This is a genomic window from Peribacillus sp. Bi134 (assembly GCF_918698065.1).
Lineage (GTDB): Bacteria > Bacillota > Bacilli > Bacillales > DSM-1321 > Peribacillus.
In genome coordinates this window covers 519,043-576,713 of record NZ_CAKKLN010000003.1, presented here as the reverse complement: position 1 = coordinate 576,713, position 57,671 = coordinate 519,043, and the positions used below count along the sequence as shown (strand labels likewise).

General features: G+C 37.8%; 51 protein-coding genes and 1 pseudogene. 38 read left to right on the top strand and 14 right to left on the bottom strand.

All coding sequences use genetic code 11. From position 1 onward, the window contains the following. Positions 1-337 precede the first annotated feature (337 nt). Positions 338-895 (top strand): GNAT family protein, encoded by a 558-nt coding sequence (locus LQ188_RS08615; protein ID WP_230176564.1) that lies wholly within the window; start codon positions 338-340, stop codon positions 893-895. Between the two features lie 480 nt (positions 896-1,375). On the opposite strand, the gene LQ188_RS08610 is transcribed toward LQ188_RS08615, so the two are convergent. Continuing rightward, positions 1,376-1,702, bottom strand: a complete 327-nt coding sequence (locus LQ188_RS08610; RefSeq protein WP_101221610.1) for an antibiotic biosynthesis monooxygenase — start codon at positions 1,700-1,702, stop codon at positions 1,376-1,378. A 178-nt stretch (positions 1,703-1,880) separates the two neighbouring features. Here LQ188_RS08610 and LQ188_RS08605 point away from each other — a divergent pair, with 178 nt between their 5' ends. The 5 genes from LQ188_RS08605 (at position 1,881) to LQ188_RS08585 (ending at position 6,165) form a co-directional block, all read left to right on the top strand. After that, the gene (locus tag LQ188_RS08605; protein WP_230176563.1) at positions 1,881-2,756 is read left to right on the top strand and encodes an aminoglycoside 6-adenylyltransferase; all 876 of its coding nucleotides are present in this window, start codon (positions 1,881-1,883) and stop codon (positions 2,754-2,756) included. A 65-nt stretch (positions 2,757-2,821) separates the two neighbouring features. Further along, positions 2,822-3,373 (top strand): dihydrofolate reductase family protein, encoded by a 552-nt coding sequence (locus tag LQ188_RS08600; RefSeq protein ID WP_230176562.1) that lies wholly within the window; start codon positions 2,822-2,824, stop codon positions 3,371-3,373. A gap of 144 nt (positions 3,374-3,517) precedes the next feature. Then, positions 3,518-4,483, top strand: coding sequence for an alpha/beta hydrolase (locus LQ188_RS08595; protein ID WP_230176561.1), 966 nt, complete (start codon positions 3,518-3,520; stop codon positions 4,481-4,483). A gap of 18 nt (positions 4,484-4,501) precedes the next feature. After that, positions 4,502-5,173, top strand: a complete 672-nt coding sequence (locus LQ188_RS08590) for a response regulator transcription factor (protein ID WP_230176560.1) — start codon at positions 4,502-4,504, stop codon at positions 5,171-5,173. Then, positions 5,170-6,165: an ATP-binding protein gene (locus LQ188_RS08585; RefSeq protein ID WP_230176559.1), complete on the top strand. Its 996-nt coding sequence runs from the start codon at positions 5,170-5,172 to the stop codon at positions 6,163-6,165. Before LQ188_RS08590 ends, LQ188_RS08585 begins: the two co-directional genes overlap by 4 nt. 1,111 nt (positions 6,166-7,276) lie before the next feature. On the opposite strand, the gene LQ188_RS08580 is transcribed toward LQ188_RS08585, so the two are convergent. Next, entirely contained in the window at positions 7,277-8,275 is a 999-nt protein-coding gene (locus LQ188_RS08580; protein WP_230176558.1) for a LacI family DNA-binding transcriptional regulator, read from the bottom strand. Between the two features lie 555 nt (positions 8,276-8,830). On the opposite strand from LQ188_RS08580, the gene LQ188_RS08575 reads away from it, so the two are divergent. From LQ188_RS08575 to LQ188_RS08545, 7 genes are all read left to right on the top strand, one after another. Continuing rightward, positions 8,831-10,162 carry an MFS transporter gene (locus LQ188_RS08575; RefSeq protein WP_095679741.1) on the top strand — a complete coding sequence of 444 codons (1,332 nt, stop codon included), beginning with the start codon at positions 8,831-8,833 and terminating at the stop codon, positions 10,160-10,162. A 46-nt stretch (positions 10,163-10,208) separates the two neighbouring features. After that, the gene (locus LQ188_RS08570; RefSeq protein ID WP_290370108.1) at positions 10,209-11,654 is read left to right on the top strand and encodes an NAD-dependent succinate-semialdehyde dehydrogenase; all 1,446 of its coding nucleotides are present in this window, start codon (positions 10,209-10,211) and stop codon (positions 11,652-11,654) included. Between the two features lie 13 nt (positions 11,655-11,667). Then, a complete protein-coding gene (locus LQ188_RS08565) occupies positions 11,668-12,546 on the top strand; it encodes an NAD(P)-dependent oxidoreductase (protein WP_095679740.1) in 879 nt (292 codons plus the stop codon). Positions 12,547-12,720: 174 nt separating this feature from the next. Beyond that, positions 12,721-13,671 carry a hydroxyacid dehydrogenase gene (locus LQ188_RS08560; protein ID WP_230176557.1) on the top strand — a complete coding sequence of 317 codons (951 nt, stop codon included), beginning with the start codon at positions 12,721-12,723 and terminating at the stop codon, positions 13,669-13,671. A 144-nt stretch (positions 13,672-13,815) separates the two neighbouring features. Then, positions 13,816-14,160 carry a UxaA family hydrolase gene (locus LQ188_RS08555; RefSeq protein WP_098187336.1) on the top strand — a complete coding sequence of 115 codons (345 nt, stop codon included), beginning with the start codon at positions 13,816-13,818 and terminating at the stop codon, positions 14,158-14,160. 2 nt (positions 14,161-14,162) lie between these two features. Next, positions 14,163-15,320: a UxaA family hydrolase gene (locus LQ188_RS08550; RefSeq protein WP_098187335.1), complete on the top strand. Its 1,158-nt coding sequence runs from the start codon at positions 14,163-14,165 to the stop codon at positions 15,318-15,320. An 89-nt stretch (positions 15,321-15,409) separates the two neighbouring features. Beyond that, positions 15,410-16,480: an Ldh family oxidoreductase gene (locus LQ188_RS08545; protein ID WP_230176556.1), complete on the top strand. Its 1,071-nt coding sequence runs from the start codon at positions 15,410-15,412 to the stop codon at positions 16,478-16,480. Positions 16,481-16,585: 105 nt separating this feature from the next. Here LQ188_RS08545 and LQ188_RS08540 read toward each other — a convergent pair whose 3' ends face one another. Both LQ188_RS08540 and LQ188_RS08535 read right to left on the bottom strand, forming a co-directional pair. Then, positions 16,586-17,272: a FadR/GntR family transcriptional regulator gene (locus LQ188_RS08540; protein WP_230176555.1), complete on the bottom strand. Its 687-nt coding sequence runs from the start codon at positions 17,270-17,272 to the stop codon at positions 16,586-16,588. Between the two features lie 244 nt (positions 17,273-17,516). Continuing rightward, on the bottom strand, positions 17,517-18,575 hold the full coding sequence (locus LQ188_RS08535; protein ID WP_230176554.1) for a YeiH family protein: 1,059 nt from the start codon (positions 18,573-18,575) through the stop codon (positions 17,517-17,519). A 362-nt stretch (positions 18,576-18,937) separates the two neighbouring features. Here LQ188_RS08535 and LQ188_RS08530 point away from each other — a divergent pair, with 362 nt between their 5' ends. The 5 genes from LQ188_RS08530 (at position 18,938) to abc-f (ending at position 25,492) form a co-directional block, all read left to right on the top strand. Continuing rightward, the gene (locus tag LQ188_RS08530) at positions 18,938-19,930 is read left to right on the top strand and encodes a DctP family TRAP transporter solute-binding subunit (RefSeq protein WP_095679733.1); all 993 of its coding nucleotides are present in this window, start codon (positions 18,938-18,940) and stop codon (positions 19,928-19,930) included. Between the two features lie 17 nt (positions 19,931-19,947). Beyond that, on the top strand, positions 19,948-20,520 hold the full coding sequence (locus tag LQ188_RS08525; RefSeq protein ID WP_230176553.1) for a TRAP transporter small permease: 573 nt from the start codon (positions 19,948-19,950) through the stop codon (positions 20,518-20,520). 18 nt (positions 20,521-20,538) lie between these two features. After that, positions 20,539-21,819: a TRAP transporter large permease gene (locus LQ188_RS08520; protein WP_095679732.1), complete on the top strand. Its 1,281-nt coding sequence runs from the start codon at positions 20,539-20,541 to the stop codon at positions 21,817-21,819. Positions 21,820-22,542: 723 nt separating this feature from the next. Then, positions 22,543-23,412 (top strand): cation diffusion facilitator family transporter, encoded by an 870-nt coding sequence (locus LQ188_RS08515; RefSeq protein ID WP_101221616.1) that lies wholly within the window; start codon positions 22,543-22,545, stop codon positions 23,410-23,412. A gap of 451 nt (positions 23,413-23,863) precedes the next feature. Then, positions 23,864-25,492, top strand: a complete 1,629-nt coding sequence (gene abc-f, locus LQ188_RS08510) for a ribosomal protection-like ABC-F family protein (protein WP_230176552.1) — start codon at positions 23,864-23,866, stop codon at positions 25,490-25,492. Between the two features lie 244 nt (positions 25,493-25,736). On the opposite strand, the gene LQ188_RS08505 is transcribed toward abc-f, so the two are convergent. After that, positions 25,737-26,084, bottom strand: a complete 348-nt coding sequence (locus LQ188_RS08505; protein WP_230176551.1) for a potassium channel family protein — start codon at positions 26,082-26,084, stop codon at positions 25,737-25,739. Between the two features lie 205 nt (positions 26,085-26,289). On the opposite strand from LQ188_RS08505, the gene LQ188_RS08500 reads away from it, so the two are divergent. Further along, a complete protein-coding gene (locus LQ188_RS08500; protein WP_230176550.1) occupies positions 26,290-26,712 on the top strand; it encodes a VOC family protein in 423 nt (140 codons plus the stop codon). 196 nt (positions 26,713-26,908) lie between these two features. Here the strand turns inward: LQ188_RS08500 and LQ188_RS08495 are convergent, their stop codons facing one another. After that, positions 26,909-28,327 (bottom strand): sigma 54-interacting transcriptional regulator, encoded by a 1,419-nt coding sequence (locus LQ188_RS08495; protein ID WP_230176549.1) that lies wholly within the window; start codon positions 28,325-28,327, stop codon positions 26,909-26,911. A 447-nt stretch (positions 28,328-28,774) separates the two neighbouring features. On the opposite strand from LQ188_RS08495, the gene LQ188_RS08490 reads away from it, so the two are divergent. The 10 genes from LQ188_RS08490 (at position 28,775) to LQ188_RS08445 (ending at position 40,442) form a co-directional block, all read left to right on the top strand. Continuing rightward, positions 28,775-29,983 (top strand): MFS transporter, encoded by a 1,209-nt coding sequence (locus LQ188_RS08490; RefSeq protein WP_230176548.1) that lies wholly within the window; start codon positions 28,775-28,777, stop codon positions 29,981-29,983. 110 nt (positions 29,984-30,093) lie between these two features. Then, the gene (locus tag LQ188_RS08485) at positions 30,094-31,308 is read left to right on the top strand and encodes a M20 family metallopeptidase (RefSeq protein WP_230176547.1); all 1,215 of its coding nucleotides are present in this window, start codon (positions 30,094-30,096) and stop codon (positions 31,306-31,308) included. Between the two features lie 102 nt (positions 31,309-31,410). Continuing rightward, positions 31,411-33,054 carry an amidohydrolase gene (locus LQ188_RS08480; RefSeq protein ID WP_230176546.1) on the top strand — a complete coding sequence of 548 codons (1,644 nt, stop codon included), beginning with the start codon at positions 31,411-31,413 and terminating at the stop codon, positions 33,052-33,054. Positions 33,055-33,453: 399 nt separating this feature from the next. Next, positions 33,454-33,780: a PTS lactose/cellobiose transporter subunit IIA gene (locus LQ188_RS08475; protein WP_230176545.1), complete on the top strand. Its 327-nt coding sequence runs from the start codon at positions 33,454-33,456 to the stop codon at positions 33,778-33,780. A 273-nt stretch (positions 33,781-34,053) separates the two neighbouring features. Further along, positions 34,054-34,956, top strand: a complete 903-nt coding sequence (locus LQ188_RS08470; RefSeq protein ID WP_230176544.1) for an aldo/keto reductase family oxidoreductase — start codon at positions 34,054-34,056, stop codon at positions 34,954-34,956. Between the two features lie 446 nt (positions 34,957-35,402). Further along, positions 35,403-36,002, top strand: a complete 600-nt coding sequence (locus LQ188_RS08465) for a nucleotidyltransferase family protein (protein ID WP_230176543.1) — start codon at positions 35,403-35,405, stop codon at positions 36,000-36,002. 135 nt (positions 36,003-36,137) lie between these two features. After that, positions 36,138-38,297, top strand: a complete 2,160-nt coding sequence (locus LQ188_RS08460; RefSeq protein ID WP_230176542.1) for a xanthine dehydrogenase family protein molybdopterin-binding subunit — start codon at positions 36,138-36,140, stop codon at positions 38,295-38,297. Next, positions 38,294-38,758: a (2Fe-2S)-binding protein gene (locus tag LQ188_RS08455; protein WP_034312987.1), complete on the top strand. Its 465-nt coding sequence runs from the start codon at positions 38,294-38,296 to the stop codon at positions 38,756-38,758. The genes LQ188_RS08460 and LQ188_RS08455 overlap by 4 nt, the downstream gene beginning before the upstream one ends. Further along, positions 38,755-39,621: a xanthine dehydrogenase family protein subunit M gene (locus tag LQ188_RS08450; RefSeq protein WP_230176541.1), complete on the top strand. Its 867-nt coding sequence runs from the start codon at positions 38,755-38,757 to the stop codon at positions 39,619-39,621. Before LQ188_RS08455 ends, LQ188_RS08450 begins: the two co-directional genes overlap by 4 nt. 26 nt (positions 39,622-39,647) lie before the next feature. Next, complete coding sequence (locus LQ188_RS08445) at positions 39,648-40,442, top strand: XdhC family protein (RefSeq protein WP_230176540.1); 795 nt, start codon at positions 39,648-39,650, stop codon at positions 40,440-40,442. Positions 40,443-40,788: 346 nt separating this feature from the next. Here the strand turns inward: LQ188_RS08445 and LQ188_RS26985 are convergent. Further along, positions 40,789-40,886, bottom strand: a pseudogene (locus tag LQ188_RS26985) (IS6 family transposase); the annotation flags it as partial. A gap of 99 nt (positions 40,887-40,985) precedes the next feature. On the opposite strand from LQ188_RS26985, the gene LQ188_RS08440 reads away from it, so the two are divergent. From LQ188_RS08440 to treR, 4 genes are all read left to right on the top strand, one after another. Continuing rightward, a complete protein-coding gene (locus tag LQ188_RS08440) occupies positions 40,986-42,098 on the top strand; it encodes a DNA alkylation repair protein (protein WP_230176539.1) in 1,113 nt (370 codons plus the stop codon). A 435-nt stretch (positions 42,099-42,533) separates the two neighbouring features. Next, positions 42,534-43,985, top strand: coding sequence for a PTS system trehalose-specific EIIBC component (gene treP, locus LQ188_RS08435; RefSeq protein WP_101221630.1), 1,452 nt, complete (start codon positions 42,534-42,536; stop codon positions 43,983-43,985). Positions 43,986-44,066: 81 nt separating this feature from the next. Beyond that, on the top strand, positions 44,067-45,737 hold the full coding sequence (treC, locus tag LQ188_RS08430; RefSeq protein WP_290370107.1) for an alpha,alpha-phosphotrehalase: 1,671 nt from the start codon (positions 44,067-44,069) through the stop codon (positions 45,735-45,737). A gap of 31 nt (positions 45,738-45,768) precedes the next feature. Further along, entirely contained in the window at positions 45,769-46,482 is a 714-nt protein-coding gene (gene treR / locus LQ188_RS08425) for a trehalose operon repressor (protein WP_101221632.1), read from the top strand. A 117-nt stretch (positions 46,483-46,599) separates the two neighbouring features. On the opposite strand, the gene LQ188_RS08420 is transcribed toward treR, so the two are convergent. From LQ188_RS08420 to LQ188_RS08410, 3 genes are all read right to left on the bottom strand, one after another. Further along, a complete protein-coding gene (locus LQ188_RS08420; protein ID WP_230176538.1) occupies positions 46,600-46,947 on the bottom strand; it encodes a multidrug efflux SMR transporter in 348 nt (115 codons plus the stop codon). A 24-nt stretch (positions 46,948-46,971) separates the two neighbouring features. Next, the gene (locus LQ188_RS08415; protein WP_290370106.1) at positions 46,972-47,301 is read right to left on the bottom strand and encodes a multidrug efflux SMR transporter; all 330 of its coding nucleotides are present in this window, start codon (positions 47,299-47,301) and stop codon (positions 46,972-46,974) included. 719 nt (positions 47,302-48,020) lie between these two features. Next, a complete protein-coding gene (locus LQ188_RS08410) occupies positions 48,021-48,512 on the bottom strand; it encodes an AAA family ATPase (protein WP_101221635.1) in 492 nt (163 codons plus the stop codon). Between the two features lie 252 nt (positions 48,513-48,764). Here LQ188_RS08410 and LQ188_RS08405 point away from each other — a divergent pair, with 252 nt between their 5' ends. Next, on the top strand, positions 48,765-49,226 hold the full coding sequence (locus LQ188_RS08405; RefSeq protein WP_230176537.1) for a GNAT family N-acetyltransferase: 462 nt from the start codon (positions 48,765-48,767) through the stop codon (positions 49,224-49,226). A gap of 71 nt (positions 49,227-49,297) precedes the next feature. Here the strand turns inward: LQ188_RS08405 and LQ188_RS08400 are convergent, their stop codons facing one another. Beyond that, positions 49,298-49,531: a CotD family spore coat protein gene (locus LQ188_RS08400; RefSeq protein ID WP_230176593.1), complete on the bottom strand. Its 234-nt coding sequence runs from the start codon at positions 49,529-49,531 to the stop codon at positions 49,298-49,300. A 201-nt stretch (positions 49,532-49,732) separates the two neighbouring features. Further along, entirely contained in the window at positions 49,733-50,653 is a 921-nt protein-coding gene (locus tag LQ188_RS08395) for an aminoglycoside phosphotransferase family protein (protein ID WP_230176536.1), read from the bottom strand. Between the two features lie 147 nt (positions 50,654-50,800). Between LQ188_RS08395 and LQ188_RS08390 the strand changes: the two genes are divergently transcribed. Continuing rightward, on the top strand, positions 50,801-51,565 hold the full coding sequence (locus LQ188_RS08390; protein ID WP_230176535.1) for an alpha/beta hydrolase: 765 nt from the start codon (positions 50,801-50,803) through the stop codon (positions 51,563-51,565). Positions 51,566-51,877: 312 nt separating this feature from the next. Beyond that, entirely contained in the window at positions 51,878-52,567 is a 690-nt protein-coding gene (locus tag LQ188_RS08385; RefSeq protein WP_230176534.1) for an N-acetylmuramoyl-L-alanine amidase, read from the top strand. Between the two features lie 1,017 nt (positions 52,568-53,584). Here the strand turns inward: LQ188_RS08385 and LQ188_RS08380 are convergent. After that, complete coding sequence (locus LQ188_RS08380; protein ID WP_230176533.1) at positions 53,585-54,223, bottom strand: XRE family transcriptional regulator; 639 nt, start codon at positions 54,221-54,223, stop codon at positions 53,585-53,587. 134 nt (positions 54,224-54,357) lie between these two features. Here LQ188_RS08380 and LQ188_RS08375 point away from each other — a divergent pair, with 134 nt between their 5' ends. Together LQ188_RS08375 and LQ188_RS08370 are read left to right on the top strand one after the other, a co-directional pair. Then, positions 54,358-54,582, top strand: coding sequence for a helix-turn-helix transcriptional regulator (locus tag LQ188_RS08375; RefSeq protein WP_101221641.1), 225 nt, complete (start codon positions 54,358-54,360; stop codon positions 54,580-54,582). 711 nt (positions 54,583-55,293) lie between these two features. After that, positions 55,294-56,886: a hypothetical protein gene (locus tag LQ188_RS08370; RefSeq protein WP_230176532.1), complete on the top strand. Its 1,593-nt coding sequence runs from the start codon at positions 55,294-55,296 to the stop codon at positions 56,884-56,886. Between the two features lie 380 nt (positions 56,887-57,266). On the opposite strand, the gene LQ188_RS08365 is transcribed toward LQ188_RS08370, so the two are convergent. Next, the gene (locus LQ188_RS08365; RefSeq protein ID WP_101221642.1) at positions 57,267-57,554 is read right to left on the bottom strand and encodes a hypothetical protein; all 288 of its coding nucleotides are present in this window, start codon (positions 57,552-57,554) and stop codon (positions 57,267-57,269) included. Positions 57,555-57,671: the final 117 nt, after the last annotated feature.

Here is a 57,671-nt window from a genome sequence, read left to right as displayed (position 1 = left end):
TATTGAATTTTAAACACTAATAGTGCTTAAGTTGTTTTGTTCAGCATTAAAGCAGTAAAGGAACCGATGCCTTCTAATGAAATATTAAAAAGTGTTCCTGAAATGAAAGATGAAAATCGAAGACCCATGTTTTTAATCATTTCAGCAGTAAAGGAAACAAAAAATTCATTTAATGAAGGAATTAAATAAAACGGGAAAAAGGCGTTTCTACGAAAGTAGGGACGCCTTTTAGTTATTAACATTAATTTTTAAGCAATAATGCGTTGATTATCTTCTTTAATTAGGTAATGATTAAAATAGTTAAATATGGAAAAGGGGATTTAGAGGAGGGAAATTGATGGAGAAGGTATTTCCACTTATTGAAACAAAACGATTGATATTAAGGGAAGTAACACTAGAAGATGCGGGTGACATGTTCAAATATCTATCTGATACAGATGTGGTGAAGTCAATGGGGTTAGACCCATTCGAGACAGTAAATGATGTATGGGATGAAATTAAGTGGTACGAATCTATATTCGAAGAAGGTTCGGGAATCAGATGGGGAATTACATTAAAGAATTCCGGTAAGGTTATAGGAAGTTGTGGTTTTCTGAATATGGTCTCCAAACATCATCGAGCTGAAATTGGATATGAATTAACTAAAGATCAATGGGGAAAAGGCATTGCGAGCGAAGCGTTGGAAGCCGTGGTTATGTATGGTTATCGTCACTTTCACCTGGAAAGGATTGAAGCCTTGATTGAACCGGATAATCTCCCATCCCAAAAACTAGTGGAAAAGCAAGGGTTTAGAAGAGAAGGATTGCTAAGGCATTATGAATATACCTGTGGCAAATTCGATGATTTATATATGTACTCCCTCATAAAAGAAGACCTTAACGGCATTTCCTTTTAATTAACCCGAAGCTCTTTTGCGATTTTTCTGAGGGAATTATTACCGATTTTAAGGGGATTTTAGCGGTCCCATGTTGAAGACAAACTCAATGGAAAGCTAGTTTGATTTCAGTTTAAAAAAATTTCTAACCACAAGCGTCTTTGGTATCTGAAAGTTACTCTTCAAGGGTATGGTGAAATTGTCCGATTTAATAAGTGTTTCATAAAACAGTAAAATTCCATAATGGGAATTAGTCTTTAACATGGTTTGGGATGAACATCCTAAAGTGAAAAAAATCTAGTTGATTGAAATGGAAGGTACGAGACTCCTGCGGGAAAAGCGCGTCCAAGGGAGACCCCACAGGCGCGAAGAGCGCCGAGGAGGCTCCCGGACCGCCCGCGGAAAGCGAGTGCCTGGAATGGAAATCAACGTTCAAATTTACAAGCCCAAAAAAGTAAAGCGGTCTTTTTAATAAGTATATATTCATAAATCTTAGTTTACTCATTTGCTTGTATAATCTCTTTCAACCTTACAAATTCGGGTAGTGTATGACGAGTACCAATCTTTCATACCTTTTTCTTGTGCCTTTTTGTGAGCGGCATTTTCCTTCCAAAGTCTAATGGCATCCAGGGACTTCCAATAGGATACGGTAATTCCTAACCCGTTTTGATCTCTTACGCTTTCGACTCCTAAATAGCCATCTTGTTGAGCGGCAAGTTCATCCATGAATTCTGCGGTTGAATTATAGCTTGCGGCATCCTTATCGCTTCTTTGCGAAGTGAAAATACAAGCGTAATAGGGCGGTTCGGGAGTATTTGCAAATAACATGAAATGATGCCTCCTTTTAACTTAATATTCAAAATAATACCACATAGGCGAGAATGAGGATAGTTGCCCGGTAAAGAGGTACTCAGCAAAGAAAACAAGGAGGTAAAAAGCAGTATATATCTCTGACACGGCAATTCTGCTAAAGGGATTTTATTCTGATTCACGAATATATATTACTTTGACGGTTTTACAAAAAAAGGAGATGGTCTTGTGTGCGGGATTCGTTAGCAAACATATAGAAAGAGATGCATTTTTACCGGAACAACGCGATATTCTTTTGGAAAATGCATTAAAAGATTTATCGGCAGATCCTGATGTTTTGGCTATTTACATTGCTGGTTCATTAGCAAAAGGAAACGATGATCAATACTCCGATATAGATTTGCACACCATTGTTATTCCAAAACGCAAAGCAGAATTTTTAAAGGGAAAAAGGGATAGAGCCAATAATTGGGGAGATGTTTCATTTCACGAAGACTGCAATCCTTATTCACCGTATGTCGTCACTCATTATAATACCTTTGTGAAAGTTGATAGCTGGTATCATGCACCAGGAGAAATTGTTCCCTCCATCTGGTTAAAAGAGGTAGAAGTCATCTATGATCCTTTTAATATTATGAGTCCTGTTATAAAAGAAGCTGCAGAGAAAGTGTATAAACCTACACCTGATGAAGTTGAGCATTGGAGAGGAAAGCTGCTTGCTTTTGTCCATGAAACCTACAGGGCCGTTATGAGAAGAGAAATGTTATATGCACTATCCAATCTTGATAGGATACGGTGGCTGATTGTGTCTGGTTGGTATATGGAAATGGAAGAGCATATAGATGTCCCCTATGGAGTATGGGCAAAAATCGAGGGCAATAGAAGTAAATTAGCTGGAAAGCAGTTATCCCTGTTGGAAAGTTGGGATTGTGGCCGCAATTCAAATGAAATTATTAAAACATTGAGACGTATGATCCCAGAATTCCTCAGACTAAATGAATACCTATGTACTCAAGTGGGTGTCGAAACAAATGAAGACCATATCAAAAGAATAATCGATATGGCTATCTGATACCATATGAGGCTAATGAAATAAAGTACGTGTAAAATGTGTAATCTCTATTGGAGGGATGCTGAGTGGCACAATTGGTATATCATGTAGCCGTTTCACTTGATAATTTCATTGCCGACCAAGCAATGTTGGAAGGGGATATCAATCATTCTTTTTTCTTATTTGAAGGAGATCATGTCCCGGACTTTTTATCCGATATCCAGCAATATGAAGCGGTGTTGATGGGAAGTAAAACATATGAATTTGGATTTCAATTCGGAGCTAAACCGGGTGAACCAGGGTATAAGGGTTTGAAACATTATATATTCTCGAGCTCCCTTCAGTTTGAATCGAATGAAGAGGTAGAACTTATCGAAGGAGACGCCGTTGCGTTTATAGAAAACCTCAAACAGCAAAGTGACGGAAAGCTATGGCTTTGCGGGGGCGGAGAACTGGCTGGAACGTTATTAAAACATAAACTCATTGATCAATTGGTGCTTAAAGTGAATCCAGTCATAATCGGAGAAGGCATCCCTCTTTTCGGCAGTGTTAAGCCAAGTGTAAAATTAGATTTAGTTGAAATGAAACAATTCCCAAACGGTGTGATTAAACCGACATATAATATTATTTATCCTTAGGGCTGCGCTGGCGCAGCTTTTTTAATGCAAATCAATGGACAATAAAAGGTGAATTTTTCTTTTATTGAAAAATACAATGAAAATTAATTAGAAATTTATTTTTAACATATATCCTTTCAATATAACTTGAAAGGAGTTTTCTATATGAGAAAAATGTTGAAAGGATTAAAGAATATATTTTTTACCTTCATTGCTATTTTCTTATTTGTAGTATTAGCTGTTTTTATTTACCATAATTATCAAAAGGGCAAGGAATCATCATTAATTAATGTAGGAACATCCGTTGATTTTAATAACAAAGAAATTAATGTATATACGGAGGGCAACGGGGAGGGTACATACGTTTTTATGTCCGGTTCCGGGATTGCTGCTCCTGTTTATGAATTGAAGGGATTATATAGTAAGTTTGCAAAAGAAAATAAGATTGCAGTCATTGAAAGAGCGGGATATGGATACAGTGATGTTTTTCATGATGATAGGGATATTGATGCAATTTTGGAACAAAGCAGGAAATCTTTAATGGAAAGTGGTAATAAACCTCCTTATATTTTGGTACCACACTCATTATCAGGTATTGAAGCTATTTACTGGGCACAAAAATACCCAAGTGAAGTAAAGGGAATTATTGCTTTGGATATTGGTTTACCGCACCAATATGTAACTCATAAAATGGGCATGGTTGATTCATTGACAGTAAGAGGAGTGAATATTTTAACGAAAATGGGTTTGCACCGTCTTATCCCTTCAGCTGTTTATAATCCCGAAGTGATCCGGCAATCATTCTTGACTGACCATGAAAAAGAAATGTATAAAGCACTATCATATAAACAGTTTTTTAATGATGATATGGAGCAAGAGCTTATACAAAGTTACAATAATGGTAAAAAATCTTTTAACCTGCCGATTCCAAAAGAAACACCCATTTTATTTTTAGATGCGGTTGCCGATGAAAATAAAAATTCGAAATATACAATACAAAAAAATGAAGATTATGAGGAGTTTGCAGGGAAACTATTAAAAGCGGATGTAATAAAACTGAAAGGGACGCACAGCATTTATCTATACGCGCCAGATGAAATATATGATCTTGCCATGGAATTTATCAAATGAATATAGAAAGGTCCTGTGATGAAAAGATATAATATTTTAATTGTTGAAGATGATTTGATGATTGGTGATTTATTGAAAAAGATTTTGCAGCGCGAAGAGTACAATGTATTTTGGATGAAAGAAGGAAAAGGAATTATAGATATAATCCATGAGATGGATTTAGTCATTATGGATATTATGCTGCCAGGAGATGATGGCTATCAAATTACCAAGAAAGTAAAAAGTCTAGGATTAAATATTCCAGTTATTTTTCTATCCGCCCGAAATGATATGGATAGCAAACTTCAAGGTTTGACAATTGGTGAGGATTATATGACTAAGCCTTTTGATCCCAGGGAGCTATTACTAAGAATGCAGAAATTGTTGGAAAATCAATATGGTACTTTCACACAAATTAAACATTTATATATTGATGCCGAACATAAAAAGGTATTCAATAATGACTTGCATAATGAAGTGGTTTTTACTGCGATAGAGCGTAAAATATTTTTCTATTTATATGAAAATAGGAATCAGATTTTAACGAAGGAACATTTCTTTGAATATTTATGGCAGCTCGAAGATAGGAATCAAAATATCATTAATGTACATATAAAAAAAGTTAGAACAAAAATCAATGATAACATCGGAGAAATCATCCAAAATATATATGGAGAAGGGTATAGATTGAATACCTATATAAAGAAATGAAATTAAAGAAAAAATACCAGCTATTGTTACTTATTGCCGTTATTAGCGTGCCATTTATATTACTGTTGATAAGTATCCTAATGTCATTAATTTATGATTTGGCCTTTAGATCCAATAATAGTGACATTCCTTTTCATGAATCTTTTGCATATCCTACAATGCTGGGAGTATTTATTTTATCACTATTATTGTTAGCCTTCTTATTTTCCAAATCTATTAACTCGCTATTAAAAAAAATAAATATATTGAATGAAACCATCAGGAATTTAGCCAGTGATGAGGAGATTCCGAATAAATTAGAGGTAAATAGCAATGATGAAATCGGGGAATTAACTAAATCGGTAAACTTACTGATTGAAAGAACGACCTATCGGGAATTGGAACTAAAGCAACAAGAGGAAATGAAAAAGGAACTCTTAAATAAATTAAGGCATGACATCAATACACCTTTAACTGCAGTAAGATTACAATTATTCTATTTAGAAGGTCAATATACGGAACAAGCTCCATTATTACAATCACTATATCAACAAATAAATTATATTGCCGAATTAACAAATGAATATAATATTCAATCCACAGATACGCTCGATAATTCCTATATATTAAATGACGAAGTGAATATGCACGATTTAATAGAAATGATGGTTAAAAAATGGGGCTATTTGTATAACATGCATGGTATTGAATTAATATATCACCCTTTAAATGGAGAGCTGGAATGGATGAGTAATGGCTTGTGGCTGCAAAGGTTATTCGATAACGTCTTTCAAAATGTATTAAACCATTCGAAGGCTGATAAACTTGTGATAACTATTGAAAATAATGTGGTCAGTATCAAGGATAATGGGGTTGGTTTTGATATCGATAGTAGTAAAGGGCTTGGCTTAAAAATAATCGAGGATATAGCTAAGACACTTCATATAAAATATAATTTGCATTCAAATGAAAGCGGAACTTTATTTTGTTTTACTTTCGAAAATACAATATGAATCTCATTTGAATTAAGTTATTTTGCGGGGATGACATCCGTGGATTTTGTCAGTGACTCATAAATATCATTCTTTTCAGATAGTTTGCCTTATGCAACTCATTGCCGACCAATTTATGTTGGGCGGGAATACAAACAATCTTTTTTATTGCTTGAAGGAGATCATGTCTCAGACTTTTTATCCGATATCCAGCAATATGAAGCGTTGTTGATAGGAAGGAAAACATATGAATTTGGATTACAATTCCACCATTTTTTGTACATTGGTGACTCATGAACTATAAGTCTCTTTGTTTCAGAAACTCAAATTTACCTTAGTAAAAATCCTACCAAAATAAACTTAATAGATATCTAACGGGTGCTTCGTATTATAAGGTTTACCAGTAAAATTCCTGGTTGACCTTTATTAAATAGAACTTATTATATCAGTAGCCATGGTAGAACTTACGGGTATATGGGAATGATCCCGTGGAATAAACTGTCATCGTCCTACTTGTAGAAACATGTTTTAGGCTCGTTGGGACGTAGATCTCATATAACAAGCCCAAGCTATGAAACTGCATGGAGGACTAAGGGTACTGGTTAGTAAGTATACGAGTAATCAAGTTATTGGTCTGGATGCTGCAAAAGGAGAGAGCAAGTTCATTTTCCATTTAACAACGTGTCGTTATGATTGATAAAAATCCATCGTATCCTTTAGCCATTAAATTGTTAAAAGTGTTCTGATTTTAACGCCTTCAGGCATCACCACGAATGCGGTACCTTAACAACATAAGTGGAACAGATCATCGTTTCATATAGAAGCGTGTTCGTTCTATGGTGGGATTCAAGCCATAGGAAACAGGCCACTTCTATAATGAGTAGCATTGATTCGATGCATATGATGAAAAAAAGGACAACTTCACCAAATCGCTGAAGTCTGTCCAAAATGAAGTCAAATTCATAAGAAAGATGTTTTTGGAATCGCATTATAACCTGGGATGAAACAAGCCATGTAGGTCCTATGTTTCTATCAAATGTTTTTTTGCACCAGAACCGATTAATATATTATTAACATTAAAGTTAACAGACTAAATTTAGGAAGTCTAGATAACTTATGATAATAATCTTACTTAGCAACCACAAGATCTCCTAATCATTAGTGACGCAGGAATTTGAATGTGTCTGGAATAAGAAGGGTTGTTTATTTTATTTAACAGTACATCAAATGCGGTTTGACCAACTGTTTCTGAAGACATACTAACATTAGTAATCGGAGGATTAGTGATATTTGCTGCTGGAAAATCTCCAAAACCTATTAGAGCGATATCCTCAGGACATTTAAGTGAAAGTGCTGTTAACCCTTGCATAGCACCCACTGTCATTAAGTCGTTTAAAACAAATAATGAGGTAATTTGTTTTTCACGATTAATTAAATATTTAGTTGCTTTCAGTCCGCCTTCTACCGTAGCATTTCCAAGTTCTAAGTAACTTTCATTAAAAGTAAAATGGTAATCCTTTAAAGCAGCCTTATAGCCTTCAATTCTTCCAGTAGTAGAAGTGACATCTGCTTTGGCATAGATCAACCCTATATGGTGATGACCGTGTTGTAATAAATGAACAGTTGCATCATACCCAGCTTGAAAATCATCCATCGTCACTCTTGGAATTAGCGGCAAATTTGGATCATACCGAAGCACTTGAATAATCGGAAGATTTTGTTCTATGTACTTTTTTAAATATTGTGTGTCCATCTTAGAAGGAGTGATAATAATCCCATCTACCATATGGGAGCTGAGAAGTTTAATGGTTTCTTTCTCGTATTCTTGATCTTCAATTGTGTTGATAAAAAGCATCTGATAGCCTAATTCCCGAGCTCGTTTTCCTACTCCATTCACAATGCCTGATACATGAGAGTCCGGAAATGAGGAGACAACTAAACCAGCTGTTTTAGTCTTTAGATTGCGTAAGTTCTTCGCTCTGATATCAGGAACATAATTATATTTATCAATTATTCCTTTGATTAGTTTAGTCTTACCTTCCGAGATATTCTTTGTCCCATTAATTACATGGGACACTGTAGCAGTAGAAACCCCAGCTTCTCTTGCTATATCTTTTATTGTTATTTTCATTTAATCTCCCTACCATCTGTAGCAAAGTTAATCGTTTTTCTTCATGGGCAATTATCAATTAATAATTTATCATATTTTTTTTGGGAAAACAACGAAATGATCATAAAATACAATTATTTCATATAACATTTTCTAGAAAATGAAATATTTGTATTGAATTATCCGATTTTTTTTGTTATTTTTTTATAAATAAGGTTAATCGTTTAACTTTAAGTGATTAACAAATTTAGGAATCTATTTTTTTATATAAGGGTTCTATAGAAAAATAATTGAAATCTAAAATTCTTTGTTAAATTAGAAAGTGGTTTTTTAGTTTGAAGGTATTGTGACTCTTTAGGGTGAAAAGTGTGAATATTTAGAAATTATATTGCTCTAAAAGAGAAAATGTGTTTTAATATTATTATTGGTTGGGTCACCCAACCAATAGAGGGGGGTGGAAGCTGATCTAGATATTACTGTTTAATGATTGATATAGTGATTAGTTTTCTTAGTGCATTTGTAAGCGCTTTAAAAGTGAGAGGGAGTAAACATCAATAGTATAAGGAGAATGATGTGATGAGTAATAATGAAACCTCGATGAAGAGGGTAGCAGGTGCTAGCTTTGTGGGTGCGTTGATGGAATGGTACGACTTCTTCCTTTATGGGACTGCTTCGGCAATTGTGTTAAACAAGTTATTTTTCCCCGATTTAGATCCAACAGTTGGTACTATTGCCGCTTTTGCATCATTTGCAATAGGTTTCTTAGCAAGGCCTCTTGGAGGACTAGTGTTTGGGCACTTTGGCGATAAAGTCGGAAGGAAATCTATTCTCGTAATTACCCTTTTATTGATGGGCGGCTCTACATTTGCAATAGGTTTATTACCAACGTATGATTCAATCGGAGTATGGGCGCCAATCTTGTTAGTAGCTCTGCGTCTATTTCAGGGGTTTGCGCTCGGAGGAGAGTATGGAGGAGCTTCCTTGTTAATGATAGAACATGCCCCAAGAAAGCAAAGAGGGTTTTGGGGAGCATTATTACAATCCGCTACTCCCCTAGGTTTGTTGTTAGCCTCCGGTACTTTTACATTAGTAACTTTATTACCTGAAGCACAATTTTTAGCTTGGGGATGGCGGATTCCTTTCATAATAAGCATTATTCTTTTGGGTGTAGGTACTTTTATACGATTTAGCGTAAAGGAGACTCCTGCTTTTCAAGAACTAAAAGAGACTGGTAAGGAAGTAAAACTGCCAATAGTCGAATTGTTTAGAGCATATCCGAAAAGTATTTTAATTGCATTTGGGGCAAGGATAGGTGAAACCGTAAGTTTTAATTTGTTCAACGTTTTTGTCATCTCTTATGTTAACACACAATTAGGACTTTCAAGCAATGTTGCATTAACTGGAGTATTTGTAGCATCAGCCGTTGCAGTAGTCGTTTCACCTTTATTTGGTGCTTTATCTGATCGGATAGGTAGGAAGCCTGTATATCTATTTGGGACATCCTTTTTGGTACTCTTTGCATTCCCTTTTTTCTCCTTAGTCAACTCAGGGGTTGCGGTTATCATTTATCTAGCTATCACTCTGGGTTATGTTCTTGGTACAACAGCTTTATTTAGTATCCAATCGGTATTCTTTACAGAAATGTTTGGTACCCATGTACGATATAGTGGCTTGTCATTCGTATATCAAGTATCAGGTATTATTGGAGGGTTTACTCCTCTTATTGCTTCATCTTTGTTGCTATGGGAAGGCGGAGTTTTATACATTTCACTTTTCTTAGTATGTGCTTCCCTTATTTCTTTGATAGCTACTCTCTTTGCAAAAGAGACATTTAAAAAAGATATTTCTGAAATTGAAAAACTTAAAAATGAAGTTCATATAGTAGATGAAATTAAGATTTTAAAGTAATAATTATTTTAAAATTCTATTATTTTGATTAAAGGGGCGGAAAATCTTGAACAATATTATAAAAACTAAAGCAAAAAAACTTTTTATCAATGGCGAGTGGACAGAAGCTTTTTCTGGTAAAACGTACGATGTTTTGAATCCTGCTACTAATAAAGTTGTAGCAACAGTTGCTTACGGATCTACCGAAGAAACTAGGAAGGCAATTAAGGCGGCGAATGACGCTTTCCCAAAATGGGCTGTATTAACTGCTAAAGAACGTGCAGTTTATCTAACGAAATTATATGAATTAATGCTTAAAGAAAAAGAAAGTTTAGCTAAATTGATCACACTTGAAATGGGTAAGCCGATTAAAGAAGCTAGGGGAGAAATTGAGTTAGCGGCAGAATACTTATTATGGAATGCGGAAGAAGGAAAACGAATATACGGTGAAAGCATTCCTTCATCAAGTCCATCCAAACGCTTGCAGGTATTAAAACAACCCATTGGACCAGTAGCAGCAATCACTCCATGGAATTTTCCTGTTTCGATGTTAACAAGAAAACTGGGACCAGCATTGGCTGCAGGTTGTACATTTGTTGTAAAGCCAGCCAGTAAAACTCCTAGCAGTGCTATTCGTCTTTTTGAACTGATTGAACAAGTTAAATTTCCGAAAGGTGTACTCAATTTAGTCATTGGAAGCTCTAAACATATCGGAAATGAAATGATGGAAAATCCAGCTATCAAAAAAATCACATTTACTGGATCAACTGCTGTTGGGAAAAAGCTTATTGGAGATTCATCTCAGCAAGTTAAGAAGGTATCAATGGAATTGGGAGGTCATGCTCCATTTATTGTTTTTGAAGATGCAAACCTTGAGGAAGCAGCTGAAGGAGTTATTATAAGTAAATATAGAAATAGTGGTCAGACTTGTATCTGTTTAAATCGTCTCTATGTGCAAAAATCAGTAAAAGATCGATTTGAAATTCTGTTAACTGAAAAAGTGAATAGTCTAAAAATTGGGGATGGCATTGAGGAATCAACAGAAGTAGGACCACTTGTAGATGAAGAAGCCATCAAAAAAGTGGAGTATCAAGTGGAAGATGCTTTGGAAAAAGGAGGGGTCCTCTTAACTGGCGGAAAGCGTAGGAATGCTAATGAATTATTTTTTGAACCTACACTTATATCAAATGCCTCCCCCGATATGGAGATTTCTTATGAAGAAACTTTCGGTCCAGTAGCACCAATTTATACTTTTGAGTCAGAAGAAGAAGTGATTGAGGCGGCAAATAAAACAGATTATGGACTCGCAGCATATTTTTACACAAATGATTTAGGAAGAAGCATCAGGGTAGCTGAAAAATTAGAGTATGGAATAGTTGGCGTGAATGATGCCACACCAACTGTGGTTCAAGCACCTTTTGGAGGAGTGAAACAAAGTGGCCTAGGAAGAGAAGGTGGACATCAGGGCGTAGAAGAATATCTTGAGACTAAATATATTTCAATTAAATTTTAAGGGGGAAAATGATATGGAAATTGGGTTTATTGGACTAGGTAAAATGGGGAGCGGACTTGCAAAGAATCTTATTCGTTCAGGTTACAAATTAATGTTATACGATATTAACCCTGAAGCTGTACGAGCAGTGATGAAATTAGGGGGGAGAAGTGCTGCTTCTCCGATTGAAATAGCTTCTAATGCAGATTTAGTTTTTACAAGTTTGCCTTTGCCAAAACATTTACTTGAATTGTTAATTGAAAACGATAAACTTCTTCAAGCGATGAAACCGGGGGCTGTACTGATTGACGTTAGTACCATCGACCCTGATACGGCGAGAGTGATCGCGGATGAGGCAGAAAAATATAGTGTGGAATATTTAGCCTGTCCTCTAGGCAAGGGGCCTGCTCAAGCGGAAGAAGGTACAGAACCCATTTTTGCTGGGGGCAAAGAAGTTGTTTTTAACTGTCACAAAGAAATGTTAGAAAAAATTGGGCGACCTGTGTCGTACTTGGGAGATGTTGAACAATCAACGGCTTTTAAACTAATTAGTAATATGGTGGGAATGGCAAATTTATCAGTAATGAGTGAGGGGTTTCAATTGGCTATCCAAGCAGGAATCGATCCATCACAATTCAAAGAGTTATTGCATGATACTGGGGCAAATTCAGCCCAATTAAATTTGAGAGGGCCGTTAATTTTGCAAAATGATTATACACCAATGTTTTCTGTGGATTTAGCCGAAAAAGATGTACGTCTTGGTGTAAAGATGGCAGAAACAATAAATTATACTGCCCAGTTTAGTAAATTGGCATTGGTTCATCTTCAAGAAGCACAAAATATGGATTTAGGAAACAAAGATGCTGCAGCCGTATATCAGACATTTCAAAAAAAAGTAGAGTCAAAATCGTAAGGAGACGAAAGGGGAGCGAAGCTGTCGTTTAAATGGGCAGCCATATTATAAGGTTGTTTGTTTTCTATCTTACTATTCAAAAGAGTTTTTTGTAGTAATAAGATCAAAAAATTAAGAGATATTTAAGATATTAATATATATGCTTTTGGAACACATATAAGAGAGGGGTTAGTTATGAAAATATTAATTACAGAACTCATTTGGGAAGAAGGAATAAAGGAACTGGAGGACCAAGGTTTTGAGATTGAATATGATGAAACCTTATGGAGTAAGAGGGAACAATTACTTGAGATTATTCCTCGTTTCGATGCTGTAATTGTAAGAAATCAAACAAAAGTAGATCATGATTTATTGAATTCGGGAATTAATTTAAAAGCAGTAGGTAGACTTGGTGTGGGCCTGGATAATATAGATTTAAAAATAGCTAAAGAAAAAAACATAAAAGTTGTTTATGCAAAACATGCCAATGCAACATCTGTGGCTGAATACGTTATTACTGCAATGTTAAACGTTCAGAGACCTCTTCATTTAGCTGAGTTAGATGTAAGAGAAGGAAATTGGAACAGAAAAAAGTATACTTGCGGGGAGTTGTATCAGAAAACAATTGGTTTAGTTGGTTTGGGTGAGATTTCTCATCGGGTGTCAAAAAGGGCTAAAGCTTTTGGAATGAATGTAATAGGCTATGATCCGTTTGTGACTGAATATGACCATATTTTATCTGAGACAGGTGTTGAAATCAAATCATTGCTTAATGATGTATTGTCTAAATCAGATTTTGTTTCACTCCATGTGCCATTGACATCTCAAACTTATTCTTTGATTGGACAAAATGAGCTGAAATTAATGAAGCCAACCTCTTATATTATTAATACTGCCCGAGGAGGAATCATAGATGAAAATGCTCTTGCAGAAGCATTGAATCACAACATGATTTCCGGTGCTTTTTTAGATGTTCTTGAAGTAGAACCTCTTGATCTTAGACACCCTCTACTTGATTGTAATAATGCTTTTATCACACCACACATCGCCGGTCTAACTAATGAATCTCAAATCCGTACTTCTTCATTAGTGGCAAAAGAAATAATTAAAGTATTGAGTGGAAAAGTGTCCTTATGCATTGTTTGATGCATGAATAAAATTTTTAAAGAGAAAAAACAAAGACAATATTCAGAAAATTTAAAAATGTTATTGACTATACAATTTATTGGTGGTTAAATAAGAATATAAATATTGGTTGGGTCACCATACCAATATAAAGGAGGAAAATTAATGAGCAAGAATAGTCATACGGAAACACCCGTGAAAAATAATCTTGAAGCTCAACCATTGTTATCCACTCACAAATTTCTAATTCACCACCAAGGTGATCATGTAGGTGTGGCTACAACCCCGATTCAAAAAGGGGAGAAAGTAGTTGGTATCTATATGGATGATAATACGGCAGTGGAAGTTGAATCCCTAGATGATATCCCTTTAGGGCACAAAATCTCTCTTGTTAATCTAAATGCAGCGGAACCTGTACTAAAATATGGTGTTCAAATTGGTCTAACAACGAAATCATGGGTGGTGGGCGATTACGTCCATACACACAATATTAAAACGGCGAGGTGGTAAAGATGGAACAACAAATTTATGGATATCGAAGAGAAAACGGTAAAGTAGGCGTTCGTAATCATGTAATTCTTCTACCTGTAGACGACATTTCGAATGCAGCTTGTGAAGCAGTAGCAAAACAAATTCAAGGAACTTTAGCTCTTCCACATGCTTATGGAAGATTGCAGTATGGTCCGGATTTGGACCTGCATTTTAGAACAATGATTGGAATCGGATCTAATCCAAATGTTGCAGCAGTTATAGTAATTGGTATCGAAGAAAATTGGTCTAAGAAAATCGCAGATGGTATTGCTGAAACAGGAAAGCCTGTATCATACTTTTCTATAGAAGGTAATGGAGATTTAGAGACTATTCGTAAAGCTTCTTGGAAAGCCAAAGAGTATTCACAGTGGGCTTCAGAGCTTCAAAGAGTACCAGTTGAATTAAAAGATTTGACTATCAGTATCAAATGCGGTGAGTCAGATACCACAACAGGATTAGGATCTTGTCCAACAGTTTCACAAGCGGTTGATCGCCTTGTGGATGCCGGAGCTACAGTATTCTTCGGTGAAACATCGGAGCTAACTGGAGGAGAGCACATCATTTATAATCGTATGGCCACTCCTGAATTGAAAGAAAAGTTCACATCCGTTTATGAAGATTACGTAGGGGAAATTGAATCAAAAGGTGTAGATCTTCTAGGCTCACAGCCAACACAAGGAAATATCGCTGGCGGCCTATCCACAATCGAGGAAAAAGCCCTTGGCAATATTGCTAAAACTGGAACAAAGCAAATAATAGGAGTACTTGAACCAGCTGAAAGCCCTGAGAATGGAAATGGATTATATTTCATGGATACTTCATCAGCAGCAGCTGAATGTATTACTCTAATGGCCGCTGGCGGAGCTGTCCTTCATCTTTTCCCAACCGGGCAAGGAAATATTATTGGTAACCCAGTTGAACCAGTAGTGAAAATCACAGCAAATCCAATTACGGCAGGTACCATGAGTGAACATATTGATGTAGATGTACAAGGTTTACTATCTCGCCAAATTTCACTTGAAGAAGCGGGTGACCAATTGATGGAAATGATTTGCAGAACTGTGAATGGACGACTGACAAGTGCAGAAGCACTTGGACATAAAGAGTTTGTAATGACAAAACTATATAGAAGTGCATAACTTAAAGTAGTCTCCCTACACATTTCTAGTAGGGAGATTCTTTTTAGAAGATTGAGATAAATAAAAGTCGATTTCAGAGGAGGATCTTAGTGAAAAGGTATAATGAATCAGCGTTAAAGAGTTTTTGTGAAGAACTATTGGGGAAAATGGGAATGTCAAAATTGGATTCTGGTGTAGTGGCAGATTCATTAGTTACAGCGAATATGGAAGGGGTAGACAGCCATGGTATTAGTAGACTTCCAATTTATTCTAAAAGATTTTTAGATAACAGAATAAATATATCACCTAATATTCAACTTCAAGAAAAAAGCCCTTCTGTATTGGTGGTTGATGGAGACAATGGTCTCGGGCACGTAATCAGTTACCATTCTATTTTAAAAGGTATTGAAATGGCTAAAAGTACAGGTACAGCTGCCATCGCTATTAAAAATAGTAATCATTTTGGTACAGCTTCATATTTTTGTAAATTAGCGGCAGAGCAAAATTTAGTATGTATCGGATTTACTAATTCACCTCCAGGCATTGCGCCTTGGGGAGGAAAAAAAGCATTCTTTGGTACGAACCCTATCGCTTTTGGATTTCCCACAGATGATGATAAGCCGGTAATCATTGATTTATCTACGAGTATAGTAGCAAGGGGAAAAATTATCTTAGCTGCTAACCAAGGAAAGGAAATACCTGAAGGCTGGGCAATAGATAGAGAAGGTCAGCCGACTACTAGCGCCGAAGCTGCTCTTGAGGGGTCGGTATTACCTCTGGGCGGAGCTAAAGGAGCGGCTTTAGCCTTAGCTGTAGAAATTTTGACAGGTGTACTATCAGGGGCTGCTTTTGGGCCAAAAGTAAAAAATTTATATGATGAAAAAGAGATTGAACCTGCAAATGTCGGGCACTTTTTTATTTTATTGGATATTGAGAAATTTATTGACCTTGATGTATTTTTTCTATCTATTAACATGCTATTAAAAGAAATGAAAGCGGTTCCTAAAGCTCTGGAAAGTAGTGAGATACGATATCCTGGGGAACGAAGAAGACAGGAGGCTCTAAATAGTTTAAAAGAAGGAATTCAATTGCCGGACAGTGTTTTAGGAGAACTGGTTAGATTGGGTGAACAGTTTGACATCCCTTTTCCATGCCCCATGAAAACAGACCTTCTGACTTAATAATATAAAGGCTGTTCATATAAAACCTTTTACCTTGCTATTAATGACGTGCATGTCATAATAACAATGATCAAGTGTCTTATAATGAACAGCCTTTTAAATAAATTAATTGTTCTCGGTAATAGATTTCTCAACACTTTCTAAATGCTCTTTCATGTACCTTTGTGCCAATACGATATCTTTTTGTTTAATGGCTTCAAGAATTTTGCTATGTTCCTGTACGGATTGTATAGCACGTCCTGGGATTTGAATCGTTTTCATTCGAGATTCAGACAATAAGTCGATGAGAAAATGCATAATCCTAATAAGTACCATATTTTTAGAGTTATTGGCCAGAGTTAAGTGGAATTTATGGTCCAATTCTGCTAACCTGTCAAAGTTTGTGTTAGTTTTTGCGATCTCTTTTGCTTCATTAATAATTCGATCTAATTGATTAACTTGTTCTAAATCAGAGTTTTCAATGGACCACTTTACTGTGGATTCTTCTAAAACTTTTCGAACTGAAAAAAAATCTTTTATCTGATCGGAAGATACAAAAAAAGCTTCTGTCATTTTTTGTATTTGATATTCTGGTGAAGAAATAAAAACACCTGTGCCATGTTTGACAGTCAAGTACCCATAAGCTTCAAGAATTTTATAAGCTTCTCTAACCGTGTTTCTACTTACTTGAAGTTCTAAGGCCATATCTCTTTCACCTAGGATTTTTTCACCTTCTTTATATACCCCATCTTGAATTCTTTTTTTTATATTATCTGCAACCTGTTCCGAGACCCCTTTTCTGTTGACGATCATTGTATATCTCTCCTATCTTTTTTGATACAGACAGTATTTGCCTATATAAAGGTGGACATTTAAAGAGATTCCATGACCCAACCTTTATTTTATTTAAACATGACCTTATATAGTAAGCAATCCATATTTCGGCTCGCATTATTGAAAACGCATTAATTTATCGTTGTGATATAAAAAATGCTCGCAGAAATCTCTTTGTTAAAGAATCATCTGCAAGCTGAATTGTTCCCAACTCATACCTATATTAAATTTTGGTAAGAAAAAATCCTAAAATTATTAAGGCAAGAGAGCCAATTGAGCCTGTTAGCAAAACATTGCGATTCAACTTTTTAAACTCTTTGAAGTTGACACTTAAACCAAGACCAGCCATAGCCATGGATAATAGATAAATACTTAATGTAATTAATACTTCTGTAATGGACTCTGAAAAAACCCCCCATGTATTCAAAATACACATTGCTAAAAAGCCAAAAATGAACCAAGGTATGGGTAATTCCTTCAAACCTCTTTTCTTAATATTTACAGGGTGACTTTTTTTGAAAAAAATTCCGAAAATGATCGCTACAGGAATTAGAAGGGTTACTCGCCCTAGCTTTACAAGAATCGCTGTATCACTGCTTGCATCTCCACCTGGAGCTGCAGCGGCAATTACATGAGCTAACTCATGTAGAGTTGAGCCAGCTAATACACCATATTTATAACTACTTAAATCAAGGACAGGGTATATAAAAGTGTATACAATCGTTACTACTGTTCCTAGAATTGCGATAAAGGCAACAGATATGGCCGTCGTTTCTTTCTTAGCTCCTATTAATGGTGCGATAGCGACAATGGCTGCTGCTCCACATACTGCAGTTCCGACTGCGATTAGGGCTGATAAATGTCGGTCAATAGAAAGCAGTTTTCCTAAATACAACATAAAACCCAGTGTAAAAGAAATTACTATTACATCAATCAAAACTATGGAAAAGCCTGCTGAAATAATCTGTTGTAAATCTAACCTTAAACCCATCAAAATAATTCCTGCACGCAGTAATATTTTACTGCTAAATGTTATCCCAGTTGTTGAACCTTGTGGAACATCTATTGTTGCTTTCCATGCCATACCCAAAATGATCGATATAATCATGCTCCCCATTACCGAAAAAATGGGAATCTTTATAACAATCCCAGCGATAAAGGCTATTGCAGCTGTTAATAAAAGTCCCTTTATAAAACCTATATATTTTAAATAAGGTTTGGGGTTAGGACTAGGAGGGGGTATAGACTTTTCATTTATTTTTCCCCTTGCTAAGCTACTCAAATTTTATCCTCCTTTAACTTTAAATTGGAATTTAGCAACAATGTGGCTCAGTGACCCAACCAATAATTTAATTAAATCATTTTCTGCAATCTTTATCAACGAAATTTTAAAATTAAAAGTTAAATATTTTAAAAATACTGACTTTAATTGATTTTTGTTTTGTGAAAACTGTAATGTTTTTTGAATATTCAATAAATAATTAAAAAGTTATTGATTTTTTTGGAAATTTTCAATAAAATGAGTTTAGTGGTTGGGTGACTGAACAACTTAGACATAAAATGATATTTTAGTTTTACATGTACGGAATTAGGCAAATCAACCTTATTAATGAAAGGGCTTACAAAATGTTAGGAGGATGTTACATGAAGAGATATGCTTCCATTCTTATTGTTTTAATTTTCATTCTTGGTGGTTGCTCCAATGCTGTAACAAGTAAGGAGAAAGGTGCCGAATATGTGTTAAGGTTAGGACATTTACAGACTGAGGTTCACCCTTATCACAAAGGTGCCTTAAAGTTCAAAGAGGAAGTAGAAAAAAGATCTGAAGGGAGAATAAAAGTTGACATTTTTCCTAGTAGTCAATTAGGAAATGGAAGGGATCAGATTGAAGGAGCTCAAATAGGGTCCATTCATTTCCACATTGGTTCAGTAGCTCCTGTTACAAACTTTGCACCTAAGTTTAATCTACTTAATTTACCTTATTTATTTGAAAGTCGTGAACATGCTTTCAGAGTTTTAGATGGGGAGATTGGAAAAGAAATTGCTGCCGATTTGGAAAATAGAGGTTTAATCAATTTAGGTTATATGGAAAATGGTTGGAGACATATGACAAACAATAAAAAGCCAATAAAAACAAGTAAAGATGCCTCCAATTTAAAACTAAGAGTTCAGGAATCCCCACCATATCTTTCTTTTATTAAAGCTCTCGATTCTAATCCAGTACCTGTACCATTTGGGGAACTTTATACCGCATTAGAACAAAAGGTTGTGGACGGGCAGGAGAATCCACTCGCACAAATTTATTTGAATAAATTGAATGAAGTTCAAAAATATCTAACATTGACTTCTCATAATTATGATGCAGCTGTTTTTATCATGAGTAAAACCACGTTTGATACTTTACCCCTGGATCTTCAAGAAATCGTAAAAGAATCTTCACAAGAGGCTATCCAATATGAGAGAAAAGTATCGATAAAGGATGAAAAAAAGATATTGGGAGAGTTAAGAAAAAGCGAAATTCAAATTGAAGAAAACCCAGATTTAGAGTCTTTTAGGGAGGCAGTTAAACCTGTTTATAAGGAATTTGAGTCTTCTTTAGGCAAAGACTTGTATTTGAAAGTTGAGAGCCTTAAATAAAGTTAGGGGGATTTATATTGAAAGTATTTATGGGGAATTTGAGTGGGAAAATTAATCAAATAAGTCGTTTCTTCCTAATTTTTTTCTTTATCATTGCCTTTTTGTCAACAGTTTATCAAGTGTTTTCACGTTTTATTTTACAGAGTATGATGCTGAAAAAGGCTCTTCCTATGGTCGACTTTTCTATATTTAATTTAACCTGGATCGAAGAGCTCATTCGATATTTGTTTGTTTGGATTGTCTTTTTAGGAATTGGGATAGTTTACAAGAGCAAGGGCCACGCACAAGTGGAAATATTACATCATTATTTACCTGAAATTTTTAAAAATAAGTTATTGGCGTTTATTGAAATAGTAAATTCGTTCCTGTTTCTATTTTTAATTGTATATGGATGGAGTATATTGAAGTTTACTAGTCAACAAATTTCACCGTCGTTAGGAATAAATATGACTTTTATTTACGGAGCTGTCCTCATCTGTTCCTTGACCTGTCTGATTCACTCTTCGGTTCATTTACTTGGATTGGTATCGATTAAAAATGTAATAAAAGAAGATGTTTATGAAGAAATCCATAAAAATACCAATATATGAAATTGAGGTGGAGTATTAATGACAGTAGCTATTATCGTCCTTTTTGTATTATTCTTCTTAATGATTATCGGCGTTCCCATTGCCATTTCCCTTATTTTGGCTTCAGTTGCCGGATTTATGTCCAGCATCTATTATATTCCATTAGAAGTAATTCCTCAAAGATTGATAACTTCGGTAGATTCATTTCCACTACTAGCCATTCCTTTTTTCATGCTCACAGGTGAATTCATGATGTCAGGCAGCATGGGGCGTAGAATAGCAGGCTTTGCATTTGCCACCGTGGGCTGGGTAAGAGCTGGATTGGCGCAAGTTTCTACTCTAACCAGTATGTTTTTTGCTGGGATTTCTGGTTCAGGGGCAGCTGACACAGCGGCTGTTGGGAAAATGATGATTCCAATGATGGAGGAGAAAGGATATGATAAAGGTTTTGCAGCTGCTACTGTTGCTAGTGCGGGGACGATTGCGGTAGTTATTCCACCCTCCATACCAATGATTGTTTATGGAGTAACTGCGGGAGTCTCTATTGGGGATTTATTTACTGCAGGAATAATCCCTGGGATATTAATCGGATTATCTATAATGATGTTAAACTATTGGCTCACAAAAAAGAATGGGTATTCTGAAGAGGTAGGTACATTTGAATTTGCCTCCTTCAAAAAAACCTTTTTTGAAGGAATATTGGCTTTAGTTTTACCTCTAATTATTATTTTTGGAATTCGTGGAGGGATATTCACCCCGACTGAAGCTGCTGCTATAGCTGCAGCGTATGCTTTTATAATAAATAAATTTGTCTACAAAGATATGGACTGGAAAGACATTCCGATTGCATTTCTTAATGCAGGGAAAATGACAGCGATGGTTGTCTTTATCATAGCAGGTGCCAACTTATTTGGTTGGCTTTTAACAGCAGAGCAAATCCCACAACTTCTCACCCAGCTTGTTACAAGCTTTTCTGAAAACAAATATATTTTACTAGTTATGTTTAATATTATTTTCTTTATCGCTGGATGCTTTTTGAACGCATCTGCCGCTATTACTATTCTAACGCCTTTACTTCTACCAATCGCTGTGGGAGTTGGAATTGATCCAATATTTTTTGGTTTGATCATGGTTGTCAATCTTTCTATTGGGCTTATAACTCCCCCTGTAGGGTTGGATCTTTTTATTGTAAAAGGGATAGCTAATGTATCATATGACAAGTTAATTCAATCAATTGTACCATTCATTATTGTGATGATTTGTGACTTATTAATTATTACTTATTTTCCTGCACTCTCAATGTTCTTAACTACTTTATAACTTTTTAATAAGTCGACGGGTCTATAAGCACGGCTACTGTATTTCAAATATCGATATTAAACATGGTTAATCAGAAATTATTGTCTTGATGGATTTTAAACTACACGGTTACTTAGCTGAAAATCAAAGCGTCTTGTAGCTGAATTTTAATTTTTTGAACTATCGGGTCAGGGGAGTTTAAGATAATATTGCTATCTTGCAATAAGTGGGGGGAATTTACAATGACAAATTTAAAAGGTATTTTTGAGTAATACAATTGGTGGCAATCATGAAGATTGGCTCTTGAAATATGCAACTAATCGCATCAAGTGACATACTAACATCATGAAACTTACTCATTCGTCAGCTATTACTATATATCGAACGGTACTTCTTAAATCAATCACCTAATATCTGTTACAAGAAGTTGTAGAATCTCCCAAAAATAGCTTAGTGATTCATTTGTAGAAGATTAAGAACCCCAGATAACCTTCCAAGGGAGGTTATCTGGGGTTTACAGTTGAATGTGTAAAATAACACTTAAATTTATCGGACAAAGTGATAACCGCCCGGTTGGGTTTTATAATCCAGGGTTTATCAATATCATTCTTTTCAGATAGTTTGCCTTATGCAACATAGTTATATATCACTTACTTATATAAAGCGATACAAAAAGGTTGCTATAGACCCACCCATTTTTAAGTTGATATGATATTCAGGTACTTAATTGTGGGGGGAAGTTGAATGGAAGAACAAAAATATAATGATCTCAAATTAGGCGAACGTGGAGCAATCATCAGTATAATTGCTTATATTTGTCTATCGATCATGAAGCTGGCTATCGGATACATAAGCGACTCAGCGGCCTTGAAAGCGGATGGTTTGAATAACACGACTGATATTATTGCGTCCATTGCCGTACTGATCGGTTTAAGGCTAGCTCAAAGACCCCCCGATAAAGATCATGGTTATGGTCATTGGAAAAGTGAAACGATTGCATCGATGGTAGCTTCATTTATTATGTTTGCTGTTGGTGTACAAGTTTTAATAGATGCAGTTGCTTCCATGCTTAAAGGTGGAAAGGAATCTCCTGACATTATTGCCGGGTATGTAGGTGTTTTATCAGCAATAGCCATGTATTTTGTATACCGATATAATAAAAAGCTTGCTATGAAAATTAACAGTAAAGCCGTTATGGCAGCTTCGAAAGATAATATTTCCGATGCTTGGGTAAGTATTGGAACAGCTATAGGGATTTTTGGCTCCCAATTAAACATGCCTTGGCTGGATCCCCTTACTGCAGTCATTGTTGGTTTATTAATATGCAAAACAGCCTGGGATATTTTCATTCAAGCCTCACATGAACTTTCTGACGGATTTGATGAAAATAAAATTCATCTATATAAGGATGTAATTACAAATGTCGATGGAGTCAAGGGGATAAAAGAGATTAAAGGGAGAAATTACGGTAACAACGAAGTGATTGATGTTGTGATCCTTGTCAATTCTACCTTGGATATTAAAGAAGCACATGATATAGCGACACATGTAGAAAAAGTGATGATGACAGATCATGGAGTGTATGATGTTCATGTCCATGTAGAGCCCAATTAATTTTCTCTTTTTATGAATTAAGAAAAAAGGGTATAAATCTGCTTTACAAACATATTAATAATATGCAATCATTAATTCATTACATTGGAAGGAATAGGTACCTTATACAATGAAGCAGTAATCTTATCAAATAAACAGTAAATCTAAATCAATTTCAATGGGTGTTATCGGTTAGATATATTCAATGAAAAACGCGTCACTTTGTTTGCTTACCGGTTTTATCGGTAAGTTAAGTGAATTCACTTTTTCATTTGAACAAGAATCTTTTTAGATACCCATGTGAGATTTTTAATGATTATGTTTAGAGATGGGATACGTCTGTTCGTTTATAGGTACTAATTCATATACAACTACTTTTTCTGTTATCAAAGCAGATGAGGTATATTTGGTTTATGTATATTAATTTAGTAGCAGGCGATCTCTCTCTAGAAAAATGGAGGGGGATTTTTTCATGTTATTTTTAAAAGCGAATGATTTAAAGAAAAGCTACGGGAGCCATGAAGTTCTTTCTGTAGATACACTTCATCTTTATAGTCATGACCGTGTTGGTTTGGTTGGTAGGAATGGAGAAGGTAAAACGACCCTGCTTTCTATACTAGCGGGCGTGAGGGAACCCGATTCCGGTTATATAGAGAGCTATGGAACAGTCAGCTATATCCCGCAGATGGAAGAAACTGAACAAGAAATAAGCGGTGTATTAACGAGCATATGGAAATTGCCCAATGAGGATCAAGAAAACATAAGCGGCGGTGAACGTACTCGAAGAAAAATCGCCGCAGCCCTTTCTTCCAATGCGGATGTATTGATTGCGGATGAACCTACCAGCCATTTGGATATATTCGGAATTGAACAATTGGAAAAGGATTTAAAATCTTTTAATGGCGCTATTTTGCTTACTTCACATGATAAAGCATTCTTGAATCATCTGTGTACAACAATATGGGAAGTTGAGCAAGGCAAGGTAACGGTATATGAAGGGAATTACGAAGCGTATATCAAACAAAAGCAAGCAAAAACAGAAAAGGAAAATAAGCAATATGAAGAGTATACCCGCGAAAAGAACCGGTTGAAACAGGCTGCACAAAACCTCCAAGCCAAATCTGATTCAATTAGGAAAGCCCCTAAACGAATGGGTAATTCAGAAGCAAGGCTCCATAAACGCAGCGCCGGGAAACAGAAGGCGAAATTGAACCGTTCTGCTGAAGCGATTGAAACTAGGATTGAAAAATTAGCAAAAAAAGAAAAACCGAGGGAGGATCCCCCTATCATCTTTGATATTTCAGAATTTCCATCTTTGCATAGCAAAAGGGTCATTCGATTTAATGGCTGTTCCCTGAAAGTTGGATCAAGGATGCTGAAGCAACATATTTTTGGAGACGTCCAACTAGCTTGCAGACTCGCCATCAATGGTCAAAATGGTTCAGGAAAATCGACATTACTGAAAAAGATAGTGGAAAGGCACCCAGATTTATATGTCGCAAAGCCGGCAAAGATTGGATTTTTTGCACAACAACAAGAAAATTTGAATGAAAGTAAAACGGTTCTTGAAAATATATTGGAGTACAGTCCCTACAATCAGGCTTTTATTCGTACGCTATTATCACGATTAGCTTTTAAAGGAAATGACGTTCACAAACAAGTATCACTTTTAAGCGGTGGGGAAAGAGTCAGGGCTTCCCTAGCTAAAGTTTTTTTGGGAAATTATAATGTACTGGTTCTGGATGAACCTACAAATTACCTGGATATTCATACTAAAGAGGCTTTAACCGAAGTGTTAAAAGCATATCCAGGAACCATCGTTTTTGTGACTCATGATCGTTCATTGATCCAATCGCTTGCAACGCATTCACTTTCATTTGAAGATGAACCTTCGAGAGTAAGTGCTATCAATCAGGAAGCAACAAAAACGGCCACACGCAAGGGTGATCATCAAGATAAACAGGCTGAACTTCTTATGATTGAAGTGCAAATCATCGAGACACTTGGGAAACTATCCAGTGTTGTGAAGGAAGAGGAAAAAGAGGAATTGGATAGGGAATATCTCCAACTCTTGAAGAAGAAAAAGGAGCTTGAAGATTAAGTGCAACCCATAAAAGGCCCTTCTCAATCGAGAGGGGCCTTTTGATTGATAAAGAGCGGTTAGTTATTTTACACTTAAACTACCAACAAAGTGGATTAGTGAAAATTAATGAAAAAAAAAGATAATTAATGTTAAAATTAACCAAGTTTATGTAGAAGGGATTCATTTAAATTGGGATTTGATTAGAAGCGATTATTTACACCAATCAAAAAGGAATGCCTGTATTTTAAGCATTCCAATGCATTCAGATTTTGCTGCTGTTGCTCTCGTTTTCCGGTTTCTTTATGATTGCGTATGCTAGGTATCCTATTAAGCCGATAAATAATCCGGTGCCGCCTACAATATAAATCATTGTAAACACTTTTCCTAATGTTGTCTGTGGTTCAAAACTGGGATGCCCAACCGTGCTAAGAGTAACAACGCAGAAGTAAAGGGATTCAATCACAGATAGACCTTCCTGCTTAACATAGAAAATCGTGCCGGAAAATAACATAACGAGGACCAATACGAAAAGAACCTGGAAATTCTTCAATTTAAAAGCGGACCAGAGCGCTTTTAGGAAACGTTTCAAGGTGAGGATAAATGAAATCATTGGTAATCGAATTTCCTTTCGGTTCATTACATTTTAAGTAAAGTGAATGAGTAAATCCTGATATTCGAGCTCGATCAGTCAATCATTCTACTATACAGGAATTCAGCTTGGATTGACAAAAAAAACCGTATTTATTTTGATCTCGTTTGAACTAAAAGAGTTGGTAAACAATAGTAGGAGAAAGTAAGTAAAAAGGGGGACAATCATGAAACCACGTATTACTGTCATAACATTAGGTGTGGATGATTTGGAAAAATCGCTGGAATTCTATCGGGATGGCCTGGGATTTCAAACAGAAGGGATAGTGGGCAAAGAATTTGAGCATGGAGCCGTTGCCTTTTTCCACCTGCAAGGTGGCTTAAAACTTGCCATATGGAATCGCAGGGATATAGCGCATGAGGCCAAGGTTCCTTTGTCTCCGGCAAGTCCTACTGAATTTACCCTTGGTCACAATGTAGGCAGTAAAGAGGAAGTGAATATTGTATTGGAAAAAGCAAAAAAAGCTGGCGCGATCATAACCGATCCGGCACATGACACTTTCTGGGGAGGATACTCTGCACACTTTCAAGACCTTGATGGACACCTTTGGGAAGTCGTTTGGAATCCGCAGTGGGATATTAAAGAATAATGAAAGCCTGGTTGGCAGCGTCATCTCCAGAATAAGGAGAATGCAGAAAGCGAATGAGGTAAAAAATTGAAAAAAGCACTTTACCAAGGGGGTAAGTGCTTTTTTTTTACAAAAAAGCATGACTTTTGGTTGGCCCCTCACACTGTCAAGGTTTCCTAACATTTTTATCAGTTACGGCGGCATCCACCGTTCCAGCTTATTTTTCTTCTTTTGTAATCTCATATTTCGCCAACCTGCGCATAAATAATGACTGAGTAACGCCCAGTGCTTTTGCCGCATCGCGGGTTGTTTTATGATGATGGAATGCTTGTGTGATCATTCTTTTTTCGACGCATTCCAAAACTTCATGTAAAGAATTTCCTGCATTTAAAGAGATAGAAACCTCTTCGGAGACTGAACCGATCAAGCGTTTTGGCAAATCCTGAATTGCAACTTCATCCTCTTTTGCCATAATGACAAGCTGCTCAATTATATTTTCCAATTCCCGTACATTTCCAGGCCAATGATAGTTTTGAAGCACTTCGACCACTTTTGTAGAAAGCACTCGTTTATGGTTATGCAAGTAATTAAACTTCTCCAAATTATACTGAAGGAGACAAAAGATGTCTTCCTTCCGCTCTCGAAGCGAGGGTATGCGGATCGGTAAAATATGGAGGCGATAATATAAATCAGCCCGGAATTTCCCTTCTTTGACCATATCCTCCAAATTACTGTTGGTAGCTGCAATGATACGCACATCGGCTTGTACCGTTCGGGAAGCTCCAATCGGCATGTACGTTTTATTTTGCAGCAATTGAAGGAGTTTGGGTTGTAAAGAATGTGAGAGTTCGCCAATCTCGTCTAAGAAAAGGGTGCCTTTCTCCGCAAGTTTGACAAGTCCGGTTTTGCCGTTTGCATTTGCTCCGGTGAACGCCCCTTTTTGATAGCCGAACAGTTCGGATTCCAGGAGCAATTCCGGAATCGCTGCGCAATTAAGATGGATAAACGGACGATCTTTCCGGTCACTCAGATGATGAATACGTTCAGCTATAAGCGTTTTTCCAACACCTGTTTCCCCTGTAATAAGAACGGTAGTTTCCACACAGGCAACTTTTTCAATTGTTTCCTTGAGCATATCATAGACCCGGCTTTGTCCGATAAAAAAAGGGACTTCTTTTGCCCTTACAAGTTTCGCCTTGAGTTTTTGTAATTCGTGTAAATAAAACCGAAAAGCAGAATCCAATTCTTCAATTTTAATTTGAGAACTGTAACCGACGAAATCCGGAATATCATAACCCAATGCGACTGCATATTTTGGTTTATTATGTTCGTCCAATATTAGATGTCCTGTAGCCACTCCTTTTCCTTCTCCTTCTCCAACTTGTTGAATGACGCTGACATTTTGTTTCTTATCTAAAACTATTTTTGCAACAGACGGCTTGAAGAACCCCTCTTTTTCCAATTGTGAGACGTTTTTTCCGATTAGCTCCTCTTTCTTTTTCCCAATCAGCTTACAGCTCATGTCGCTAACAAAAAGAGTCATTCCGTTCTTATCGGTTATATAAATAGGTTTATTCATGTAGTTCATGATTTTGAATAAATATTCCGGTTCAATGGTTAACATATTCTGATTCATCACTTGCCTTTCCTTTAATGACGGATGGATCGACCTTTTATTTTGAATCGAAAATAGTTCAAAGTTCATCATTATTGTGAGTAGCGTTGATTCAATTTCGATTCATTTGAATCGATTCATAATAATTATACCTTGAATATTTAGAAATTTCACACAATTATACCTATTTACGTTATTTTTTCATTGTAAAGTGATCTTTTTCTTGGCATAAAATTTGCATAAACAATTTGGTGTAAAGGAGGTAAAGAGATCCATAAGAAAACAAAAAATAATGCACTTGAGTTAGTAAATTCGTAATGAACTAAATTGAAGAACTGTCGTAAGAGGAAGTTGCCTTTTTACAGAAACTTGGTGCAAGCTGCCATCCATTATTTGCTGGGCATCATTAAGGGGAGGTTATGATTTGTGAAGGGTATGGCTGTTCAAGGGGACAACAGGAAGTTCATTTTGTCTCTCCTATTTGTGGGTTATATGGTTTCTTATATGGACCGGTTAGTTATGAATCTAGCTGTTGTGCCAATTGGTCAAGAATTCAATCTTAGTCCGGCTGCCACGGGAACAGTAATCAGCGCCTTCTTCTTGGCTTACGCCATCATGCAAATTCCGGCCGGCTGGCTGACAGATCAGTTGGGTTACCGAAGGGTGATTATTTTTTCTATTGTCCTCTGGTCGCTTTTTACAGTCTTCACCGGTTTCGCTTGGTCGTTTACCGCTTTAATCGTGATTCGTTTTTTGTTCGGAATTATGGAGGGGGGATATCCTGCTGCATGTGCAAAAGCCATCGCTGAGTATTTCCCTCAGAAAGAAAAAGGTAAGGCACAGTCCATCTTAATGTCATCGAATTCGTTTGGCGGTCTAATTACGGGTGTTCTTGTGCCAACACTCCTGATCTGGTTAGGTTGGAGGAACGTGTTCTTTGCTCTTGGAGCAGCAGGTGTCATCATCGGAGTACTGCTTTGGAAATACATTCGTAGTCCGATTCAATTGGAAGAAGCAAAAGAACAACAACCAGTAAACAAGGATTCCATGCTCTCTTTATTGAAAACTCGTCAGACATGGGCATTGGTCCTAACGTGGTTTTCAATCAGCATTGCTTCGTGGGGCACGTCTTCATGGTTGCCCATGTATATGGTAACAGTACGCCATTTAGATTTGGTTTCTGCAGGGGTGTTGGGACTCCTTCCGACTACGGCCGCAACTCTGGGAACGGCAGCGGGTGGTTGGTTGCTAGTCAAATTTTCCGGTAGGGAGAAAATGTACTTTTTAATGAATGGACTTTTTTACACAGTATTTTTATTTTTAGCACTCTTCGCACCTAATGTTGGAATGGTCTTTACTTATTTGACACTGTCATCAATCTTTTATGGTTTTGTGTTTAGTGCAGTATACGCACTCCCTCACAAATTGTTTGACAAGAGTGTGATTGGTTCCGCGATTGGAATTATGAATCTGGGATCGATGATTGGTGGATTCATTGCACCGATCATGATGGGTGTACTCATCTCAGAATTAAAAGGTTCTTACGACGGCGCTTTCTGGTTCTTAATTGCGGCTGGTTTGTCCTCCGCGCTATTCGGACTAACCATTCGAAACAGCAATCTTGTTTCTCACGAGGACGTGAGTGATCAAATACAGTCGAATGTCAAAGTAAAATAGTGGTGTTTGGCTAATGGGAAAACAAATTTAGTAAGGTGGAACTGAAATGTTGATCATGTATATAAGCAATCCGGTGGATTAATGCTAGAACAAATATCGGGGTGGAAATGATGCTAAAAAACTTATTTAGTAGACTTCAAGAGGTATATCCGGAGTTGGTTAAATTTCGCAGAGATCTTCATATGTATCCTGAATTATCCTTCCAGGAGATCAATACCCCAAAAATGATCGCTGATTTTTTAACCAACTTGGGATTGGAAGTAAGAACAGAAGTTGGCGGAAGAGGAGTAGTTGGACTCTTGAGAGGAGGGAAACCGGGCAAGACAGTAGCGCTGCGCGCGGATTTCGATGCATTGCCGATATCAGACGAGAAAAACGTGGAGTACAAGTCCCGTATACCTGGGGTGATGCATGCCTGCGGCCATGATATTCATACAGCAGCTTTGATTGGAGTAGCCAAAGTATTAAGCGAAGTGAAGGATGAGCTCGAAGGAAATGTTGTCTTTATCCATCAGTTTGCGGAAGAGGTAATTCCAGGAGGAGCAAAGCCCATGATTGAAGATGGCTGTCTGGATGGAGTCGATGTCATTTATGGAGCCCATGTATCTTCCATTCTTCCGCTTGGTATGGTTGCTGTTGGAGAGGGATATATAATGGCGGCAGGAGATACATTTGAAATTGAGGTTTATGGGAAAGGAGGGCATGGAGCGACTCCTCATTTGACGGTAGACCCAATTGTGGTGGGCAGCCAACTGGTGCTCAATTTGCAGCAAATCGTCAGCCGCCGCGTTGATCCGTCTAAAACAGCGGTTGTCTCGATTGGTTCTTTTCAAAGCGGACAGGCTTTTAATGTCATTCCCGACACAGCCAAAATTACTGGAACGGTACGAACCTTCGAGGAAAGCGTGCAGGTTTTGATAGAAGAAGCCATTGGCCAAATCGCAACATCTAACTGCGAAGGTGCAGGAGCCACTGTGAAATTTAAGTACGAGAGAGGATATCCCGCTTTGTGGAATCATCCGGAGGAAACAATAAAAGCGGACAAGTTAGCAAAAAATCTTCTGGGAGAGGAAAAAGTAATACAAATCCCGCCGTATACGTTAACAGGAATGGAAGATTTCTCCTTATATCTAGAGAAGGTTCCTGGAACGTTTTTCTACGTGGGAGGTGCAAATCCTACGAAGAATGCGATATACCCGCATCATCATCCGAAATTTGATGTAGATGAAAAATCAATGTTGTATATCGGAAAGATGTTTATTGCATTGGTTTTTAATTATCTCTCAAACAGAGATGCCGATTCAATGAATCAAGTAGAAGCTTAGTAGAAATCAATTATGTTTTGTAGGCTGAATTGGCTGAAAAACTAGAACACAACAAAGTATAGTCATTAGATCTTGTTTACAGAAAAAATAAGAGGTGATCGTATGTTTGCTGATGTAGTATTTGTAAACGGACAAGTCATTACCGTCGATTCGAACAATCTGATCGCAGAAGCAGTTGCCGTTAAACGTAACCGAATTGAAGCAGTCGGGACGAATGAGAATATCAAACGTTGGATCGGAGAGAGCACCAAAGTGATGGATTTGCGAGGTAGGACTCTACTGCCAGGATTTATAGATTCGCATTTGCACTTGCTCGGTTATGGACTTACAAGGCTAGCGATTAATTGCAAAGACGCATCGATTCAATCCAATGCAGATATTATCTGTGAATTGAAACGGAAGGCGGAATCTATCCCTATAGGAGGGTGGATCATAGCAGTAGGCTACAACGAAATGTTTATGTTGGAAGGGCGGTACCTAACCCGACATGAACTGGATGAAGTGTCGACGGTACACCCGATTCTAATTGTGCGACAATGCGGCCACATTATGATTGCGAACAGTAAAGTGTTGGAATTGGCAGGTGTAAACGACCAATCGGGCGATTCGGAAGGTGCAGTGTTCGGTCGGGACGAATCCGGGAGATTAAACGGGCTACTAGTGGAAGCAGCAATGGATCCGGTAAAACGTGTCATGAATCCGACGGAAGAGGTCTTGGCCAGAGCGGCGGAAATCGCTTCGCGCGATTTCGTATCGTTAGGCATTACGACAATTCATGATGCCGGAGGGTACGAGCCGGTCAATCTTCGCATACTGCAGCAAGCGGTTCGTTCCGGTCGCTTAAAAGTTCGGGTGTATGCAATGGTAGTTCACGAGCCTAACTTTATCCGAATGAGAGAGACGTGCTTGTCGACTGGGTTCGGAGACGATCGATTTCGCATCGGTCCGGCGAAAATCTTTATAGACGGAGCCAGCACCGCGCCGACGCTTGCGACGCGTCAGCCATATGAGACGAATCCGGAAGACAGCGGCATTCTGTATTACACGCAAGAGAATATGAACGACGCGCTCATCTCAGCCCATCGCGATGGTTATCAAATTACGGCTCACGCACAGGGCGATCGGGCAATCGAGATGTTGTTGAATACATTCGAAGAAGCGCTTAGACAATATCCGCGGCACAATCACAGACATCGAATCGAGCATGCCGGTTTGGCGATGCCCGATCTCATCGAGCGAATGGCTAAATTGGGTATAGTGACCGTTCCTAACCCGAACTTTTTCACTGAATTTGGAGATATATACATTAAGCACTTCGGCGCTCGCAGCGACTATTTTTACCCAATTGGAGCCTGTTTAAAAGCTGGCATTGTCGTAGCAGGAGCCTCGGATAGCCCCGTCTCGAACTGCAATCCGCTTATCGGCATTCATGGGGCGGTCAACCGACTGACACCTTCCGGCGCGGTCATTGGGGAAGAGCAGAAAATCTCCGTCATGGAAGCGATTAGGCTGTACACCTGGAACGGAGCCTACGCAAGCTTCGAGGAAGACCGAAAAGGAAGCATCGAGGTAGGGAAATTAGCCGATTTGGTTGTGTTGAACGAACGAATATTGGATGTAACAATTGAAAGAATTGATCAATTACGGGTTGAAATGACGATGATTGACGGGGAAATCGTTTACGAGGTGGGGAAATCTCCGGATGCAAATGATGCGTTGGAAGAAACCATTAATTTCATTATGTAAATATTCAACTACGCTATATCATTCTATTTTTAATGAAAAGTGTAAAGAAAATATATGAATTTGATACTAGGAAAAGAAAAAAATGAGCTCTAGACTAGGCTAGTCTAGGGCTGCAGATTGTCATAAATATTTACTGTTTTAATAAATATGTTTCAAAAATTAGGTAAAATTTTTTAATGATGGCAGTTATCTTTAAATAGGAAAAGAGAAAAATTTTAATTCTTTAAAGATTAAATTGAATAACTGAAATGCAGAAAATGCTAGAAGAAAGATTGAAGGCTTTAAAAGAAAGAAAAACATATAAATCCAATAAATTATGGATCATGTAATGGTAAGGAAGTATTGCGTACGGCTCTCCAATTAATATCAAAATAACATACTATCAAAAGGGGGGTTAATATGACGAAAACGAAAGAGGATCTCTCTGAATTATCATTTCAATTAATTCTCCATAGCGGGAATGCCCGCAGTTGTGCAATGGAAGCCATCGCCTTGCAAAAACAAGGTAAATCAAGCGATGCCCAGGATAAATTAAAGGAAGCGGAACAAGAGTTTGTTGCGGCACATAAAATCCAAACCGCATTGATTCAACAAGAAGTGAATGGTGAGAAATTCGATATTCCAATGCTCCTGATCCATGCTCAAGATCACTTGATGACTTCCATGACAACAAAAGATTTAGCGATAGAAATCGTGGAATTACATGAGAAAACACAAAAGAACTAACAATATTCAGGAGGTTGCTGCGGCAGCCTTTTTCTTATGTTCATAACGTGTGAACTTCAACGAGAAGGCGGCGATATATTTCTTCACGAACCTAAGTTAAATAAATATGGCAGATAAGGGTCACTCAAGATTAGGATTCTCCGAAAATTTAAATTATACTAAGGTTCATGGCAGTAGCTTTAGATACTGTCACTGATTAACGAAGGGTAGTAATGATAGAAAAACAAACAACTAATTAGCAAGCCCAATCATGTTATAAAAGGGGAGAAAAACATGCAAAGAGTCAATCTAACTGAAGATCTTAGTCTTTCACGCATTGTACACGGTATGTGGAGATTGGCAGATTGGAGATTTTCTGCCGAGGATATCCTATCTCTTATTGAACACGGAATGGATCGGGGCGTCACTACATATGATCACGCCGATATATATGGAAGCTATACGTGTGAGGAGATTTTTGGGAACGCACTTTCATTAAAGCCTTCTTTACGCGATAAAATGGAGATCGTTACGAAATGTGGCATCGTTCTTCAATCAGAAAACCGTCCTTCCCATAAAAGTCACCATTACGATACTAGTAAAACCCATATCATAAAGTCTGTTGAACAATCTCTTATGAATCTTAAAACGGATTATATTGATATATTACTTATCCATCGTCCGGATCCCCTGATGGACCCGGCAGAAACGGCTGAGGCGTTTAATCAATTAAAGGAATCAGGAAAGGTCCGGAACTTTGGAGTATCGAACTTCAAAAAACCGCAATGGGATATGCTTCAATCATATCTAGACTATCCGCTTGTGACGAATCAGCTGGAGCTTTCGGCATACAATCTTGAAAACTTCGAAGACGGAACCTTGAACTTATGTCAGGAAAAGGGCGTTGCGCCTATGGCATGGTCACCGCTTGCAGGAGGCAGCATCTTTGAGGAATCGAACGAAAAAGCTGTCCGCTTAAGAAAAACATTAGAAACCGTAAAAGAAGAGATCGGGGCTAACGGAATAGATGAAGTGATGTATGCCTGGCTGTTGAGGCATCCCGCAAAAATCATTCCAATCGTTGGGTCCGGTAAGAAAGAACGGTTGGACAGCGCTATTGATTCACTAAACTTAAGCATGGAAAAAGAGCAATGGTTTAACATATTAACAAGCTCGATGGGACATGATATTCCGTAATGAATTGCACCTTTGAACAAGAAACCTTGCTTCATTAATGGGGACCTCCGTAAAGAGGTCCCCATTAGTTTGTCTACAAACTGAAGTCTTTGCTCATTAGAGCAAAGGCTTCTTTATATTCTAAAAAAAACACCGTTATTTGATAATTCAATAATTTTAGCTTCTTCGATTAAACACTGGTCAATACTTGACACTCATTCTCTTAAATTAAGGACTATGTATTGTCTCTTTATATCTTTTATAATTTAAAAATAGTATCAAGTTGGTTAATAAGTAATATAATGAGGTTTTTACGCATATAAAGAAAAAACACTATCCAGATTCTTTAATTAAAATTCAAAACATAAACAATCAATGTTCTCTTAATAGTCCATACAGCAAATCCTTCCTCCGCTTGTGATTTTATTGTGAGATTAAAGAAAAATGATAGGTAGAAGGTGACGAATATGGAAGCAATAGTCCTGGCTGCTGGATATTCCAGCCGAGCGAATGCATTTAAAATGACTTTGCCGATGGGGCAAATGAGCGTGTTGGAGCAAACGATCTCTAAATTTGAAGGATTATGCAACAAGGTCATCGTCGTAGCTGGATTTCAAGCGGAAATCATCCAAGAGGAAATTGTCAAAATTATCAGTGAAAATGCCTATTCATTTCAGATCAAGTTTGTTTATAATGAAAACTTTAACCAGGGAATGTTTCATTCCATTCAAAAGGGCTGCAACGAAGTAAATGACCCAACCTTCTTTATAACACCCGGCGATTGTCCGCTTGTAAAAAAAGAGACTGTTCAGCTACTAGCAAAACACAAAGGAAACGTGGTTATTCCCAGCTTTGACTATAAAGGCGGCCATCCCATTAAATTATCAAGCGAAGTGAAACAGAAAATTCTCGAAACCAATCCAGAAAGTAATTTGCGTGTGGTCCTGGGCGGTTACGAAAAGCAATACATGAATGTAGATGATGCGGGAGTATTAATGGATGTTGATACACCGGAGGATTACCAAAAAGCCATTGATTATGATAATGCTTTAAATTTCTCGAAGTAAAAATAAAAATAAAAACTACGAAAATCTTGAATATAAATGAATCATAAAAGATCATTCTCATTGATAAAATCATTGGAAGAGGTTTCTATTCAGAATATGTCCCATTAAAAAAATGAGTCGAAGGGTGTTGTTGCAATGAATCTCAAAGACATAAGCACCTCAGTGCCCAAAAAGGACCATAAAGGTAAAGTATCGGGCCAGTTGCCCTATATTAGTGACGTAAAAGTGGAAAATATGGTTTATGGTGTTTTGTATCGATCACCAATTGCTTATGGAAAAATCATATCCATTCAATTACCTAATCTTCCAGAAGGGTATGAAGCTGTTGGAGCAGAGCATATCCCCGGACCGAATTATGTCAAAATTATCAAAGAAGATCAGCCCATTTTTGCCAATGAGTGGGTCAATTATATTAGTGAGCCAATTCTCATGCTCACGGGCAAAGACCTGGATATCCTGTACAGTTTGTTAAATGAAGTGAAGGTTGAATTTGAAGAACATCAGGCTATCTATACATTGGACGAAGCGATAAAGCAAAAATCAGTATCCTTAGTTTTGGCAAGCTATGAATTTGGGGAAAGCTTAGAAAACATTTCAGCTATCGAGCAGGGAGCCCATCAAATCATCGAAGAAGAATATGATACGGGTTACCAGGAGCATGTCTATCTTGAGCCGCAAGGAATGCTCGCCGTTTATAAGGATGATGAAATTGTCGTCCAGGGATCGATGCAATGTCTTTATTATATAAAAAATGCATTGCTAAGCGCATTAGCCTGTGGTGACGATGAAGTCAGGGTTGTTCAAAGTCCTACCGGCGGAGGTTTTGGCGGCAAAGAAGATTATCCTTCTATGATGGCTTGTCACGTAGCCGTTGCCGCAAGAGCAGTAAAAAAATCGGTAATGCTCGTGTTCGACCGTTCTGAGGATATGCTGGTAACGACGAAAAGGCATCCGGCCAAACTCAAATATCGGACGGCCCTTGATAAGGAAGGAAATATTTTGAGCATGTGTGTTGATATCTTTCTCGATGGAGGGGCAAATGTTGGATTGAGCTCTGTCGTGCTGCAGCGCGCATTATTAAACAGTGCCGGTGTTTATAAAATTCCGCATTTTCATGCAAAAGGCTATGTCTTAAAAACCAATACCGTTCCGAACGGCGCCTTCAGAGGCTTTGGTGCTCCTCAAAGCTTTGCCGGAATCGAAAGTCATATTGGACATCTTAGTAAACTGGCAAAAATCGACCCGCTTGAATATAAACGAAAATACCTCGTCAAACAAGGAGACCCCACCATCACCAAAGGTAAATTCCGCGACCCGATATTAGTGGAAGATATGATTGAGGACGTACTCAACGTGTCAGAATACAACAAGAAAAAAGAAGACTTTCAGCGCTTAAATCAACAAAAACAGCGCTATAAAAAAGGCATAGGAACTTCGCTGTTCCTCCACGGCTGTGGATTTACTGGCAGTGGCGAAAGAGATCATATTAAAGCAAAGGTGAAACTGGTTAAATCAAAGGACGACCAGGTATCACTAAAAATCTCAAACTCTGATATGGGACAAGGTATTTTGACGACGTTGTGTAAAATTGTCGCCAAAGAACTTAACCTCCCGTTCGAAGATATTTTGTACCCTTATCCCGACACAAAAGAGGTTCCCGACTCGGGTCCGACCGTAGCTTCCAGGACGACGATGATTGTCGGAAAATTGCTTGAGCGGGCCGCAAAAAAACTTAAGAATCAGTGGCAAACAGGGGTGGAACAGGAAGTGGTTGAGCACTATGTTCACCGTGAAATGATTCCTTGGGACGAGAAAACCTTCACTGGAGATGCCTACCCGGCTTATTCATGGGGCGTTAATATCGTTGAAGTAGAAGTTGATACGTTAACAGGTAATTTAAAGTTAGAAAAAGTATACGGCAATTATGAAGTTGGGAAGGTCATCGATGAACGGATTATGAAAGGCCAAATTGACGGTGGTTTGGCTCAAGGGCTAGCATATGGTTATCTAGAAAAGATGACGTCAAAACAAGGTAGAATCCAACAAAAAAGCATATCGGATTATGGACCGCCGACTTCATTGGATATTGTTTCAATTGAAAGCAAGGTCTTTGATAACCCCTATGCTGATGGTCCATACGGGGCGAAGGGTGCAGGTGAATTGACTTTAATCGGAGGCGCTCCAGCAGTCCAAGCTGCGATTGAGGATGCCCTGCACACTTCTTTTCAGCAAATTCCGATTACACCGGAAGTCATTATTGAAAGTCTTTGGATGAAAGAAGGTGAAGAGGGTTGATTAAATTCACACTAAATGGAAGAACGGTAGAAACTGACGCCCCTGCTACAGCAAGATTACTAGATTTATTAAGAGATGAGTTTGAGTTAATCGGAACAAAGGAAGGCTGTGGTGAAGGGGAGTGCGGAGCCTGCAGTGTTTTTGTGAATAACCTCCTGCAAAACAGCTGCCTTATTCCAATTGGCTCGATTGCTGGTGCCGATATTCAAACGATTGAAGGCATCATTGAAACGGAACAATTTAAAATTTTAGATGAAAGCTATTCCATAGCCGGGGGAGTGCAATGCGGCTATTGCATCCCGGGAATGATTATGGCAAGTGCAGCTTTGTTATCTGAAAATCCTCATCCTTCAGAGGCTGAAATTCGTGAGGGCATCTCCGGAAATCTGTGCCGATGTACGGGCTACAATATGATTGTTGAGGCGATTAACCTAGCAGCTAAAAAAGGTGATGGCTTATGATAGAGAAAATAACAGCGTATCGCTTCGAGCGTTTAGACGAAACTTTGAGCCAATTGAATAGAGAAGATTGTGCAATCATAGCCGGAGGCACCGATGTTATGGTTCTTCACAAAAGTAGAAGGGGAGTACCTCCAAAAATCCCTAAACCGATTGTTTTTATTAATCATCTTTCCGAATTAAAGCAGGTGTATCAACATCACAAGGATCTCCACATCGGGGCCTGCTGTACCTATAGTGAATTACTTGAAAATCCGTTGATTCCTTTTGCTTTAAAGAATGCAATTAAAACAATTGCTGCCCCGGCAATTAGAAACCGGGGAACATTAGGCGGTAATATTTGCAACGCCTCTCCAGCCGGTGACATGCTTCCTTTATTATATGTATACAATGCAAAGCTTCTGTTGCGCTCCGTAAATGGTGATCGCATGGTTGCGATTAGTGATTTCATTCAAGGTCCACGACAGGTTCAACGCTTTCACAATGAAATAGTAACGGAGATTATTCTGCCGTTCGTATTAGGAGATTCACATGTCGTTTTCGAGAAAGTCGGCAACCGCAACGCAGATGCCATTGCCAAAGTATCGTTTGCGGGTTTCGTCCGGATAAGCAAAGATCGAATCGATGACATTCGATTTGCCTTCGGGGCGGTCGGACCTACGATGGTTCGTTCCATTGATATTGAGAAGAAGCTGGTTGGAAAAACGATACCAATAGCCGATGCAGACATCGCTGAAATTGTGGCAGCCTTCGATAAGATCATTAGACCAATCGACGATCAACGCTCCACTGCGGCTTACAGAAAAACCGTTGCGTTACATCTTTTACGTTATTTTCTTAGCATGAAGCAATATCAACCGAATTAATGTTTAAAGATAGGGGGGAGCTTTTCATGCAGCTGATGGAAAAAGTGGCCATGCTGACGCGTCAAAACGAAACCTTTGCTTTAGCCATGATTATTGAATCAAAGGGCTCGACTCCCAGGCATGTTGGAAAAATGATTGTCTACCGGGATGGTACCATTGAAGGGACTGTCGGAGGGGGCTTGGCTGAACACTATGTGATCGAAGATAGTGTAAAGGCGATCCAAAATGGCCAATCGAAAATCGTTGAATATAAATTGAATAAACATGCAAAAGACGGAATTCAGATGAATTGTGGCGGCACGTTACGGGTCTTTATTGAAGTCTATACAAGCAGGCCTGAACTCATTCTGGCTGGGGCCGGTCATTTAGGCCATGCGTTGGCAAAGCTCGCTGATTTCCTCGAATATCCTTATTGCATTGTCGATGATCGCGTTGGTTATTGTACAAAGGAACGCTTTCCGAATGCGACAAACCTTTTTGTGAACGAGGAAATTGGAAAGGCTTTGCTCGCAGCCAACCTAAATGAAAAATCATATGTGGTAATTGTTACAAAAGATTGTGATGATATTGTATTAAAAACGGCACTGCAATTTCCGATTGCATATGTTGGGATGGTAGCCAGTAAACGCAAGGTCATAAGCATATTTGAAAAGTTAAAAAGTGAAGGGGTCACGCAAGAACAGTTGGAGCAGGTCCATTCTCCAATCGGATTGGAAATTGACTCGGAAACATCAGAAGAAATTGCCATCAGTATTATCGGTCAAATCATCAAATTAAGCAAGGAAAAAAAGCCTGTAAAAGTGAAACAATTAAATAGATAAGTAGAAAGGTCAGATAAAGGATAAAGCTAAAATCAAAATGTCTAATAGACAATTAGGTCAGTCCCCACTGTGTTAAAGTATTAACTCAGTGGGACTGACCCTTTTTCTTTGATAAAAGCTAGAAGCAGGCCCTTGCTCTTCAGAGTGGGCTTTTTGTCGTTTTGATTAATTCATTAATATGGTAGGAATATTTTACTTTATATGCTACTACTATCATACTATACACAAAGGAAAACTCCGGGAGGGATTTTGTATGGGGATATTAGATGGACTTATGGGAAGCGGGTTCTGGTACAAAGATTACATCCATTGGAAAGGGGTATATAGATCCCTATAGAATCAGCTATTATGCAGCCATTCCAAATAGTGATGAATGAAGTTCACTTGATTTTGGACAGACTTGTTCTGTAAAGTAAGCTGTCCTTTTTTAATGATATGTATCGCTCTATGGATGAGAGTGCATAACATAGTTTGAAATGATAGCTGATAGGTAGTGCAAGTATCGAAAAAGCAAATTTAACCTGAAGAAAAGAAGTGAATTAAATGGCTGAGCCTTTAAAGGATTTATATAATGAAACGTTCATTCGTGAATTCGGTGAAAAAGTAAAGGGTGTCCATCCGTCCTTCTCTACTGAATCGTTTATAGGGGAAGTGATTGATGAGCATTGGGACGAGAGGAAGTTAAAAGAACGGATAAGGCACATTTCCATTACTCTTGGAAAGCATCTTCCAAGTGATTATCAAGAGGCTCTGGATATTTTGTATCGGCTTGATAAGGATTGTGAAGGGTTTAGATATTTATTTTTCCCGGATTTTGTAGAGGTACATGGATTGAATAAGAAAGATTGGCCGTTATCGCTAGATGCGTTGGAGCGTTTTACAGCAAGGTCATCCTCTGAGTTTGCCATCCGTGCTTTTATCTTGCTTGATCCCGTTTTAATGATCGAGAAGATGAAGGAATGGACCAATCATGATGATGAGCATGTCCGCAGGCTGGCTAGTGAGGGATGCAGGCCCAGGTTACCTTGGGGCCAATCTTTACCGATGTTCAAATCCGATCCGGCACCCGTTTTGGAATTACTTGAGAACCTGAAAAACGATCCGTCCCTATATGTTCGCAAAAGTGTTGCCAATAACTTGAATGATATTGCCAAAGACCATCCGAAAACCGTAATAGAAACTGCCAAGCGCTGGCATGAAAGCGGAGAACCCAACACGATTTGGATTATTCGACGGGGATGCAGGACCTTAGTTCGTCAAGCAGATCCAGAAGTCCTTTCTTTATTTGGATACACGGATATATTGAATAATCCGAATATCATTACAAACGCATTTATTAGAAATGAACCAGACTCGATTTGTATTGGGGAAACGAGTGAACTTCATTTCGGTTTTCAAGTTCAAGAAAAGAACTCTGTGAAACTTCGCATCGAGTATGCCATCGATTTTGTGAAAGCAAATCAGAAAACTTCCCGTAAAATTTTCCTATTGGCAGATAGGGATTTCTCAGATGGTGAAGAAGTTGAAAGAGTGAGGATTCACAATTGGAAAGACCTGACGACACGGCGACATTACATGGGAATCCATCGAATATCACTTCTTGTAAATGGTGTGGAAGTTGCAGAAACGCAAGTGAAATTAAACGCTGAAAGATAATGGATTTTTAAAAAAGTTTGGGGAGATCTTGATTAATTACAGGATTACCAGCACTTATACCTGACAAACGAGGAGCTGAGAGTTCCTCGTTTTTAATTATTTCATGATAGTGAAACATTGCAAAAATACTTTTCATGCTTAATCACATTAAAAAGCAATCAAATCCAAGAAGTTTGAAATCCAAGAAGATTGATGGTTCCGATTGCTACTCGTCTTTCTTGAGAAATTACGGGTTAATATTGATGTTATCAAACAGCCATATTAGCAATAACAGAATTGCAATTGAAAGTACATGATAATCAATCCTTTTAAAGTGAGGAAAAAAGTTATTGACAAAGCCTGTACGTACAGGATAATATGAAAGCGTATACAGAACCTATACGTACAGGTTATAAAAACAACTATATTTTGCTTTCTAGGAAAGGAAGTAGTGAAATGGGTAAATACACAGAACCAGCAACGGATTTACTCCAACATGTCGGAGGGAAAGAAAATATTGCGACGGTTACGCATTGTGCGACAAGAATGCGTTTTGCGTTGAAAGATCCCGCCAAGGCGGATGTAACGAATATCGAATCGATTAAGCTTGTGAAAGGAACGTTTACACAAGCTGGCCAGTTCCAGGTCATAATCGGGAACGAAGTATCATCGTTTTATAATGAATTCGTTTCCATAGCTGGACTTCAGGAAGCGTCAAAAGAAGATGTGAAAAATGCAGCAAAACAGAATATGAGCTGGCTGCAGCGTATGATTGCACATCTTGCGGATATTTTCACCCCGCTAATTCCTGCCATAGTCGTTGGCGGACTCATTCTTGGTTTCCGCAATATCATTGGGGATATAAAAATGTTCGATGACAGCACAAAGACCCTTGTGGATATTTCACAATTTTGGGCAGGGGTACACGCCTTCCTTTGGCTGATAGGTGAAGCTATTTTTCATTTTCTTCCTGTTGGGATTACATGGTCGATCTCGAAGAAAATGGGCACGACTCAAATTCTCGGCATCGTCCTTGGTTTGACCCTGGTTTCCCCACAGCTTCTTAATGCATATGCAGTGGCAAACACAAAGGCAAGTGACATACCTTTTTGGGATTTCGGTTTTGCCCAAGTCGATATGATCGGCTACCAGGCACAAGTCATCCCAGCGATACTTGCAGGGTTCGTCTTGGCGTATTTAGAACGGTTCTTGAGAGATAAAGTGCACAATTCCATTTCCATGATCGTCGTTCCATTTTTCGCTTTACTTCCAACTGTAATCATTGCCCATACCATTCTGGGGCCAATAGGCTGGAAAATCGGTTCTGTCATTTCTACGGTTGTATATTCCGGATTGACTTCATCAGTTGGCTGGCTATTTGCTGCCGTTTTCGGCTTTGCCTATGCACCGCTTGTCATCACAGGCCTGCATCATATGACCAACGCAATCGATCTTCAGCTTATGAGTGAACTTGGCGGTACGAACCTATGGCCAATGATCGCATTATCCAATATTGCACAAGGTACGGCAGTGCTAGCAATGATTTACATCAACAGAAAAGACCAGGAGGAAAGACAGGTTTCCATACCCGCCACGATTTCATGTTATCTCGGTGTAACCGAGCCAGCCATGTTCGGAATTAACCTGAAATACGGCTTTCCGTTCTTAGCGGGTATGATCGGTTCACTTTTCGCAGGCATCGTTTCAGTGGGGTCTGGAGTAATGGCAAATTCCATCGGTGTTGGAGGGATTCCAGGTATCCTATCCATCCAGCCGCAGCATATGGGAATGTTTGCACTCGCGATGCTGGTTGCATTCGTTGTGCCATTCATTTTGACTATAGCATTCTCCAAGCGTCCTAATATGAACTTGAAAACAAGAACGAAAACAACGAAATTAAATGCTTAATAACGCGGAGGGAGAGCATTCTCCCTCTTTTTTTACCATACTGGCAAAAGATACATCAGGGATAGCAGGGGAGGAATTACAATGAAGGATTTTAAAAAAAGTACGATCTATCAAATTTATCCGAAGTCATTTAAGGACTCGAACGGTGACGGCATCGGGGACATAAATGGTGTGATAGAAAAACTTGATTATTTGAGTATACTGGGAGTGGATTATATTTGGCTGACCCCTTTTTACCGTTCACCTCAAAATGATAATGGATATGATGTAGCTGATTATACATCCATTGATCCTGTTTTTGGGACGATGGATGATTTCGAAAGATTGGTGAAGGAGGCTAATTCGCGGGATATCCAAATCATGTTGGATATGGTATTCAACCATACATCAACAGAGCATGAATGGTTCCAAAAAGCATTGGCCGGAGAGAAAGAATATAAGGACTATTATATTTTCAAGAAATCGAAAAATGGAGAGCCCCCTACGAATTGGATTTCGAAATTCGGAGGCCCTGCATGGGAATATGTAGCGGAACATGATGAATACTACCTCCATTTGTTCGATCGGACACAAGCTGACCTTAATTGGGAAAATCCCAGAGTGAGGCAGGAAATCTTCAATGTAGTAAACTTCTGGCTGGATAAAGGTGTCAAAGGATTCCGTTTGGATGTCATCAATCTTATTTCGAAACCTGACATCTATGAAAATGACAAAGATGGAGATGGACGATGCTTTTATACAGACGGTCCCAAGATTCATCAATTCCTAAAAGAGATGAATGAAGAAACTTTCGGGAAGGATGAAGAGGTGATGACTGTAGGGGAAATGTCATCGACGACCATTGACCATTGCATCAAATATTCATCTCCAGTTGAAAAGGAGCTGTCAATGGTATTCAGTTTCCATCATCTAAAGGTGGATTATAAGGATGGGGAAAAGTGGTCACTTGTAGATTTTGACTTCAGTCAGTTAAAGGAGATCCTAAGCAGCTGGCAATATGGGATGCAAGAAGGAAATGGATGGAATGCCCTGTTCTGGTGTAACCATGACCAGCCGAGGATCGTATCCAGGTTTGGGAATGATCAAGAGTATCACAAGGAATCGGCCAAGATGCTGGCAACAGCCATTCATATGCTTAGGGGAACCCCTTATATTTATCAAGGGGAGGAAATAGGGATGACCAACCCGAAATTCAATGATATTGGACAATATCGGGACGTGGAATCGATTAATTATTACAATATTTTAAAAGAGGCAGGCAAGGATGAAAAGGAAATAATCGAAATCCTTCAAGCTAAATCCCGTGATAACTCGAGAACTCCCATGCAGTGGGAAAATGCGGAACATGCAGGCTTCACAAAAGGGACTCCATGGATTGCAGTGCCTGATAATGCCAAAATCATCAATGCTGAACACGCACTGATGGATCAGGATTCCATTTTTCATCATTACCAAAAACTTATATTCTTACGCAAGAAACATGATATCATTGCATATGGGGACTATCAGGAAATTCTTGGCGACCATGACCAATTGTACGCTTATGTACGCAGTTATGAAGACGAGAAACTTTTGGTCGTCAATAACTTTTATGCAAAAGAAACGGTCTTCGAAATTCCAAAGGATATAGACCTATCCGGATACAACTCAGAGCTCCTTCTCTCAAACTATATCGATTCGAAAGAACATGCAGGTGATTTTATCCTTCGTCCCTATGAATCGGTGGTCTATTTGTTGAAAAAGGACGAGTAGCAGACTAACAAAAATATATTGTGGTGATGAAATGAACAGCAAATACCTATCGCTATATGGTGATATCGTTTCAAAAATTGAAGAAGGAACCTTTCCGACAAATTCAAAGCTTCCTTCCGAAAGCAGCTTCATGGAAGAGTATGACATATCCAGGGATACTGTGAGAAAATCCTTACAGTTGCTTGAACAAAATGGATATATCCATAAAATCAAAGGCAAGGGTTCCTTTGTCTTGGATTTCAGCAAATTTAATTTTCCTGTAGCAGGGTTGATTTCCTATAAAGAAATGGTGGAAAAGTTGAATTTGCATTCCAAAACGATCATCCACAAGTTGGAGCTTGAGACCCCCGACTCAAAAATGGCCAAGCTTCTAGACTTAACTGATGATGGTGAAATATGGAAGGTGTTCCGGGTACGCCAAATCAATGGGAAGAAAATCATACTGGACAAAGACTATTTCAAAAGCGAATTCGTAACTAACCTGACCAAGGAAATTTGTGAGGATTCTATTTATGGATATATCGAAAAGGAACTCGGGCTCCAGATTGGTTTTTCCAACAAGGAAATTACCGTGGAGCCATGCAGTGAGGAAGATAAACAATTATTGGACATTGAAGACTTCGATATGGTGGCAGTTGTGAAAAGTACGGTCCATTTAATCGATGGAAGCTTGTTTCAATATAGCGAATCCAGGCATAGACCCGATAAATTCAAGTTCACTGACTTTGCACGAAGGACTTGGTGAAGGTTAAGGAAGAAATGAAGGACTGACTCTTGAAAGTTCAGTCCCATTCAAAATGAGAACCCCGCCGTTGAAGATATTTTTATTTTTGAACGAGCGGGGAGATGAGGAGAGTCAAACTTAATTTGACTCTCCTTCCGCTTGTTTAGTGGTATGGGAAGCATTTAGTAAAATCACTCCGCCAATGATTAATACTAAACCGCCTAATGTAGTGATACTAAATGGCTCATTCCATAATAGTACGCCAATCATTGCCGTTAAAGCTGTGCCTATTCCTGACCAAATGGCATATGCTAAGCTTAACGGAATTGTTTTAAGACATAAAGATAAGCTATAAAATGCAATGCTAAACCCAATTATAACTCCAAATGAAGCGAATAAATGTGTGAAGCCATCAGACAACTTAAGCATGGTCGTACCAAATACTTCACTAATGATTGATATTCCTAAGGCTATGTATCCCTTCATATTATTACCTCCATTACTAAATTGTTAAGAAGTGCCTCCACTAGAGAGTTTCAAAACAACAACTCCTCCAATGATCAGGACTAAACCTAAAAATCTTTTCACGTTAAAGCTTTCTTTATAAACGATAACTCCCACTAAAGCAGTTAAAGCAGTGCCTATTCCCGACCAAATGGCATAAGCCGTTCCAAGCGGTATGGTTATTAATGATAATGACAGGCAATAAAAAGCCAAACCCATTCCAATTACCACACCAATGGAAGGGAATAACCTTTTAAACCCGTTTGATACTTTTAACATCGAACTGCCAAACACTTCACTTAGGATGGCTATTGCCAAAAACGCATAAGGATTCAAGATGAACTCCTCCTAAATATTGATCTATTTTCGACCACTTCCCCCAAGAATCTTATCATCTAAAGGACTCATATTAAACTAAAACCACCTATAGTCAGTTTCATATTTTCTGTCTTTGCTATTCACGCTCAATAGATCTGGTAGCAACATATAAGAAGGGTGAACAGGGATTTCTAGGAATTTTGTCGAATTATTCCTTTAACGATTATATTACTTAAGAAATAGGGAAACGGTGAAATATGAAATTAATTAATAGTTATTCGGATAAATTTACTTTTACACTGTGGGAAGAGCCTCTGTAAGTAGATAATTTATTTTAAAATATACCTCGATAGAATAAATTGATGATGTAGCTACACTTTGAATCCGTATTTCATCTCTATTAGCAACAACTTTAATAGGATTAGGCTTCCCGTTCTGGGGGAATAGATCACGTTCACAACAATTTAGGTATCCCACTTTAGTGCATACTCTTTACAAAGCTAGTTAATTTAATCAGATGTTACCGGGATGTAAAAAGGGATTTTCTATAGGAAGATCCCTTTTTACTACTTCTTCAACTAACGACCCTTAAATCAAAAGCTAAACAAAAAGGCTTTGGTTATACCGGTATGTTTATTTGGCAAAGAAAGCCAGCAGCAGACAAGAGTGGATTTCGAATAAACGTGTATTTCATCAGAAAGGTCCATATCTGCATTTATAAAAAAATTTTCCTTTATTTAGGCAAGCTTTTCCATTATCCATTGTTTAATTAACTTAGCTACTTGGGGCGGCGAAGTGGTAGAAGTGTCTATAGTAGGTATTGGTGGAACTGATGTTTTGGCTTCTTGAACTAACTTCTCAGATAGTTCATTCATATAATTAATGCTGTCAGCCGTCCATTTGCCACGAGCCGATAATCGTTGTGTACGCGCTTCACCGTTACAATAAAGATGTAGGTAATGAACTGGATTAAATAAAGGGAAATGGTCGCAAATTTCAACATTATATGGATCGGGTACATTGCCGAATAATACGGAATTACGTCCGGAATAAGCACTATAATAGGCAACCTTCAACCAATTATCACATGCTGTTTGATAATCGTCGTTGTTAACGATAAGATCCATATCAAATACATTGAAATCCAACATGATTTTCTGCAATTCCAGTGAAGTTGCTGATTTACCTGAGCCACTAATGCCAGTCACAATAAAAAGAGGGTAAGTCATGATCATCACCTTCCAGTATATTAAGGAAATAGGTTACTAATATCATAATGATATTTTCCACTTTATTTATTAGTATGTTCAAACTGTTAATTCGCATCTTTTTTTTACCCAGAATGAAAAAAGAACTTTGCCTGCCTCTCTAGGAATGTGATTCTTCTTTACGGCTATTGACTGGCCTATATAAAAAATGTACTTTGAATATGAACATTACTGGTATATGGAAATTCACAGGATATAGTCAGGGGGATAATTATGTATGTTAGTCAAACCAGGGATCATGAAGTAATTGCAAAACTAAATAGAAATGTCCACGATCTGCATGCAAAACTATATCCTAAGTATTTTAAGGAATATAATTATAGTGCAATGAAGGAATCTTTCAAAAGTTTGGTCGAAAATAACAGTTTTGTTTTTCTCGTTTTAAAAGAACATGAAGAACCGATCGGTTACGTATGGATTGAAATTAAAAAATATCCAGAAAGTGCTTTTAAAAATGCGTATAAATCAGTTTATGTGCATCAGCTTAGTATCGTTGAAAATCAAACCAAAAAAGGTTACGGTAAAATACTAATGAATGAGGTCTATGAAATTGCCAAAAAGAATGATATAGATTTAATTGAACTGGATTATTGGTTTGAAAACAAAGCTGCAAAAGAGTTTTATCAAAAACAACACTTTAAAAAGTATAGGGAGTTTGCATTTAGACAGTTGTAAATCCTTTGACACTCATTATTCAAAGGATGGAAGAAGGAATTAATAAAAACCCCGAATTGGGGTTTTTTAAATTAATATCTTACCATTCTCCTTGAAAAACTAGGGGGTTGAGGAACTCCACAAATAAAGCTTTGGGAATAACAATCTTTCACGATACTTCGGGTATGCGGTATATATGTGTTGAAGTGTTTATTCACCGTAGTTGTATGTGTTGGGTGAAAAACCGGAATCACCGTGTTGATGACATTGGTTTTTACATATTGCTTTGCTGGGGAGATTTGAGGTGAATTATACTGTGTAGGCATTCTGTGAGGTGGGCAATATTGTCGTGGACATTGACCGCCTTTCGGATGCCCCCAGGGCTTATTATACATTTAAACACCTCCTGGATTTTTTTTTTGAAAGTCATTATTAGTTTATGAAAATAAATGATAAAGGGACTAGTATAAATGCCTTTATCAAAAATATCCTGGGCATATCAGATTTTTCACTCATTTTAAAAAACATTAATTTAAACGAATTCGGTTAATCGCTTGACGAACAAATGACTTGTGTCTTTTTCGCCAATTATTTTCCTTGCTCTTTTCCAAGCCCCATTCAGGAAATGTAGATAACCGTAATGCGGCAAATAATTGCCAGTAGGGTAAGTTTGTAAAATTCACCTCAGGCATCAGGGTTTTATATTGATTGGTGAAGTCATTCATCGCTTGCATTCCAAAATGATAAAAGATTTCGAGTTGACTATTGGCAAGGTCAACCAAAGGGTCCCCTAAACCTGAATCTTCCCAATCAATTATGGAAACTAGTTTACCCTCTGTCCATAATAGATTTCCTGGCCAATAATCACCATGAAGGATCACTTCCTTATTCATGGATGGTAAAGGCGTGAAATATTTTAACAGATCCCTAATCAAGCTCAGATTTAATGCTTTGTCCAGGATTACCCTATCTTTATTATTTAACATTTCGATATATGTATTTTCTAATTTAGGCAGGAATGATAAAGATAGATTTGCACAATCAACACGATGGATTTTTGCTAGATTTATTGCCGATTGTAAGATATGATCATTGAGATTTGAGGGTGTGAATTCTGACTTCCCCTCAATAAACTCGATAAGTATGCATGGCTTGGAAAAAATCTCGCACGATTGCTCTAGGTAATATGGCATCGGTACAGGCAAACCTGCAGCTTTCAATATCCCTAGGAGCTTGTGTTCATCAGCTGAAACATTTGGATTCCGTTTTAGGTCAGGATCACCATGCTGACGAACGATCATTTTCATGAGCCGCCCTGAAGGATGTAATACTTCAAGGCCTGTAACCTGTGCAGAAATTCCGCCTTTTAATTCCCATGCGCGAATTAGCTTGCTTCCTTGATCAAACTTTTGAACCAATTGTTCAAACTTACCATATTCATTCATCATACAACTCTCCTTTAAAAAATTTTAGCTATAGGATAAGTTTCCAGATAACTTTCGTAAAAATTAAAGCATTATGTTAGAACTTCAATAAATGAAACCAAAGCTTGTTACACTCGTAGAGTAATCTAAACAAAGTTAGGTGCGCTGACATTGAAAATAGAAAAATATAAAGTGGAAACACCAAAAGGGACGTTACAATATAATATTAGTGGAAAAGGCAAACCAAATATAGTTTTGATTAACGGTGGTTCTGGCCCGATAGAGGGCTGGATGAAAATACTACCGGCAATTTCTGAAACATCATCTGTATTTTCCTATAATCGCTTTGGTGTTGCTGGCAGCGATAAACCTAAGGAAAGCCAAGACGGGAAAAGTATTGTTAACACTTTACGTGAGACATTAACAATCGTGGGGTTTGAACCTCCATACTTATTGGTCGGACATTCGCTAGGCGGCCTATATGCTAATTTATATGCCCGACTTTACCCAAATGAAGTGGGGGGAATAGTTTTTTTAGAATCCAGTACAACGAAAGATATAAACCTTAATGAATACCAAGGCAAGGCCGTAAAAACCGTTAATAGGATGTTCAAGGTGTTTGATTCCTTATCCTCGCATAAACAATTCAATGAAGTTAATTTTGTAAAAAAAACTGTGGATCAAATCCAGCAAACTGATACATTTCCCGAAATACCTGTATTTGTCATTACTGGTGGACAAGAAAATCGAATGATGCCAGAGGAAATTCGAAAAAAACGACTTAAGAATCAATTGGAATTGCTTTCATTGTCAAGAAACAGCAAACACATTGTCGCAAAAAAAAGTGGGCATTTTCCGCAATTATCAGAACCAACTATAGTGATTGACTCAATCAAAGATTGTGCAGAACAATTAAATAAAACAAACCATAACTAAATAAATGCAAGCATTTTGTTAGAGTATTTTTGTTAATGTTGACTTTTTTAATCTCTCTATCTCCTTCTATAACTTTATTTGTAGACGCCCAATAATTCCTGATAGAAAAGTATAAAAATGGAAGAGGGCTTTTTAAAAATTCCGCGTCCATTTGGCGAATGTTATCGTATAATGCCATTACACCTTTAGGGTGTATTTTTTTTGGAACTGTGGCCGAGAGATGAATTCTTTATTTTGAAATTTCTTTAATCAGATAGTTATGTGTACAAGCATTTATTGATACGTAACATAAGATTAATAGAGGTGATAGAAATGGTAAAAGTATTTATTGATCCCGGCCACGGCGGTACGGATCCAGGCTCGGTGGGGAATGGATTGAGAGAAAAGGATTTAACTTTATCCATTGCAACTCGAATTAAAGACATCTTATTAATAGAATATAATAACGTTTCTGTAAAAATGAGCAGGTACCAAGATACGTACCCCTCTTTAAACGATAGGACGAATGCAGCGAACGCGTGGGGAGCCGACTTTTATCTCTCCATCCACATCAATGCCGGCGGCGGCACTGGGTATGAGGATTACGTTTATACGTCTACTAATCAGATTACGAAAACGTATCAAGATCATATTCATTCAGAGGTCTTGAAGCTTATCAACATCCAAGACAGAGGACAAAAAACAGGAGATTTACATGTGCTCCGTGAAACGGACATGCCTGCACTACTGACTGAAAATGGATTTATCGATAATGTCAATGACGCAGCCAAATTGAAAACGGCAGCCTTTATCGAATCACTGGCTCGCGGACATGTAAACGGTTTAGTTAAATGCTTCGATCTTAAAAAGAAAAATACAGCTGTATACCACACAGTCGTTAATGGTGACACCGTATACTCCTTAAACATGGCTTATGGCAGTACGGTTCAGCAAATTAAAGATTGGAACGCTCTTGACAGTCAGTACACCATTACAGTAAACCAGAAATTGCGGGTTAAATGAATAATTAATAGTTGCCTGGTTAAATTATTTTTAACTTCCAGAAGCACACCACACAGGAAGCCTTTCTCAAAAAGAGTTTGTCTACAGTTTTTAAGGATTAGTACAAATTGAACGTTGATTTCCACTACAGGCACTCGTTTTCTGCGGGCGGTCCGGAAGCCTCCTCGACGCCTTTGCGCCTGGCGGGGACTTCCTTGGCCACGCATTTCCCTCAGGCGTCTCGCCACCCGCTCCAATCAACTTTGTTTTAACTTTTAGAGAGAACCTATTTTGTCTACAAACTCAGCCCCTCTCAAAAAGAGAGGGGCTTTTCCTCGTTCAGGAATATGCAAGTAATAAAATAGTCGTGTACATTCTACTGTCCTAAATGAGTACTTAGATAATAGCGGAAGAAGTGAAAGGGAAAAAAATTTGCACAGAAGGCAAAAGTGGAATTAAATATATACTCGCATTTTCCAAGAAACAAGCCTCTGACGGGATTCGAACCCGCACTCCTTTCGTAAGCATAGGCTAGGGGAGAACACGCTTCCCTACGGATTTTCACCGGCAGGAATTCCACCTGCCTCAGCGTATTTGCTTTTCGGTGCTTCTGAAACCCTTACCTTGCGACCCGGTGGCTACAAATGTTTTCCGGCGCTCTTCCCTTCTAGAGCTACAGAGGCAAATGCTTATCATCCTATTATAAGATTCCTATATGAGGTTGTGAACCGAATAATAAAAATATGATAATTTGATTGCCTAATACAGACAATTATATTCATTCTGCATGAAAGGGAAATCTGAAATAAAAGCCCTAGGAAGCTTATAGTTCCAAAAACATTCACTCAATGAAATAAGTAATCTGGGGAAAACGGATATGCCTTTGTTTATAGGCTGACACAAATTCTATTTATCTTTTGCAAAGACATATATAAAGAACAATACTAATAAGCACAAACCATGATGGCTTGTACCTAATATGTATCAGTCAACAAAGAGAACTAAATTAATACTCCATAAAGAAACTCTAAGTGGATATTAATCGTATATTTTAATGGCTTGAACCACTTTTCCTAAAATTCGAACTCTATCATTTTTGATGTTATAGGTTTTTTCTTCATAAAAAGGATCCGTGCTGCAGGGAGTGAGTGTGATATTTTCTTCATCGATATTCACTTTTTTGACAGTGGCATCGTGACCATTTACCAAGACCACTCCGATTTTTCCTTTATCAACGTAGGTTGTTTTTTCAACGAGAATCAATGATCCGTCACTGAATTCTTTGTTCATGCTATTGCCATTCACTCTAAGGAAAAAATATTCTTTATTCGTTTTTAGCATCGAATTTAATGTCGGCATATAGGCTTCTATATATTCATTGGTAAAATTAGGCTCTCCAGCAGGGATATTGCCATATACTCCAATTAATCTTACATTCTTTTCATTTAGAAATTCCATTCCTGGAGCATTTCTAGCGTTAGGTGCTCCTTCAATGAGGTGGGATAGCGGTATTTCAAAGCATGAGGACATCATGCCCAATTTATCCATTAAAGGTTTATTCCGTCCGGATTCCCATGCTGATACTGCCGTTGGTGCCACCTTTAATATATTTGCCAAATCTTCTTGTGTCATTTTTCTTTCTTTTCTTAACATTTTAATCCGTTCACCAATGTGCATATTTCTTCACCTCTTACTTGAATATACACCATGAGTGAAGGTGAGTAAACTTAAAGTGCGTGAATTTTGCGAAAAATTGTTGGTAACTATACTTCAAGTGTGATATCATTTTTTTAGATAGGTGGTGACAAGATATGACAAACGTTAAGTTCACACTTAAACAAGCGAGGAAGTATAAAGGTTTAACACAGGAAGAAATGGCTAAAGTGCTGAAGATGGCCAAAAGGACTTACATTGACTATGAGCAATATAAGATTCCTTTGCGAATCGATAAGGCTTATTTGTTTGCTGAATGTGTAGGGTTCTCGATCGACGATATTATTTTTTTTGATCCCCACCTACACTTCAAATGTAGTTAAAGGATCAAGACTATCAATCATTTATTCACCAAAGTAACCATTCCTGGGGCAAAATTTAAGTAATGATCGAAACAGGGTGAAAAAATGGGAAAGGAAAATCAGATAAATAAATTATACAATTGGAAGAGCGAGCATAGCCCTGATATTATTTATCCAGTTCTCATTGTGAAATACGCGTATGTGGCGTTTAGGGGAGGGCTTTAAGGAGTTAATAATCCAAATACACGATTGATACTGAGATCCCTATGAATGACAGCCAATTGCTGTGAAAGAATTTTTTCAACAATTTACTTAATGTATAGGATGGACTTCAAAACAACATGAATAGGAGCAATTGGACAGTGGCAAATTCGAAGAATAATATTTGGATGCTCATAAATAAAGTCAAGCCCTACATCCGTTGCAGGAGAAGGGCTTATTCTCTTTTTCTTCGTGAACATACAGCATTCGATATATGGATTTCCTCTATAAGGATAATTTCATAATTGGAAAATGACTGTATACATAAACGAGTTGAAGCAAATCATCATACTATATCTCCATTTTTTATGAATTCTTCTAGTTTTTTTCTCCTATCTTTATGAAGATAGCAGGTAATGGTATGCAAAAGTACAAATATATACTAATGAAGGCTATCAAAGGCATGGAAGGAGGGCGTTGAAAATAGGATGAGTTCGAAAGAATTCCACATGATATTGGAGGAGATAACAATTGAAAAGGAATGTAATCAATTATGTCGTTTTTCTTGTCCTCATTCTAACCATATTAATTATGGCCAAGCCAGACATTTCCTCAGCAGGAAAATTAAAGCCCCCTTCCGAAACTTTCAGTCCAGGGGATTGGTTTCTTGGAAGTATTCCTCCCAATCTTGATACAAAGAAACCACCGATCGTGTTTGTTCAAGGGAAAAACGGCAGTTCAACCAGCTGGTACGGTGAAACGGATTATCATGGTGTCAATGATATGTATACCAAAGCGTATGAAGCAGGCTACCAAACTGTTTTTGTTCAGCTACATGATTCAGCTGGAAATGGATCAGTGAGCCAATATGCTAATGGAAGGCTTTTAGCTCAAATGCTTGCAGAAATCAGTAACCATTTCGGGGGTGAAAAAGTAAATATTATAGCTCACAGCAAAGGGGGCCCAGATACCCAAGCGGCTCTAGTGCACTATGGAGCACACCAGTATGTTGGAAGGGTGATCACTTTAGCTTCCCCCCATCATGGTTCTCACCTAGCTGATTTGGCTTATAGCTGGTATGCGGGCTGGCTTGGTTCCCTATTAGGTCAAAAAGATGAGGGAACTTATTCTTTACAAGTTGGTAAAATGGCTGAATTTCGTTCGGTCACGGATAACCATGTTAATTCTCGTAAAAACATGTATTTCACTGTGGCAGGCATGAACAGAGGCCCGGTTCTATCAGCCTTATCAATGGGTGGACAATATTTATCTTCATATGGGGAAAATGATGGTCTAGTGAATGTATGGAGTACAAAAATACCCTATGCAACACATTTATTTTCAGATCCCAACTTTGATCACGACAATATACGAGTCGGCTCAGCTGTATTTTCAAGAATTGAACCATATTTAAGAAGCACCTCCACCTCGGGGATCCCTGAATATAATGTCAATTATAAAGAACGGGTTGAAGAAGATGTCATTACCACCGCACTCGCTCAAACCGTTCTGGGTGATGTCCTGAAACAAAATGTCTGGATCGAACTAAGCTTCCATGTAAATGAATCAGCCCCAGGCAATATAAACATATATACAGCATCAAATGATGTCGAGGTTGAAATGATTTCTCCATCCAATAAAAAGTATTCACCTTCCTTAATGGTTCATTCAGCCAAAAACGAAACTTCCTTTTTTAATGGTGCAACCGTCCAATCATTCAATAGAAACAACCTTGAAATTGGTGATTGGAAAGTGCGTATGAAGACTAAATCGCCAAAAGACGCCTACCTGTTCACAGCACAATTTAACGAAAAGAATCCCATTACATTAAGTATGGCCGGTAAAGTTAAGCAAAAAGATGCGAAATTTTTAATAAAGAACCCAATGAATGATAAAAAAAGGCCAATCAGCACAACATTTTTGGTTCATCTAATAGATGAAACAGGTAATGAAATTAGTGAAAAAAGCTCAATTAAGGCAATGGATACAGAAAATTTTACTGGCACCCTTCCGGAAGTAACTAAGACAGGTGTTTATAATATAACAATAGATGTCAAGGAAAAAAATGTGGATGGTACTGAAAGAACCCGGACAATGATTCGTTCGGTCTATATTGAGAAATAGTGAAATGCATTCTCTTCTTTGAGAGGGTATCAGACTGTAGACAAATTCGAAGTTTGCCTTCAGTCTTTTCTTGAATAATAGATCCAGTTGAATACAGAAATCCGCTCCCTTTCCGCAGATCCTACCAAGCCGCCTCGGCAGGAGTGTAAAAAACATAATAACCCACTTTTCCCGACAAAAAATCCCTTCTCATAATTGAAAAGGTTTTTTTGGATGTAATGTGGTGCTATCATGGGTGGTTTGTTTTAGCCAAAGGATTCAGCCAGTTTGTAATTACTAATACAGCGATTAAATTAATGGTGTTCGATGGGAAATAAAGCTAGTAAGGTCATCTAGCAATAAAAAGATTGATGAATTTCAACTAGACAACAAGAATAGATTTAATCCGTCTTTTTGTAGGATTCTCTATAAGACAAAATACCAGTTTTGAGTGCAGCATAATTGCCTATGCTTGCATAGCCATAAAACCAGCCCATGAAAATTCCTGAAACCAAGTGATGACGATGACTGATGAAAATGGAAATGAACAAGCCAAGACCCAAAGCGATGGTAGGGACGAATTTTGGATGAATATGAAACATGACCTTAATAAGTTGAGTAAGAATCATGATGGTAGGAATGGCTATCACTGCATCCCAGAAGTTTGTATGGACGGTTGGGTAGTCCATGATTTCACCACCTTGAAATGAAGTTTTTAAAAATAGTTTTTGTTTTTCATCAAGGTTTTATACAAAAATAAATAATTACAAATTTAAATTTAACGAACAAGTTTTGAAGATTTTCAG

What these genes read in the sequence shown, in the direction of transcription:
- LQ188_RS08615 (WP_230176564.1), top strand. Translation starts at nt 338, where the DNA reads ATGGAGAAGGTATTTCCACTTATTGAAACAAAACGATTGATATTAAGG.
- LQ188_RS08610 (WP_101221610.1), bottom strand. Translation starts at nt 1,702, where the DNA reads ATGTTATTTGCAAATACTCCCGAACCGCCCTATTACGCTTGTATTTTC.
- LQ188_RS08595 (WP_230176561.1), top strand. Translation starts at nt 3,518, where the DNA reads ATGAGAAAAATGTTGAAAGGATTAAAGAATATATTTTTTACCTTCATT.
- LQ188_RS08590 (WP_230176560.1), top strand. Translation starts at nt 4,502, where the DNA reads ATGAAAAGATATAATATTTTAATTGTTGAAGATGATTTGATGATTGGT.
- LQ188_RS08585 (WP_230176559.1), top strand. Translation starts at nt 5,170, where the DNA reads ATGAAATTAAAGAAAAAATACCAGCTATTGTTACTTATTGCCGTTATT.
- LQ188_RS08580 (WP_230176558.1), bottom strand. Translation starts at nt 8,275, where the DNA reads ATGAAAATAACAATAAAAGATATAGCAAGAGAAGCTGGGGTTTCTACT.
- LQ188_RS08575 (WP_095679741.1), top strand. Translation starts at nt 8,831, where the DNA reads ATGAGTAATAATGAAACCTCGATGAAGAGGGTAGCAGGTGCTAGCTTT.
- LQ188_RS08565 (WP_095679740.1), top strand. Translation starts at nt 11,668, where the DNA reads ATGGAAATTGGGTTTATTGGACTAGGTAAAATGGGGAGCGGACTTGCA.
- LQ188_RS08560 (WP_230176557.1), top strand. Translation starts at nt 12,721, where the DNA reads ATGAAAATATTAATTACAGAACTCATTTGGGAAGAAGGAATAAAGGAA.
- LQ188_RS08555 (WP_098187336.1), top strand. Translation starts at nt 13,816, where the DNA reads ATGAGCAAGAATAGTCATACGGAAACACCCGTGAAAAATAATCTTGAA.
- LQ188_RS08550 (WP_098187335.1), top strand. Translation starts at nt 14,163, where the DNA reads ATGGAACAACAAATTTATGGATATCGAAGAGAAAACGGTAAAGTAGGC.
- LQ188_RS08540 (WP_230176555.1), bottom strand. Translation starts at nt 17,272, where the DNA reads ATGATCGTCAACAGAAAAGGGGTCTCGGAACAGGTTGCAGATAATATA.
- LQ188_RS08530 (WP_095679733.1), top strand. Translation starts at nt 18,938, where the DNA reads ATGAAGAGATATGCTTCCATTCTTATTGTTTTAATTTTCATTCTTGGT.
- LQ188_RS08520 (WP_095679732.1), top strand. Translation starts at nt 20,539, where the DNA reads ATGACAGTAGCTATTATCGTCCTTTTTGTATTATTCTTCTTAATGATT.
- LQ188_RS08515 (WP_101221616.1), top strand. Translation starts at nt 22,543, where the DNA reads ATGGAAGAACAAAAATATAATGATCTCAAATTAGGCGAACGTGGAGCA.
- abc-f (WP_230176552.1), top strand. Translation starts at nt 23,864, where the DNA reads ATGTTATTTTTAAAAGCGAATGATTTAAAGAAAAGCTACGGGAGCCAT.
- LQ188_RS08505 (WP_230176551.1), bottom strand. Translation starts at nt 26,084, where the DNA reads ATGATTTCATTTATCCTCACCTTGAAACGTTTCCTAAAAGCGCTCTGG.
- LQ188_RS08500 (WP_230176550.1), top strand. Translation starts at nt 26,290, where the DNA reads ATGAAACCACGTATTACTGTCATAACATTAGGTGTGGATGATTTGGAA.
- LQ188_RS08495 (WP_230176549.1), bottom strand. Translation starts at nt 28,327, where the DNA reads ATGAATCAGAATATGTTAACCATTGAACCGGAATATTTATTCAAAATC.
- LQ188_RS08485 (WP_230176547.1), top strand. Translation starts at nt 30,094, where the DNA reads ATGCTAAAAAACTTATTTAGTAGACTTCAAGAGGTATATCCGGAGTTG.
- LQ188_RS08480 (WP_230176546.1), top strand. Translation starts at nt 31,411, where the DNA reads ATGTTTGCTGATGTAGTATTTGTAAACGGACAAGTCATTACCGTCGAT.
- LQ188_RS08475 (WP_230176545.1), top strand. Translation starts at nt 33,454, where the DNA reads ATGACGAAAACGAAAGAGGATCTCTCTGAATTATCATTTCAATTAATT.
- LQ188_RS08470 (WP_230176544.1), top strand. Translation starts at nt 34,054, where the DNA reads ATGCAAAGAGTCAATCTAACTGAAGATCTTAGTCTTTCACGCATTGTA.
- LQ188_RS08465 (WP_230176543.1), top strand. Translation starts at nt 35,403, where the DNA reads ATGGAAGCAATAGTCCTGGCTGCTGGATATTCCAGCCGAGCGAATGCA.
- LQ188_RS08460 (WP_230176542.1), top strand. Translation starts at nt 36,138, where the DNA reads ATGAATCTCAAAGACATAAGCACCTCAGTGCCCAAAAAGGACCATAAA.
- LQ188_RS08450 (WP_230176541.1), top strand. Translation starts at nt 38,755, where the DNA reads ATGATAGAGAAAATAACAGCGTATCGCTTCGAGCGTTTAGACGAAACT.
- LQ188_RS08445 (WP_230176540.1), top strand. Translation starts at nt 39,648, where the DNA reads ATGCAGCTGATGGAAAAAGTGGCCATGCTGACGCGTCAAAACGAAACC.
- LQ188_RS08440 (WP_230176539.1), top strand. Translation starts at nt 40,986, where the DNA reads ATGGCTGAGCCTTTAAAGGATTTATATAATGAAACGTTCATTCGTGAA.
- treP (WP_101221630.1), top strand. Translation starts at nt 42,534, where the DNA reads ATGGGTAAATACACAGAACCAGCAACGGATTTACTCCAACATGTCGGA.
- treC (WP_290370107.1), top strand. Translation starts at nt 44,067, where the DNA reads ATGAAGGATTTTAAAAAAAGTACGATCTATCAAATTTATCCGAAGTCA.
- treR (WP_101221632.1), top strand. Translation starts at nt 45,769, where the DNA reads ATGAACAGCAAATACCTATCGCTATATGGTGATATCGTTTCAAAAATT.
- LQ188_RS08420 (WP_230176538.1), bottom strand. Translation starts at nt 46,947, where the DNA reads ATGAAGGGATACATAGCCTTAGGAATATCAATCATTAGTGAAGTATTT.
- LQ188_RS08410 (WP_101221635.1), bottom strand. Translation starts at nt 48,512, where the DNA reads ATGACTTACCCTCTTTTTATTGTGACTGGCATTAGTGGCTCAGGTAAA.
- LQ188_RS08405 (WP_230176537.1), top strand. Translation starts at nt 48,765, where the DNA reads ATGTATGTTAGTCAAACCAGGGATCATGAAGTAATTGCAAAACTAAAT.
- LQ188_RS08400 (WP_230176593.1), bottom strand. Translation starts at nt 49,531, where the DNA reads ATGCCTACACAGTATAATTCACCTCAAATCTCCCCAGCAAAGCAATAT.
- LQ188_RS08395 (WP_230176536.1), bottom strand. Translation starts at nt 50,653, where the DNA reads ATGATGAATGAATATGGTAAGTTTGAACAATTGGTTCAAAAGTTTGAT.
- LQ188_RS08385 (WP_230176534.1), top strand. Translation starts at nt 51,878, where the DNA reads ATGGTAAAAGTATTTATTGATCCCGGCCACGGCGGTACGGATCCAGGC.
- LQ188_RS08380 (WP_230176533.1), bottom strand. Translation starts at nt 54,223, where the DNA reads ATGCACATTGGTGAACGGATTAAAATGTTAAGAAAAGAAAGAAAAATG.
- LQ188_RS08375 (WP_101221641.1), top strand. Translation starts at nt 54,358, where the DNA reads ATGACAAACGTTAAGTTCACACTTAAACAAGCGAGGAAGTATAAAGGT.
- LQ188_RS08365 (WP_101221642.1), bottom strand. Translation starts at nt 57,554, where the DNA reads ATGGACTACCCAACCGTCCATACAAACTTCTGGGATGCAGTGATAGCC.